This is a genomic window from Streptomyces sp. NPDC021225 (assembly GCF_044332865.1).
GTDB lineage: Bacteria > Actinomycetota > Actinomycetes > Streptomycetales > Streptomycetaceae > Streptomyces.
In genome coordinates, this window is the sequence record NZ_JBIRPV010000018.1 from 1 (window position 1) to 56,133 (window position 56,133).

At 70.8% G+C, this 56,133-nt stretch carries 53 protein-coding genes and 1 rRNA gene (1 of these 54 only partly in view); 35 read left to right on the top strand and 19 right to left on the bottom strand.

Going from position 1 to position 56,133, the window contains the following annotated elements:
• The 9 genes from rrf to ACH4S9_RS42985 all read left to right on the top strand — a co-directional run.
• Positions 1-88, top strand: a 5S ribosomal RNA gene (gene rrf, locus ACH4S9_RS42945); the annotation flags it as partial.
• 96 nt (positions 89-184) lie between these two features.
• Entirely contained in the window at positions 185-829 is a 645-nt protein-coding gene (locus ACH4S9_RS42950) for an HAD family hydrolase (RefSeq protein WP_398377054.1), read from the top strand.
• A 29-nt stretch (positions 830-858) separates the two neighbouring features.
• Positions 859-2,106 (top strand): MFS transporter, encoded by a 1,248-nt coding sequence (locus tag ACH4S9_RS42955; protein ID WP_385344991.1) that lies wholly within the window; start codon positions 859-861, stop codon positions 2,104-2,106.
• Positions 2,075-3,247 carry an acetoin utilization protein AcuC gene (locus tag ACH4S9_RS42960; protein ID WP_398377055.1) on the top strand — a complete coding sequence of 391 codons (1,173 nt, stop codon included), beginning with the start codon at positions 2,075-2,077 and terminating at the stop codon, positions 3,245-3,247. The genes ACH4S9_RS42955 and ACH4S9_RS42960 overlap by 32 nt, the downstream gene beginning before the upstream one ends.
• Positions 3,248-3,395: 148 nt before the next feature.
• Positions 3,396-4,211 (top strand): phosphatase, encoded by an 816-nt coding sequence (locus ACH4S9_RS42965; RefSeq protein ID WP_358849195.1) that lies wholly within the window; start codon positions 3,396-3,398, stop codon positions 4,209-4,211.
• 128 nt (positions 4,212-4,339) lie between these two features.
• The gene (locus ACH4S9_RS42970) at positions 4,340-4,549 is read left to right on the top strand and encodes a helix-turn-helix domain-containing protein (RefSeq protein ID WP_014053989.1); all 210 of its coding nucleotides are present in this window, start codon (positions 4,340-4,342) and stop codon (positions 4,547-4,549) included.
• 143 nt (positions 4,550-4,692) lie between these two features.
• The gene (locus tag ACH4S9_RS42975; RefSeq protein WP_003948845.1) at positions 4,693-4,791 is read left to right on the top strand and encodes a 30S ribosomal protein bS22; all 99 of its coding nucleotides are present in this window, start codon (positions 4,693-4,695) and stop codon (positions 4,789-4,791) included.
• A gap of 245 nt (positions 4,792-5,036) precedes the next feature.
• Positions 5,037-6,086: an NAD-dependent epimerase/dehydratase family protein gene (locus ACH4S9_RS42980; protein WP_311726510.1), complete on the top strand. Its 1,050-nt coding sequence runs from the start codon at positions 5,037-5,039 to the stop codon at positions 6,084-6,086.
• 14 nt (positions 6,087-6,100) lie between these two features.
• On the top strand, positions 6,101-7,156 hold the full coding sequence (locus ACH4S9_RS42985; protein WP_398377057.1) for a lysophospholipid acyltransferase family protein: 1,056 nt from the start codon (positions 6,101-6,103) through the stop codon (positions 7,154-7,156).
• Positions 7,157-7,267: 111 nt separating this feature from the next.
• Here ACH4S9_RS42985 and ACH4S9_RS42990 read toward each other — a convergent pair whose 3' ends face one another.
• From ACH4S9_RS42990 to ACH4S9_RS43005, 4 genes are all read right to left on the bottom strand, one after another.
• Positions 7,268-8,485, bottom strand: a complete 1,218-nt coding sequence (locus ACH4S9_RS42990) for a DUF5667 domain-containing protein (protein WP_398377058.1) — start codon at positions 8,483-8,485, stop codon at positions 7,268-7,270.
• A 204-nt stretch (positions 8,486-8,689) separates the two neighbouring features.
• Positions 8,690-9,493 (bottom strand): ECF subfamily RNA polymerase sigma factor, BldN family, encoded by an 804-nt coding sequence (locus tag ACH4S9_RS42995; RefSeq protein ID WP_358849193.1) that lies wholly within the window; start codon positions 9,491-9,493, stop codon positions 8,690-8,692.
• 559 nt (positions 9,494-10,052) lie between these two features.
• Complete coding sequence (locus tag ACH4S9_RS43000; RefSeq protein WP_385344978.1) at positions 10,053-10,973, bottom strand: HAD family hydrolase; 921 nt, start codon at positions 10,971-10,973, stop codon at positions 10,053-10,055.
• Between the two features lie 144 nt (positions 10,974-11,117).
• On the bottom strand, positions 11,118-11,396 hold the full coding sequence (locus ACH4S9_RS43005; RefSeq protein WP_398377060.1) for a glutaredoxin family protein: 279 nt from the start codon (positions 11,394-11,396) through the stop codon (positions 11,118-11,120).
• 309 nt (positions 11,397-11,705) lie between these two features.
• On the opposite strand from ACH4S9_RS43005, the gene ACH4S9_RS43010 reads away from it, so the two are divergent.
• The 5 genes from ACH4S9_RS43010 to hemB are packed head-to-tail and all read left to right on the top strand — an operon-like array spanning position 11,706 to position 17,662.
• Positions 11,706-12,545, top strand: coding sequence for a redox-sensing transcriptional repressor Rex (locus ACH4S9_RS43010; protein ID WP_398377061.1), 840 nt, complete (start codon positions 11,706-11,708; stop codon positions 12,543-12,545).
• The gene (locus tag ACH4S9_RS43015) at positions 12,542-13,975 is read left to right on the top strand and encodes a glutamyl-tRNA reductase (protein WP_311726517.1); all 1,434 of its coding nucleotides are present in this window, start codon (positions 12,542-12,544) and stop codon (positions 13,973-13,975) included. The genes ACH4S9_RS43010 and ACH4S9_RS43015 overlap by 4 nt, the downstream gene beginning before the upstream one ends.
• Positions 13,972-14,979: a hydroxymethylbilane synthase gene (gene hemC / locus ACH4S9_RS43020; RefSeq protein ID WP_398377062.1), complete on the top strand. Its 1,008-nt coding sequence runs from the start codon at positions 13,972-13,974 to the stop codon at positions 14,977-14,979. The genes ACH4S9_RS43015 and hemC overlap by 4 nt, the downstream gene beginning before the upstream one ends.
• Positions 14,976-16,643: a uroporphyrinogen-III synthase gene (locus tag ACH4S9_RS43025; protein ID WP_311726519.1), complete on the top strand. Its 1,668-nt coding sequence runs from the start codon at positions 14,976-14,978 to the stop codon at positions 16,641-16,643. The genes hemC and ACH4S9_RS43025 overlap by 4 nt, the downstream gene beginning before the upstream one ends.
• Positions 16,640-17,662, top strand: a complete 1,023-nt coding sequence (hemB, locus tag ACH4S9_RS43030) for a porphobilinogen synthase (RefSeq protein WP_311726520.1) — start codon at positions 16,640-16,642, stop codon at positions 17,660-17,662. The genes ACH4S9_RS43025 and hemB overlap by 4 nt, the downstream gene beginning before the upstream one ends.
• 79 nt (positions 17,663-17,741) lie before the next feature.
• On the opposite strand, the gene ACH4S9_RS43035 is transcribed toward hemB, so the two are convergent.
• The 3 genes from ACH4S9_RS43035 to ACH4S9_RS43045 all read right to left on the bottom strand — a co-directional run bounded on the left by ACH4S9_RS43035 (position 17,742) and on the right by ACH4S9_RS43045 (position 20,427).
• A complete protein-coding gene (locus tag ACH4S9_RS43035; protein WP_398377063.1) occupies positions 17,742-18,740 on the bottom strand; it encodes a ketopantoate reductase family protein in 999 nt (332 codons plus the stop codon).
• Between the two features lie 62 nt (positions 18,741-18,802).
• Positions 18,803-19,750, bottom strand: coding sequence for an SMI1/KNR4 family protein (locus ACH4S9_RS43040; protein WP_311726522.1), 948 nt, complete (start codon positions 19,748-19,750; stop codon positions 18,803-18,805).
• Between the two features lie 86 nt (positions 19,751-19,836).
• On the bottom strand, positions 19,837-20,427 hold the full coding sequence (locus ACH4S9_RS43045; protein WP_398377065.1) for a hypothetical protein: 591 nt from the start codon (positions 20,425-20,427) through the stop codon (positions 19,837-19,839).
• 257 nt (positions 20,428-20,684) lie between these two features.
• Here ACH4S9_RS43045 and ACH4S9_RS43050 point away from each other — a divergent pair, with 257 nt between their 5' ends.
• On the top strand, positions 20,685-21,251 hold the full coding sequence (locus tag ACH4S9_RS43050; protein WP_398377066.1) for a Uma2 family endonuclease: 567 nt from the start codon (positions 20,685-20,687) through the stop codon (positions 21,249-21,251).
• 49 nt (positions 21,252-21,300) lie between these two features.
• On the opposite strand, the gene argS is transcribed toward ACH4S9_RS43050, so the two are convergent.
• The gene (gene argS, locus ACH4S9_RS43055) at positions 21,301-23,079 is read right to left on the bottom strand and encodes an arginine--tRNA ligase (protein ID WP_398377068.1); all 1,779 of its coding nucleotides are present in this window, start codon (positions 23,077-23,079) and stop codon (positions 21,301-21,303) included.
• A gap of 134 nt (positions 23,080-23,213) precedes the next feature.
• On the opposite strand from argS, the gene lysS reads away from it, so the two are divergent.
• Positions 23,214-24,965 carry a lysine--tRNA ligase gene (gene lysS, locus ACH4S9_RS43060; protein ID WP_311726526.1) on the top strand — a complete coding sequence of 584 codons (1,752 nt, stop codon included), beginning with the start codon at positions 23,214-23,216 and terminating at the stop codon, positions 24,963-24,965.
• 115 nt (positions 24,966-25,080) lie between these two features.
• On the opposite strand, the gene ACH4S9_RS43065 is transcribed toward lysS, so the two are convergent.
• The 3 genes from ACH4S9_RS43065 to ACH4S9_RS43075 form a co-directional block, all read right to left on the bottom strand.
• Complete coding sequence (locus ACH4S9_RS43065) at positions 25,081-26,550, bottom strand: DUF2637 domain-containing protein (protein WP_398377069.1); 1,470 nt, start codon at positions 26,548-26,550, stop codon at positions 25,081-25,083.
• Between the two features lie 119 nt (positions 26,551-26,669).
• Positions 26,670-27,410, bottom strand: a complete 741-nt coding sequence (locus ACH4S9_RS43070) for a hypothetical protein (protein WP_311726528.1) — start codon at positions 27,408-27,410, stop codon at positions 26,670-26,672.
• A gap of 123 nt (positions 27,411-27,533) precedes the next feature.
• On the bottom strand, positions 27,534-28,484 hold the full coding sequence (locus tag ACH4S9_RS43075; RefSeq protein ID WP_398377155.1) for a DUF3558 domain-containing protein: 951 nt from the start codon (positions 28,482-28,484) through the stop codon (positions 27,534-27,536).
• A gap of 182 nt (positions 28,485-28,666) precedes the next feature.
• Between ACH4S9_RS43075 and ACH4S9_RS43080 the strand changes: the two genes are divergently transcribed.
• Together ACH4S9_RS43080 and ACH4S9_RS43085 are read left to right on the top strand one after the other, a co-directional pair.
• A complete protein-coding gene (locus tag ACH4S9_RS43080; RefSeq protein ID WP_385344952.1) occupies positions 28,667-29,860 on the top strand; it encodes an RtcB family protein in 1,194 nt (397 codons plus the stop codon).
• Between the two features lie 303 nt (positions 29,861-30,163).
• Positions 30,164-30,574 (top strand): hypothetical protein, encoded by a 411-nt coding sequence (locus ACH4S9_RS43085; RefSeq protein WP_398377070.1) that lies wholly within the window; start codon positions 30,164-30,166, stop codon positions 30,572-30,574.
• A 78-nt stretch (positions 30,575-30,652) separates the two neighbouring features.
• Here ACH4S9_RS43085 and ACH4S9_RS43090 read toward each other — a convergent pair whose 3' ends face one another.
• On the bottom strand, positions 30,653-31,408 hold the full coding sequence (locus tag ACH4S9_RS43090; protein WP_385344948.1) for an SDR family NAD(P)-dependent oxidoreductase: 756 nt from the start codon (positions 31,406-31,408) through the stop codon (positions 30,653-30,655).
• Between the two features lie 208 nt (positions 31,409-31,616).
• Here ACH4S9_RS43090 and ACH4S9_RS43095 point away from each other — a divergent pair, with 208 nt between their 5' ends.
• Positions 31,617-32,825, top strand: coding sequence for a hypothetical protein (locus ACH4S9_RS43095; RefSeq protein ID WP_398377072.1), 1,209 nt, complete (start codon positions 31,617-31,619; stop codon positions 32,823-32,825).
• Positions 32,826-33,000: 175 nt separating this feature from the next.
• Here the strand turns inward: ACH4S9_RS43095 and ACH4S9_RS43100 are convergent, their stop codons facing one another.
• The 4 genes from ACH4S9_RS43100 to ACH4S9_RS43115 are packed head-to-tail and all read right to left on the bottom strand — an operon-like array spanning position 33,001 to position 38,319.
• Positions 33,001-34,068: an NlpC/P60 family protein gene (locus ACH4S9_RS43100; protein ID WP_311726533.1), complete on the bottom strand. Its 1,068-nt coding sequence runs from the start codon at positions 34,066-34,068 to the stop codon at positions 33,001-33,003.
• Between the two features lie 20 nt (positions 34,069-34,088).
• Positions 34,089-34,571, bottom strand: coding sequence for a poly-gamma-glutamate biosynthesis protein PgsC/CapC (locus ACH4S9_RS43105; protein ID WP_311726534.1), 483 nt, complete (start codon positions 34,569-34,571; stop codon positions 34,089-34,091).
• Positions 34,568-36,145, bottom strand: a complete 1,578-nt coding sequence (pgsB, locus tag ACH4S9_RS43110; RefSeq protein WP_398377073.1) for a poly-gamma-glutamate synthase PgsB — start codon at positions 36,143-36,145, stop codon at positions 34,568-34,570. Before pgsB ends, ACH4S9_RS43105 begins: the two co-directional genes overlap by 4 nt.
• 5 nt (positions 36,146-36,150) lie before the next feature.
• Positions 36,151-38,319, bottom strand: a complete 2,169-nt coding sequence (locus ACH4S9_RS43115) for a HAMP domain-containing protein (protein ID WP_398377074.1) — start codon at positions 38,317-38,319, stop codon at positions 36,151-36,153.
• Between the two features lie 278 nt (positions 38,320-38,597).
• Between ACH4S9_RS43115 and ACH4S9_RS43120 the strand changes: the two genes are divergently transcribed.
• Both ACH4S9_RS43120 and ACH4S9_RS43125 read left to right on the top strand, forming a co-directional pair.
• Positions 38,598-39,629 carry a hypothetical protein gene (locus ACH4S9_RS43120; RefSeq protein ID WP_398377076.1) on the top strand — a complete coding sequence of 344 codons (1,032 nt, stop codon included), beginning with the start codon at positions 38,598-38,600 and terminating at the stop codon, positions 39,627-39,629.
• 79 nt (positions 39,630-39,708) lie between these two features.
• Positions 39,709-40,218 (top strand): MarR family winged helix-turn-helix transcriptional regulator, encoded by a 510-nt coding sequence (locus ACH4S9_RS43125; protein ID WP_398377077.1) that lies wholly within the window; start codon positions 39,709-39,711, stop codon positions 40,216-40,218.
• Positions 40,219-40,259: 41 nt separating this feature from the next.
• On the opposite strand, the gene ACH4S9_RS43130 is transcribed toward ACH4S9_RS43125, so the two are convergent.
• Positions 40,260-40,862, bottom strand: a complete 603-nt coding sequence (locus ACH4S9_RS43130) for a TetR/AcrR family transcriptional regulator (protein WP_398377079.1) — start codon at positions 40,860-40,862, stop codon at positions 40,260-40,262.
• 52 nt (positions 40,863-40,914) lie between these two features.
• Here ACH4S9_RS43130 and ACH4S9_RS43135 point away from each other — a divergent pair, with 52 nt between their 5' ends.
• Positions 40,915-41,466, top strand: coding sequence for a GNAT family N-acetyltransferase (locus ACH4S9_RS43135; RefSeq protein WP_398377080.1), 552 nt, complete (start codon positions 40,915-40,917; stop codon positions 41,464-41,466).
• 145 nt (positions 41,467-41,611) lie between these two features.
• On the opposite strand, the gene ACH4S9_RS43140 is transcribed toward ACH4S9_RS43135, so the two are convergent.
• The gene (locus tag ACH4S9_RS43140; protein WP_352133160.1) at positions 41,612-42,163 is read right to left on the bottom strand and encodes a hypothetical protein; all 552 of its coding nucleotides are present in this window, start codon (positions 42,161-42,163) and stop codon (positions 41,612-41,614) included.
• 117 nt (positions 42,164-42,280) lie between these two features.
• Between ACH4S9_RS43140 and hemL the strand changes: the two genes are divergently transcribed.
• From hemL to ACH4S9_RS43180, 8 genes are all read left to right on the top strand, one after another.
• Complete coding sequence (gene hemL, locus ACH4S9_RS43145; protein WP_398377081.1) at positions 42,281-43,597, top strand: glutamate-1-semialdehyde 2,1-aminomutase; 1,317 nt, start codon at positions 42,281-42,283, stop codon at positions 43,595-43,597.
• Between the two features lie 8 nt (positions 43,598-43,605).
• Positions 43,606-44,292, top strand: a complete 687-nt coding sequence (locus tag ACH4S9_RS43150) for a histidine phosphatase family protein (RefSeq protein ID WP_385344922.1) — start codon at positions 43,606-43,608, stop codon at positions 44,290-44,292.
• Between the two features lie 147 nt (positions 44,293-44,439).
• Positions 44,440-45,642, top strand: a complete 1,203-nt coding sequence (locus ACH4S9_RS43155; RefSeq protein ID WP_311726547.1) for a hypothetical protein — start codon at positions 44,440-44,442, stop codon at positions 45,640-45,642.
• Between the two features lie 103 nt (positions 45,643-45,745).
• On the top strand, positions 45,746-46,363 hold the full coding sequence (locus ACH4S9_RS43160; protein ID WP_311726548.1) for a TlpA disulfide reductase family protein: 618 nt from the start codon (positions 45,746-45,748) through the stop codon (positions 46,361-46,363).
• Between the two features lie 4 nt (positions 46,364-46,367).
• Positions 46,368-47,135 (top strand): cytochrome c biogenesis CcdA family protein, encoded by a 768-nt coding sequence (locus ACH4S9_RS43165; RefSeq protein ID WP_398377084.1) that lies wholly within the window; start codon positions 46,368-46,370, stop codon positions 47,133-47,135.
• A 3-nt stretch (positions 47,136-47,138) separates the two neighbouring features.
• Positions 47,139-48,917, top strand: coding sequence for a cytochrome c biogenesis protein ResB (locus ACH4S9_RS43170; protein ID WP_398377085.1), 1,779 nt, complete (start codon positions 47,139-47,141; stop codon positions 48,915-48,917).
• Entirely contained in the window at positions 48,914-49,999 is a 1,086-nt protein-coding gene (gene ccsB / locus ACH4S9_RS43175) for a c-type cytochrome biogenesis protein CcsB (protein ID WP_398377086.1), read from the top strand. Before ACH4S9_RS43170 ends, ccsB begins: the two co-directional genes overlap by 4 nt.
• Before the next feature lie 28 nt (positions 50,000-50,027).
• The gene (locus tag ACH4S9_RS43180) at positions 50,028-50,858 is read left to right on the top strand and encodes a CU044_5270 family protein (RefSeq protein ID WP_311726552.1); all 831 of its coding nucleotides are present in this window, start codon (positions 50,028-50,030) and stop codon (positions 50,856-50,858) included.
• A gap of 81 nt (positions 50,859-50,939) precedes the next feature.
• Here ACH4S9_RS43180 and ACH4S9_RS43185 read toward each other — a convergent pair whose 3' ends face one another.
• Positions 50,940-51,347, bottom strand: coding sequence for a PLD nuclease N-terminal domain-containing protein (locus tag ACH4S9_RS43185; RefSeq protein WP_311726553.1), 408 nt, complete (start codon positions 51,345-51,347; stop codon positions 50,940-50,942).
• Positions 51,348-51,431: 84 nt separating this feature from the next.
• On the opposite strand from ACH4S9_RS43185, the gene ACH4S9_RS43190 reads away from it, so the two are divergent.
• The 5 genes from ACH4S9_RS43190 to mqnE all read left to right on the top strand — a co-directional run.
• A complete protein-coding gene (locus ACH4S9_RS43190) occupies positions 51,432-52,883 on the top strand; it encodes a menaquinone biosynthesis decarboxylase (RefSeq protein WP_311726554.1) in 1,452 nt (483 codons plus the stop codon).
• 64 nt (positions 52,884-52,947) lie between these two features.
• Positions 52,948-53,871 carry a menaquinone biosynthesis prenyltransferase MqnP gene (mqnP, locus tag ACH4S9_RS43195; protein ID WP_311726555.1) on the top strand — a complete coding sequence of 308 codons (924 nt, stop codon included), beginning with the start codon at positions 52,948-52,950 and terminating at the stop codon, positions 53,869-53,871.
• A gap of 62 nt (positions 53,872-53,933) precedes the next feature.
• Positions 53,934-54,602, top strand: coding sequence for a UbiX family flavin prenyltransferase (locus ACH4S9_RS43200; protein WP_311726756.1), 669 nt, complete (start codon positions 53,934-53,936; stop codon positions 54,600-54,602).
• Positions 54,603-54,738: 136 nt separating this feature from the next.
• Positions 54,739-55,200, top strand: coding sequence for an Lrp/AsnC family transcriptional regulator (locus ACH4S9_RS43205; protein WP_311726556.1), 462 nt, complete (start codon positions 54,739-54,741; stop codon positions 55,198-55,200).
• 57 nt (positions 55,201-55,257) lie between these two features.
• Positions 55,258-56,133: the 5' portion of an aminofutalosine synthase MqnE gene (gene mqnE, locus ACH4S9_RS43210; RefSeq protein WP_311726557.1), read on the top strand. It continues 303 nt past the right edge of the window; only the first 876 of its 1,179 coding nucleotides appear in the window; the start codon lies at positions 55,258-55,260; its stop codon lies beyond the right edge, outside the window.

Below are 56,133 nucleotides of genomic sequence, written 5' to 3' on the forward strand. Positions count from 1 at the left end.
CGGTTACATTCCGAACCCGGAAGCTAAGCCTTTCAGCGCCGATGGTACTGCAGGGGGGACCCTGTGGGAGAGTAGGACGCCGCCGAACAATTTTTGATAAAAGCCCGGTTGGGAGCTTCGGCTCCCGACCGGGCTTTTTTCTTTGTGCCGTTCGCCGGCTGAGCGGCTGAGTAGTCTGAACAGCATGCGCTATGACCTGGTCATCTTCGACAACGACGGCGTGCTCGTCGACAGTGAGCCGATATCCAACCGGCTCCTCGCCGCCTATCTCACGGAGTTGGGCCACCCCACCACCTACGAGGACTCCATTCGTGACTACATGGGGTCGGCCATGCACCGGATCCACGAGCTGGTCCTCGAGCGCACGGGCCGTCGGCTGCCGGATGACTTCGACGCCACCTTCCACAGCCGCGTGTTCGAGGCATTCCGCCGTGAACTGGAGCCCGTGACCGGTGTCGCCGATGTCCTGGAGAAGCTGCGGGCGGACGGGGTTCCGTACTGCGTGGCCTCCTCCGGAAGCCATGAGCGCATCCGTGTCGCGCTGCGGAAGACCGGGCTGTACGGACTCTTCGGCGAGGAGCGCATCTTCAGCTCCGAGGACGTGGGGAGGGGCAAGCCCGCGCCGGATCTGTTTCTGCACGCCGCGCGCACGATGGGGGTGCCTCCGCAGCGGTGTGCGGTTGTCGAGGACAGCCCGCTCGGTGTGCAGGCCGCCATCGCTGCCGGGATGGATGTCTACGGGTATACGGCGATGACGCCGGCCGCCAAGCTCGCCCGCGCCCATGCCCGTTTCCCGGGCATGGCAGAACTGCCCCAATTGCTCGCCTAACACGGCGTGGGGCCGTACGCTCCTCGGCCATGACAGATACGCGCCCGACGCCGCGGCTGCGGCGCGGTCGGGCCTCGCTGGCCGTCAGTTTCTTCGTCCAGGGCGCGGTCTTCGCTCTGCTGGTGACCCGAATACCCGCGCTTCAGGACCGGTATGGGGTGTCCGACGGGCTGCTGCCCGCGTTCCTCGCCGCGGTTCCGGTGCTCGCGGGTGTGGGCAGCGTCGCGACCGAGCATCTCGTCAAGCGGGTGCGGCCGGGCCTTGTGCTCCGCTGGGTCCAGCCGGTGGTCTCCGTCGCGCTGCTCGCGGCCGGGTCCGGCTCGGCGCTGTGGCAGCTGGCTTTGGCGCTCGCGGTCTTCGGGCTCTCCGTCGGGGCGCTCGACGCGTCGATGAACATGCTCGGCGTCACCCTTCAGCACGCGTACGGGCGGAGCATCATGCTCGGCTTCCACGCCGCGTACAGCCTGGGCGGGATCGTCGGGGCGTCGCTCGCCTGGGCGGGCGCTCACTGGGACGTGGCGCTGCCCGTGCTCTACGCGCCGCTCGTCGCGACCCTGGTACCCGTCGCGCTGTTCGCCAGCCGCTGGTACATGGACCACGGCGCGGGCAAAGGCACGGACAAGGGCACGGACAAGGTTGTGGGGGAGAGCGACCAGACGTCCGGCTCCGGCTCCGGCGCCGTCAGCATGAAGCTGCTGTTGCCGCTCTGCCTGGTGATGTCCTTCGCCTATATCGGTGACTCGACCGTCTCCAACTGGAGCGCCAAGTACCTCCAGGACGTGCTGCACAGCTCCGAGCAGCTGGCCACCGTGCCGTACAACGTCTATATGGTCACCGCCCTTCTCGGCCGCACCTTCGGCGACCTGGGGGTGCGGCGCTTCGGTGCGGTCGCCGTGGTCCGGGCCGGCACACTACTCGCCGCGGGCGGCTTCGCGATCGTCGCGGCGGCGCCCGGCGCATGGGTGGGGATGGCCGGGTTCACGCTGCTGGGCCTGGGGCTGTGTGTGCTGGTGCCGCAGACCTTCGCGGCTGCCGGGCGGCTGTTCCCGGGGGCGTCCGACGCCGCCATCGCGCGTCTCAACATCTTCAATTACGTCGGCTTTCTGATCGGCTCCCCGCTCGTCGGCGCACTGGGCGGCGCATGGAACTACCGGGGGGCGATGCTGGTGCCGATGGTGCTGGTGCTCGCGACCCTGTGGTACGCGAGGTCGTTTGCGCCCACTCCTGCCCGATACGGTGACGGGCATGAGCGGTCGCGCACAGTTGATGTGGGATGAGGGCCTGACGGGGTACGACTTCGGCGCGGGGCATCCGATGGCTCCGGTCCGTCTGGCGCTGACCATGCGTCTGGTGGAGGCGTTCGGACTTGATCGGGCCGTCGAGGTGGTCGCGGCCAAGCCGGCCGGGGAGTCCACGCTGCGGCTGGTCCATCGCCAGGACTACATCGAGGCGGTGCGGCGGGTGTCGGCCGATCCGGCCTCGGCGGACGGCTCGTACGGCCTGGGCACGGTCGACGATCCGGCCTTCGCCGGGATGCACGAGGCCTCGGCGCTGATCGCCGGCCAGTCGGTCGCCGCGGCGGAGAGCGTATGGCGCGGGGAGGTGCTCCACGCGGTGAACTTCTCTGGCGGGCTGCACCATGCGATGCCCGGCGCGGCCTCCGGGTTCTGCGTCTACAACGACGCGGCGCTGGCCATCGCGAGGCTGCTGGAGATGGGCGCGGAGCGGGTCGCGTACGTGGATGTGGACGTACATCACGGGGACGGGGTGCAGGCGGCGTTCTGGGACGATCCGCGGGTCCTCACGATCTCCCTGCACGAGCATCCCAGGACCCTGTTCCCGCAGACCGGATGGCCCGAGGAGACCGGTGGGGACCGGGCGCCGGGCGGCGCGGTCAATGTGGCGCTGCCCGCCGGGACCGGGGACGCGGGATGGCTGCGCGCATACCACGCGGTGGTGCCGGAGCTGCTGGCGGCGTTCCGGCCGCAGGTGCTGGTGACCCAGCACGGCACGGATACGCATGTGGAGGATCCGCTGGCGCACCTGGCGGTGACCGTGGACGCGCAGCGCGCGGTCGCGGAGAGCTGCCATGACCTGGCGCACGAGCACGCGGACGGGCGGTGGCTCGCGCTCGGTGGCGGCGGGTACGCGGTGGTGGACGTGGTGCCCCGGACGTGGACGCATCTGGTGGCGATCGCGGCCGGGCGGCCGGTGGCGCCGGAGGCGGAGGTGCCCGAGGACTGGCGGCACGAGGTGTACCGGCGTACGCGACAGTCGGCGCCGTGGCGGATGACGGACGGCCGGCAGCCGCAGTGGCGGGACTTCGGGGAGTGGGGGTACGACCCGGGGGACCGGCTCGACCAGGCGATCCTGGCGACCCGCCGGGCGGTCTTCCCGCACCATGGGCTGCTGCCGTAGGCGTTTGGGGAGTCTTCGGAAGGTGAGGTCTCCCGGGTGCCGGTGCCGGTGCCGGTGCCGGTGCCGTGTGCCGGCGCCGTTAGGCCAACCGTGGCAACTCTCGCCGTTCTTCGGCGTGCGGTCGCGGTGATCCGTCAGCATCGGTGGCGTGTTGAGTACCGCCGCGCTGCGTGCGCATCTGCTGGCCGCGCGGCTCGCCGGGCCGGTGGCCACGAGCCGGGAGCAGACCCTGCGCAGCTATCGGCTCTTCGCCGCGCGCGACCCCCGCGTACTGCTCGGTATCGAGCCCGATCACGACTGGTCGTACGTGGAATTGCTTCGCCTTATGAGCGACAAATGCGGGGTTTCGGCCAACCCGGCGATCACCTCCGGTCAGGATGTGATCGATCCGGATTTGACCATCGCCGCGCTCGACGCCTTCGCGGAGCGGCTGGCCGCAGCCGCCGCCGCGGGCGCGCCGGTGCTGCTCGGGACCGGGCATCCGCATCGCCTCCTCGGGTTCTACGCCTCGTTGGCGGCGGCTCTCTCGGCGGCCGGCTGCCCTGTCCTCACCCCCGCGCAGGGTAGATGTATCGACATAACGACCCGGTTCGGCGTACGCACCTACTGCCTCGACTACGTACGAGGAGTCGCGATGGTGCGGGAACCCGGCGCTCGGGACGGGGCCCGCGACCCGGGGTGCCACAGTCACTCGCCGCTCCCGGTTCGGGTGGTTCTCGGGTGTGCGGCCGACCGCGGCGACCCCCTCCCCGGGTTGGTCATCGGGGACCACGGATGGGTCTGCGGTGCAGGTCAGCTGGGCTTCGAGGCCATCGGTCTCGCGGACGCGGACGACCCCGCGCCGTTCGTCGGCCAGGCCGAGGGGCGGGTGTCGGTGGCGGTTCCGCTTGACGACGCTGTGCGGTCCGCTTACTACCGACCGATTACTCGCTATGTACTCAATCGGGCGTGTCTGTCACAGTAGGCGTCCGATCGCTACTCCTCTTCCCCACTCGTATCACGCGCCCCTAATCTGGTGAGGAGCGCGCATGCGAGCAGGAGTCACCGGAGGGGAAGCCGGTGCCCGACATGTGCGGAAGGTTCAGGTGTGTCATGGCTGCTGGCGAAAGGCCTCTGAACGAGGTTCAGTTTCTGACCGTGGCGGAAGTCGCCTCGGTGATGCGAGTGTCCAAGATGACCGTGTACCGCTTGGTGCACAGTGGTCATCTGCCGGCGATCCGGGTGGGCAGGTCTTTCCGGGTCCCAGAGCAGGCGGTTCATGAGTACCTCCGCGAGTCCTATGTGGGGGTGGAGTCCGCCTAGGCCCGGACGGGGCCTGACGGCAGGGCCCAGGACATCCCCCTCGGATTACGCGCTTCGCTCGGTGCCGGGTAGGCTGGCCCGATGTAGGTCGTGTGGGCTCGGACGCCCCGCACCGAGTGAATACGAAGTGAGCGAGGGTTGTCGTGGGCTCTGTTATCAAGAAGCGGCGCAAGCGGATGGCGAAGAAGAAGCACCGCAAGCTGCTCAAGCGCACGCGCGTCCAGCGTCGTAACAAGAAGTAGGCAAGCGACGCTGTGTTCGTCCCGCAGCCCTTCCACCGATGGTGGGAGGGCTGCGGCGCGTGCGGCTGTGGAACGCGCACCGGAGACGGGTTCGGGCGGGCGCGCACGGGGGCGCCCCGTCGCCGGCGGACCCTCGTCCTAAAAGCTCGTACCGTGCGGCGAGTGGTCATCACAGGGCAACATCCAGCGGTTACGGTGTTCGCCTCGGCCCAGCTCGTTCGAGGGTGGGAAGGAAGGCGCTGATCTTGGGAAAGGTCGTGCTCGTCACCGGAGTCGCACGCCGCCTGGGAGGCCGTTTCGTACGGCGCATACAGCGCGAGCCGGATGTCGCCCGGGTCATCGGGGTGGACGCCGTGGCCCCCGAACACCACCTCGGCGGCGCCGAGTTCGTGCGCGCCGACATCCGCCACCCCGCGATCGGGAAGCTGCTCGCCGAGACCGGCGTCGACACCGTGGTCCACATGGACATCAACGGCACCCCGCTCGGCGGGCGCGGCAGCCGGACCTCGGTCAAGGAGACCAACGTCATCGGCACCATGCAGCTGCTCGGCGCCTGTCAGAAGGCGCCCTCGGTCAAGCGGCTCGTGGTCAAGTCCAGCACCAATGTGTACGGCTCCGCGCCCCGCGACCCCGCCGTCTTCACTGAGAACACCCCGCCCAAGTCGCTGCCCAGCGGGGGCTTCGCCAAGGACGCCGTCGAGGTCGAGGGGTATGTACGGGGCTTCGCCCGGCGCCGCCCCGACGTCGCCGTCTGTGTGCTGCGCTTCGCCAACATCCTGGGGCCTTGCGCGGACTCGCCGCTCGCCGAGTACTTCGCGCTGCCCGTGCTGCCCACCGTCATCGGCTACGACCCGCGGCTCCAGTTCGTCCACGAGGAGGACGCCATCGAGGTGCTGCGGATCGCCGCCTCCGAGCCCTCGCGGGGCGTGCTCAACAGCGGCACCTTCAACATCGCGGGGGACGGCGTGCTGCTGCTCTCGCAGGCCGCCCGGCGGCTCGGCCGGCCGACGCTCCCGCTGCTGCTGCCGACCCTGAGATGGGCCCGTACCGCGCTGCGCTCGGTCGGCATCACCGACTTCTCGCCCGAACAGATCCGGCTGCTCACACACGGCCGCGTCGTCGCCACCGACCAGATGCGCGAGACGCTGGGCTTCGAGCCCCGATACACCACGGCCGGCGCCTTCGCCGACTACGCCCGCAGCCGCGGGCCCGGGCTGCTCCCGCCCGAGACCCTCGCCCGTACCGTCGACCGGCTCGCCGGGCTGCTGCCCGCCCGCGGCGCCGTCCAGAGTTGAGGAGCGCAACCACCATGGCGGATGCCAAGGTCATTCCGTTCGGTGAGGAACCGCGGTCCCGGCGCAAGGGCCAGCGGACGGGGCGTGCGGCCCGGGCGCAGGGCCCGCTCAAGCCCGTGCCGCAGCAACGCGACGAGGAGCGCGACCAGCAGCGGCCCGAGGGGCTCGCGGCGGCCGCGGCGGTGCCTCCGCTGCCGCCCCAGGACCCGCCGGGAGCCGGCGCCCTGGCGGGCGGCTGGGAGCGTCGGCTGGCGCACGGGATGAGCTTTCTGCGGCGCCGGGTCACCGGGGAGTACGAGGTCGACGACTTCGGCTACGACGAGGACCTCACCGACCAGGTCCTGATGTCGCTGCTGCGCCCGATGTACGAGAAATACTTCCGGGTCGAGGTGAAGGGCATCGAGAACATCCCGGAGAGCGGGGGCGCGCTCGTCGTCGCCAACCACTCCGGGGTGCTGCCCCTGGACGGGCTGATGCTCCAGGTCGCGGTGCACGACAACCACCCGGCGGGCCGCCATCTGCGGCTGCTCGCCGCCGACCTGGTCTTCGTCCTGCCGGTCGTCAACGAGCTGGCGCGCAAACTCGGGCACACGCTGGCCTGCTCCGAGGACGCCCAGCTGCTGCTGGAGCGCGGCGAGGTGGTCGGGGTGATGCCGGAGGGCTTCAAGGGGATCGGGAAGCCGTTCTCCGACCGGTACAAGCTCCAGCGCTTCGGGCGCGGCGGCTTTGTGTCGACGGCGCTGCGCGCCGGGGCGCCGATCGTGCCGTGCTCGATCGTCGGCGCCGAGGAGATCTACCCGATGATCGGGAACGCGAAGACGCTCGCGCGGCTGCTGGGCTTCCCGTACTTCCCGATCACGCCGACCTTCCCCTGGCTGGGGCCGCTCGGCGGGGTGCCGCTGCCGACGAAGTGGACGATCCAGTTCGGCGAGCCGATCCCGACGGACGAGTATCCGCCGGAGGCGGCGGACGACCCGATGCTGATGTTCAACCTGACCGACCAGGTGCGCGAGACGATTCAGCACACCCTCTACAAGCTGCTGGTGCAGCGGCGCTCGGTCTTCTTCTGACCGCTGGACGTGGCGTCGGCACCCGGTGTTCTCGTGGAACACCGGGCGCCGACCCATGGGCCCGCGGGCCTGCTTTCCGGCGCCTGCTTCCCGTCGCTTACTTCCCGTCGCTTACTTCCCGTCGCCGTCGAGGCCGAGGCCCGGCAGCAGGTTGGGCAGCAGCGGCGGGATGGTGATCTCCGGCTGGGTCGGTCTGCCGCTCGGATCGCCCTTGCCGGAGGACGGGAGCGGAAGCGGCTCGCCCGTCGGCGGATTCAGCAGATCGCCGGCGCCGCCGATGAGGCCGGCGTCCTCGGGCCGGGGCGAGGACGACGGGCCCGGCCGGGCGTCGTCGCCGGGGCGGGTGGCGCTCGGTGTGGTCGCGGCGGGCGCCGGGATGTCCGCCCCGCCCGAGGCACCGCGCTCGGGGGACTCGACCGTCGTACGGCCGCTGTGCTGATCCCGGCCGTCCCGGGAGGAGGGCAGCAGCGACTGGAGCGGACCGACCTCCTGCTCTATGGCGTCGAAGACCGAGTTCACCTCCTCCCCGACGTCCATGAGCTGGATGGGCAGCTTCTCGCGCAGCTGGCTCCAGCCGTCGCGGTGGGAGCGGGAGAAGGACGACAGCGTGCGCATCGGGCCGAGCGAGCCGTCCCGCTCATAGACCTTGTGCAGCAGCCGATGGCCCTCGGAGACGTCATGGTGCATGCCGGCGAGGGTCTTGCGGATCTCTCTTAGCGACTCGTGGTCCAGGTCGCCCGAGCGGCCTCGCTCCATCAGACGGCGCGCCTCGCTCATCCGGGTCGACGCCTGGTCCAGATACAGCCGGCCGCGGTCGGCGTCGTCGTCGGCCATCTCCAGCTTCAGATCCTCTATGCCGCGCTTGAAGCCATAGAGGGTGTCGCCGGGCAGGGCGTCGGAGCTCGCCGCGGCGACGCCGCCGAACGCGCCCGCCGCCACCCCGACCGTGAGCCCCCCTGCCGCCAGCCCCTTGGACCAGCGGGAGCGGGGGCGCAGCCTGCTGAGGGGTGCCGCGCGGCGGGCGTGGGACGGCCGCTGCCCGGGCACCTGGGGCGCGCCCTCGGCGTAGGCCGCTTCCATGGCGGCGACCAGCTGCGCCCGCTGGGTGACCCGGACCTCGGGGTCCAGTGTCGGGGCCGGCAGCTCGCCGAGCCCGTCGGTCAGGGCCAGCAGCCGTCTGTGCTCGGCGCTGTCCGCCGAAGAGCCGGGCTGCTCGGCGCCCGCCGCGCCCCGGGAATCCTGGCGGTTGTCCCTCTCCAGGGCCTCCAGGGCCTCCAGGGCCTTGGCGAAGGCGTTGGCCCGCCGGTGCCCCGATACGTTCGCGATCACAGGCGGCACCTCCTCTCGTCATGACGGTCGACTCCCCAGGACACCTGGAAGGTTGCACGCCACACGCATTTCCACCCGAATGAGTGAGTGTCTTTGGGTAGGACGTGACCACAAGGAGCCTGCATCCTCCACAACGAGCGGCGCATCACAGGGGTTACGCCCTCACGATGATCGGACGGGACGTGGTGGCGGCGCCACCTACGGTCAGCGGGCGTCCTCGGGGAGAAGCCGGGCCAGGGTGCGGACGGCCCGGTACTGGAGGGTCTTGATCGCGCCCTCGTTCTTCCCCATGACCCGGGCGGTCTCGGCGACGGACAGGCCCTGGAGGAAGCGCAGCGTCACGCACTCCTGCTGCTGCGGGTTGAGCTTGCGCACCGCCTGGAGCAGCGCGGCGTTGGAGAGGGATTCGAGGACGGAGTCCTCGGGGGAGCGCTCGACCTCATTGGCGTCGAGCATCTCGCCGGTGGTGACCTCCAGCCGGAAGCGGCTGGACTTGAAGTGGTCGGCGACCAGATTGCGGGCGATCGTCACCAGCCAGGCGCCGAAGTCGCGGCCCTGCCAGGTGAAGGTGCCGATGCGGCGCAGCGCGCGCAGGAACGTCTCACTGGTGAGGTCCTCGGCCGTGGCCCGGCCGCCCACGCGGTAGTAGATGTACCGGTAGACGGTGTCGGCGTACTGGTCGTACAGCTGGCCGAAGGCCTCGGCCTCGCCCGCCTGGGCGCGCTCGACGAGGTCCATCATGCGGCGGCTGTCGCTGTCGGTGCCGGGGCGGCGGGCGGTGGACGTGCCGCTGCGAGAGCGTCTGCCGACCGCCGCCCCGCCGTCGGCCAGGGCATAGCAGGAGCTGGCGGGGCCTGCCGCACCGACGGTGCCGACAGGGTGGGCGGGCACGGGCGTGGCGAGGGCGGGCACGGCGTACGCGGTGGGGACGAAGCCGCGCAGACAGTCGAGGACCGTTGCGCGCAGCGTAGCCAGGCCCGAGGCGTCAACCCCGACGTGTGGGTACACGGGACTCCCAGAGGCAGAGCTTCCATCACGTGCAGTACGGGACCGTTCACCCGCCGTAGGGACGCGTGGGTACCGATTTGCGTCTAAGGAGAATAACGCTTCGTACAGGCAACGCTACACCCAGTTGTCCAAATCATCGTTTCAGTCTGCTCCGTTATGGGTTGATGGCCGATCAAGTATCGAATGCAGTAAGGGTCTTGACCGGTAGGTGTCGTGGTCTGCGCGATTTCGTGGCGTGTTGTGGCAAAGGGACGGTAAGGGGGCAGGTCGGGGCGGCGTGGGCCGGGAAACGGGGATTGACCGGCCGAGGGCGGCCGTGGTCAGCCGGTGACGCTGCGGGGGCGGGGTCGCGCGGCACCGGCAGCCATCACGGACGGTCATCGCCCGGCCCAAGCGGTCAGGCGTCGGCGCAAGCGGTCAAGGGTGAAGGGCGGGGCCGCAGGGTGACGGTTTCGCCGCGTACGGTGGCGACGCGTGGCGCTCCGTAATGGTCCGTGGGGCCCGCAGGGCCCCAGGGAACTCGGGGTGGTGCTCGGTGGTGCTCGGTGGGCCGAACGGCTCAGCGGCGGCGGCGGTGCAGGGCCACGGCGGCCGCCGTGCCGCCCGCCACCGCGCCCACCCCGGCAGCCGCCGGGATGCCGATCTTGGCGGCCTTGCGGCCCGTGCGGTAGTCGCGCAGCCGCCAGCCGTGCTCGCGCGCGTGCTTGCGCAGCCGCCCGTCCGGGTTCACCGCGTACGGGTGGCCGACGATCGACAGCATCGGGATGTCGTTCGAGGAGTCGCTGTACGCCGCGCAGCGCGACAGGTCGAGCCCCTCGGCCGCCGCCAGCGCCCGTACCGCCTCGGCCTTGGCCGGCCCGTGCAGCGGCTCGCCGACCAGTTTGCCCGTGTACACGCCGCCGACGGACTCCGCGACGGTGCCGAGCGCGCCGGTCAGGCCCAGCCGCCGGGCGATGATGGTCGCGGTCTCCACCGGGGCGGCGGTCACCAGCCAGACCCGCTGCCCGGCGTCCAGATGGGCCTGGGCCAGGGCGCGGGTGCCCGGCCAGATGCGGTCGGCCATGTACTCGTCGTAGATCTCCTCGCCGATCGTCATCAGCTCGGAGACCCGGTGGCCCTTGACGATGGACAGGGCGCTGCTGCGCACGTCCTCCATATGGGCCGGGTCCTCGACCCCGGCCAGCCGGAACCAGGTCTGCTGCCAGGCGAAACGGGCCAGCTCGCGCTTGCGGAAGAAGTGGCGCTTGTAGAGGCCGCGGCCGAAGTGGAACAGGGCGGCGCCCTGCATGATGGTGTTGTCCAGGTCGAAGAAGGCGGCCGCCCGCTCGTCCCCGACGACGGGGAACTCCGGTTCGGGGGCCTTCGGCGCGGGCACCTGGACCGACGACTTGCGCGCGGCCTCGGCCGAGGCCTCTCCGGCGAGGACGCTCGCTTCGGTGGCGAGGTGTCGACGGCGGGTGAACCATCCCAGTGCGGCCATGGGCTGAGCATAGCCAGCCATTCCCCGCATCCCGTTACGGCCCGGTGTCGGGATGGTGCGGCAATGCGGACTTCGCGGGCCAGGCGGGGCCCGGGTGCGGGGGCCTGGGTACGGGGCCGGGCGCGGGGTCCGGGCGCGGGGCGCTCAGCCGCCCAGCGCCTTCCGCAGCCGCTCCGGGTTCACCCGCCAGAAGTCGTGCTGTGCGCCGTCGACGAGGACCACCGGGATCTGCTCCCAGTGCTTGCGGTACAGCTCCTCGTCCTGGGTGATGTCCTTCTTCTCCCAGGGCGTGCCCAGCTCGCCGCAGACCTTCTCGACCACCGCCTCGGCGTCCTCGCACAGATGGCAGTCGGGCTTGCCGATCAGGGTGACCGTGCGCTCGGCGGGGTTCTTGCGCGGGGTGCGGCGCAGCAGCGGGCTCATTCCGCCATTGTGCCCCGTGCCGGCGACTACCATTGTGGGCGATTTGTTGCAGTCCGGGGGGTGAGCGGTGAGGAGTGAGGGTCCGTGCCCCCGTCGGTGCCCTGCCCGCGCGGATGTGGCCGCCGGGAACGGTGTGACACCGGTTGTGGTTCCACGAGCTGGTCGAATAGATGCGTGACACCGGTCACTTTGCTCGGACAAAGCGGACACCATCTTTGTGCACGCGTTCACAAAGACATAGCCTGCTGTTGATGGGGACGTCCTGGAACGTGTGGACGCCCGCAGCCCCGCTCTACCCGCAGGAGCACCGTGGCAACTGGCCGAACTCACCGACCGGCGACCCGAAGCCGAGGGATCCCCGAGGCCACCGTCGCCCGGCTTCCCTTGTATCTGCGTGCGCTGACCGCGCTCTCCGAGCGCTCGGTGCCCACGGTTTCCTCGGAGGAGCTCGCGGCCGCGGCCGGGGTCAATTCGGCCAAGCTGCGCAAGGACTTCTCCTACCTCGGGTCGTACGGCACCCGCGGGGTCGGGTACGACGTGGAGTACCTCGTCTATCAGATCTCGCGTGAGCTGGGCCTCACCCAGGACTGGCCGGTCGTGATCGTCGGTATCGGTAACCTCGGCGCGGCGCTCGCCAACTACGGAGGCTTCGCCTCCCGCGGCTTCCGGGTCGCTGCGCTGATCGACGCCGACCCGGCGATGACCGGCAAGCCCGTCGCGGGCATCGCGGTGCAGCACACCGACGAGCTCGAAAAGATCATCACGGACAACGGCGTGTCGATCGGCGTCATCGCCACCCCCGCGGGCGCGGCCCAGCAGGTCTGCGACCGGCTGGTGGCGGCCGGTGTCACCTCGATCCTCAACTTCGCCCCCACCGTGCTGTCGGTGCCGGACGGGGTGGACGTGCGCAAGGTCGACCTGTCGATCGAGCTCCAGATCCTCGCCTTCCATGAGCAGCGCAAGGCGGGCGAGGAGACGGGCGTGCCCGAGGAGGGGGAGAGCGCGCAGGCCGCCGCCCAGGACACCGTGCCGGGGGCCGCCGCGGTCGCGCAGACCCCGCTCGCCCCGCACCGCGCGGCGTCGGGCGCGGGCAAGGACAACGGCCGGCAGGGGCCGGACGGGGATGTACCCGCGGTGATGCCGGCATGAGCCTTCTCGTCGTCGGACTGAGTCACCGCAGCGCCCCGGTGAGCGTGCTGGAGCGCGCCTCCCTGGTGCGCGAGCAGCAGGCCAAGCTGGTGCAGGACTCGCTCGTGGCCGAGCCCGCCACCGAGGCGGCGGTGCTCGCCACCTGCAACCGCATCGAGCTGTACGCGGATGTGGACAAGTTCCACGCCGGGGTCGCCGAGCTGTCCACGCTGCTCGGCCGGCACACCGGCGTCGGCCTGGACGAGCTGACCCCGTATCTCTACGTCCACTACGAGGACCGGGCCGTCCACCACCTGTTCTCGGTGGCCTGCGGCCTGGACTCGATGGTCGTCGGCGAGGGCCAGATCCTCGGCCAGATCAAGGACGCGCTCGCGCTGGGGCAGGAGCTGCACACCGCGGGCCGGCTGCTGAACGACCTGTTCCAGCAGGCGCTGCGGGTCGGCAAGCGGGCCCACAGCGAGACCGGTATCGACAAGGCCGGCCAGTCGCTCGTCACCTTCGGCCTCGAACAGCTGGCCGGGGACACGCCAGTCGCGGACTGGGCGGCGGGCCGCAGCGCGCTGGTCATCGGGGCCGGTTCGATGTCCTCGCTGGCCGCGACCACGCTCGCGCGTGCCGGCGTCGCCGAACTGGTGATCGCCAACAGGACGTTGGATCGGGCGGGGCGGCTCGCGGACTCCCTGGCGGGTCTCGTCGACGGCGCCCGCGCCGTGCCGATGGACGCCGTCGCGGCCGAGCTGCCGCACGCCGACATCGTCGTCTCCTGTACGGGCGCGACCGGCCTGGTGCTGACCGCCGACCTGCTGCGGGAGGCCCTCGACCGGCGCGCGGAGCGTCTGGCGGCGGGCGCGACAGGGGCCGGTACGGCAGAGACCGTCGCGCTGCTCGACCTGGCGATGCCGCGCGACATCGACGCCGCGGCGCACCGCGTCGGCGGGCTGCGCCTGGTGGACATCGAGTCGCTCGCGGAGGCCTCGGCCGACGAACCGATGGCCGCCGACGTCGACCAGGTCCGCGCCATCGTCTCCGCCGAGGTGGCCGCCTTCGGGGCGGCTCAGCGCGCCGCGCACATCACGCCGACCGTGGTCGCGCTGCGTACCATGGCGGCAGATGTGGTCGCCGGTGAGATCGCCCGGCTCGACGGGCGCCTCCCCGACCTCGACGAAAGACAGCGCGCCGAGATCACCCAGACCGTGCGCCGCGTCGTCGACAAGCTGCTGCACGCGCCCACCGTGCGGGTCAAGCAGCTCGCCAGCACACCCGGCGGCGCCGGGTACGCGGACGCGCTGCGCGAGCTGTTCGACCTCGACCCGCAGGCGGTGGCCGCCGTCAGCCGGGCCGACGCGAACGGCATCCGCCCAAGCGGCGGCGGCGCCGGCCGGCCCGGCACCGCGGCCCTCCAGAACGATCCGAAGAGAGGCCGGGCATGAACGCGACACCTCCCGCCGCCTCCGGCCGGGCCGGCACCCCCGGCCAGGCGCCGCTGCGGCTCGGCACCCGGCGCAGCGCACTCGCCATGGCCCAGTCCGGGCAGATAGCGGACGCGGTGCGCCGGGTCACCGGCCGCCCCGTCGAGCTCGTGGAGATCACGACGCGCGGGGACGTCTCGCGCGAGGACCTCGCGCAGATCGGCGGCACCGGTGTGTTCGTCACCGCGCTGCGCGAGGCGCTGCTGCGCGGTGAGATCGACTTCGCCGTCCACTCGCTGAAGGACCTGCCGACCGCACAGCCGGACGAGCTGGTCCTGGCCGCGCTGCCGACCCGTGAGGACCCGCGCGACACGCTGATCGCCCGCGACGGCCTCACCTTCGCCGAGCTTCCGCCCGGCGCCCGGATAGGCACGGGCTCCCCGCGCCGCACCTCCCAGCTGCGCGCCTGGGCGCGCTCGCTGGCCCTGCCGATCAAGACCGTGCCGATCCGCGGCAATGTCGACACCCGTATCGGCTTCGTCCGTTCGGGGCAGCTGGACGCCGTGGTGCTGGCCGCGGCGGGGCTGACCCGGCTCGGGCGGCTCGACGAGGCGACCGAGATCCTGGACGCCGACCACATTCTGCCCGCCCCCGGCCAGGGGGCACTGGCAGTCGAGTGCGCCGCCGCAAACACGGCGCTCGCTGCTCAGCTCGCCGAGCTCGACGACCCGCTCACCCGGGTCGCCGTGACCGCCGAGCGCTCCCTGCTCGCCGCCCTGGAGGCCGGCTGCAGCGCACCTGTGGGTGCTCTGGCCGACCTGCTCGGCGACGGTCAGGATGTCACCGAAATGCGCCTGCGCGGCGTCGTCGGTACCACCGACGGCACCTCGCTGGTGCAGCTGTCCATCACCGGTCCCGTTCCCGGGGCGCCAGGCGAGGAAGCGGCCCAGCTCATGGGTCGCGAGCTCGCCGCCGAGATGCTCGCGAAGGGTGCGGCCGGTCTTATGGGGGAGCGAGCACATTGAACCCCAACGCCCCGAACCACCCACCCGGACATGGGCACGTCACCTTCCTCGGTGCGGGCCCAGGAGATCCAGGCCTGCTGACGTTGCGTGCCGTGGAGGCACTCGCCGCCGCTGATGTCCTGATCGCCGACCCGCACGTGCTCGACGTGGTACGTACGCACGTCAGGCCGGGCGTGGCCGCGGACGCTCAGGGCACACCGGAGCGCGCGCGTGCTGACGCAGCGTCAAGCACCGCCGACGTGGCCCTACTCAGGGACACGGCCAATCTTGTCATGGCGGCCGCGCGGAGCGGCAAGCGGGTCGTCCGCGCCGTCGCGGGCGACCCTGGCCTGGACGGATACGCCGCCGACGAGATGCTCTCGTGCGCAGCCGAGGGCATCGTCTTCGAGGTGGTGCCGGGCGTGGCGGCCGCCGTGGGCGTGCCCGCGTACGCGGGCGTCCCGCTGCGGGACGCGCAGGGCACCGACGTCCGCTTCGTGGACGCCCGCACGGCCGACGACCGCTGCTGGAGCGAGGTCGGCTCCTCCGACGCGACCGCCGTCGTCTCCGCCACCCTGGAGACCGTCGCGGCCGCCGCGGGCGAGCTGGTGGCCGCGGGCCGCAAGCCCGACACCCCGCTGACCGTCACCGTGGCCGGCACGACCACCCGGCAGCGCACCTGGACGGCGACGCTGGGCACCATCGCGCAGGTACTGAAGGCCGCGAAGGTGCTGCCGTCGCCGCAGGGCGCCCAGCCGGTGATAGCCGTGGTCGGCGAGCGCAGCGCGGCCGCGCAGCGCGACCAGCTGGCCTGGTTCGAGTCCAAGCCGCTGTTCGGCTGGCATGTGCTGGTGCCGCGCACCAAGGAGCAGGCCGCCTCGCTCTCGGACCAGCTGCGCTCGTACGGCGCGGTGCCCAGCGAGGTGCCGACCATCGCCGTGGAGCCCCCGCGCACCCCGCAGCAGATGGAGCGCGCGGTCAAGGGCCTGGTGACAGGCCGCTACGAGTGGATCGCCTTCACCTCGGTCAACGCGGTCAAGGCGGTGCGGGAGAAGTTCGAGGAGTACGGGCTCGACGCCCGCGCCTTCGCCGGGATCAAGGTCGCGGCGGTCGGCGAGCAGACCGCCAGGTCGCTCATCGAGTTCGGGGTCAAGCCGGACCTGGTGCCCAGCGGGGAGCAGTCCGCGGCCGGGCTGCTGGAGGACTGGCCGCCGTACGACCCGGTCTTCGACCCGATCGACCGGGTGTTCCTGCCGCGCGCCGACATCGCCACGGAGACGCTGGTCGCCGGGCTGATCGAGCTGGGCTGGGAGGTCGACGACGTCACGGCGTACCGCACCGTGCGCGCCTCGCCGCCGCCCGCCGAGACCCGCGAGGCGATCAAGGGCGGCGGCTTCGACGCGGTGCTCTTCACCTCGTCGTCGACCGTGCGGAACCTCGTCGGCATCGCGGGCAAGCCGCACAATGTCACGGTCATCGCCTGTATCGGCCCGGCCACCGCGAAGACCGCGGAGGAGCACGGCCTGCGGGTGGACGTGCTGTCGCCCGAGCCCTCGGTGCACAAGCTGGCCGAGGCGCTCGCGGAGTTCGGGGCGGCGCGGCGGCGGTCCGCGCTGGATGCCGGGGACCCGGTCACGCGCCCGAGCGAGCGACGGCCCGGTTCGCGGAGGAGGGCACGCTCATGAGCGCCGACCACGGCCCCACGCCGTACGGCAGCTTCCCCGGCGCCCGGCCGCGCCGGCTGCGGGTGAACCCGGCCATGCGGCGCATGGTCGCCGAGACCCGGCTGCACCCGGCCGAGCTGATCCTGCCCGCCTTCGTCCTGGAGGGCGCGGCCGAGCCGGTGCCGCTGGCCGCGATGCCGGGCGTCGTGCAGCACACCCGCGACTCGCTGCGGAAGGCGGCCGCGGAGGCCGTCGAGGCGGGCGTCGGCGGGATCATGCTCTTCGGCGTGCCCGAGGACGCCAAGAAGGACGCGATCGGCTCGCCGGGCACCGACCCGGACGGGATCTTGCAGGTGGCCCTGCGGGATGTGCGGTCCGAGGTCGGCGACGACCTGATCGTCATGTCCGACCTGTGCCTCGACGAGCACACCGACCACGGCCACTGCGGCGTGCTCGACGCCGAGGGCCGGGTCGACAACGACGCGACGCTGGAGCGCTACGCCGAGATGGCGCGGGTGCAGGCGGACGCGGGCGCCCATGTGGTCGGCCCGAGCGGGATGATGGACGGCCAGGTCGGGGTGGTCCGGGCGGCGCTCGACGGCATCGGCCGCCAGGACGTCTCGATCCTCGCCTACACCGTCAAGTACGCCTCGGCCTTCTACGGGCCGTTCCGCGAGGCCGTGGGGTCCTCCCTCAAGGGCGACCGCAAGACGTATCAGCAGGACGCGCCCAATGCCCGGGAGGCGCTGCGCGAGCTGGCGCTGGACCTGGCCGAGGGCGCCGACATGGTGATGGTCAAGCCGGCGCTGCCGTACCTGGACATCCTGCGCCGGATCGCGGACGAGGCGGACGTACCGGTCGCCGCGTACCAGATCTCCGGCGAGTACTCGATGGTCGAGGCCGCCGCGGCCAACGGGTGGATCGACCGGGACCGGGCGATCATGGAGACGCTGACCTCCGTGCGGCGCGCGGGCGCGGGCATGATCCTGACCTACTGGGCGACCGAGGTCGCGCGGTGGCTGAACCGGGGCGACGTCTGAGACCGCGGCATTTGTGGTGAGTATGAGACAGCGACACGCCGAAGTCGCGGCGTGTCGCTGTCTCATACTCACCACAAGCTCAGGCTGCGTCGATGATCCGGGTGAGCCGCGCCGCCGTGATCGTGCCGGGGGCGCGGCGCTCGCGGGCGCACTCGTTCGCGGTGCGCCGCAGCGCCTCGTTGACCGGGGTCGGCACCCCATGGAGCCGGCCCAGCAGCACGATCTCGCCGTTCAGATAGTCGGCCTCGATCGTCCCGGCGCCCCGGACCATGCTCTGCCACGACGAGCCGCCGCCCCGGGCCCTGCCCTCGATAGGCTGTATGTCCATCTTTCCGGTGCGCGCCGCGCTCTGTTCGGCCGCGCTGGTGTGGGCGATGCCCGCCGTGTCGAGGACGGCGACGCCCTCCGCCTTGGCGCGCTCGACCAGGGCCGCCGCGTCCGCGCCCGCGTCCGGCCCGCAGACGGCCTCCACGGCGTTGGCGATATTGCTGAGCAGCTTGGCGTACTTCCAGCGCATCACGTCCGGCACGACCGGCGCGAGGAAGTGGGACTTCTCCAGATCGGCCGAGATCTGCCGGGCCGTCTCGTCCGCGCCGGACGGATAGCGGCCCAGGTGCAGCATGCCGGTCTGCGGTGCGCAGGGCGCGATGACCACGCCCGGCTCCAGGTGGGTGGAGGGCAGCCAGACGCACATGCCGTACACCTGGCGGAAGCGCCGCAGCGCCAGCCGCTCGCTCTCCACCCCGTTCTGCGCGCAGACCAGCGGCAGCCGGTCGCCCGCCACTCCGCCGCCGGCCACCGGGCGGGGCGCCCAGGCGTCCAGCGCGGCCACGCTGTCCTGGGTCTTGACGGCGAGGACGAGCACGTCGTCGGGGCGCAGCTCGACGGCCTCGGGTCGGTCGGCCACCGGCACCGGGAGGCGGTGGGTGCCGTCGGGGGTCACCAGCCGCAGTCCGTCCCGCCGCAGCGCCTCGTGGTGCGCTCCGCGCGCGACCAGGACGACGTCGTGCCCGCTCTGGGAGAGCCGGCCGCCGATCGCGCCCCCGACGGCGCCCGCTCCGATGACGACATACCGCATCCCGGCTCCCCTTTCGCCCGTTCGGGTCGTCACGTTACCGCCGGGGATCCGGCGCACTGCTGTTAGGGCCTGCTGTAGTTCATGAACCAGCGGGCGGCGAAGTCGGCGGGCATGGAGTAGGGGTGCTCGGGGTCGGCGAGCATGCGGAAGACGAACTCCGTGGTCGTCATGGCGAACCGGTCCCCGGCCTCGGGGCCGACCTCCGTGACATAGACGGGCCACGCGTCGGGGTCCGGCCCTTCGGCGACCCAGTAGAACGACGTCTCGTGCTCGGTGCCCGCCCACGGCAGCAGCCCGCCCGGCTCGGGGAACGGCGGGTGCGGCTCCCAGGACGGGGTGCCGTGCGCCTTCGCCCAACCGGACGCGAACTCGGCAACCTTGACGATGTCGGCCGGCAGATAGATGTTCAGAAAGCCGTCGAAGGCGCCGTCGCCGAACGTCTCGACCAGTAGCTTGTAGTCACTCGGCAGCGCCGTCCCCAGCCGCTCCTCGGCCGCAGCGCAGTCGGCCGTGCGGATCCGGCCGCTGTGCATCCGGTCCAGCCGGATCGGGTCGATGCGCACCTGCTCCGCGTCCCAGCCGGTCACGGCGACGAGCCGGTCCAGCCAGGAGGCGTCGGCGGGCAGCGCGCCCGGCGACGGGGTGGTGCGCGGGGCCAGGACCACCACCAGCCGCGCCTCGCTGCCGACGCGGACCACGCCGCAGCCGATCCACCGGCCGCCGAAGGCCCAGACGCGCATCTCGGCGACGCGCTCGCCGTCCCCGAAGGGGGCGATGAGCGGCAGCCCGGTCCATTCGCTCGCCGTGGGGTCGGCGCGCCCTTCCGACACGAGGGCGCGCGGCTCCCCGTACCAGCCGCTGAGCGTCTCCACGAGCTCGCCCAGGCCCGCGGCGTCGGTGATCGTCAGACACATGTGCCCCGCGCCGTGCCCGGCCGCCGGGCAGTCCAGCTTCCCGGTGTCCGGCCACACCAGGCCGTGGAGCGACGGCAGCAGTTCTTTCTCGTTCACAAGGGACAGTGAAGCGCGTGCCACTGACATTCGGCCGCGGTCCCGGCCCCGGCTCTGGTGGGGGCCGGGACGGCGTGCCCGTCGGGTCAGCGCGCGGCGGCCCAGGAGTGGGCGACATCGACGATCAGGCGGCCGTCCGCCTGGAGGACCCGGAACGGCAGCCGGGCGCGCACGCCGAGCCCGACCTGGGTCTCACCCTCGAAACTGGCGCCGAAGCGGGTGTCCTTGAAGGTGCGGAATCCGGCGATGTCCACCCCGGGCAGCGGCTTCCCGGCCCGCCCCGGGTACGTCTCGCCGCCGTTCTCCAGGTCGTAGCTCGGCGCGGCCACATGGATCTCCAGGATCGCGCCGCCGCCGACGGCGATCGGGTCCCCGGAGCCATCCTGGTACATCGCGTCGACATAGCCGACGCGGTAGCCGGTCGGATCCGCCGTCGTGCCGCCCTTGACGTCGAACACCAGGCGGTCGAAGCACTCGTGCTGACCGGCCCGTATGTTCTTCAGCAGCCTGTGGCCGGCCGGCTGTACGGCCTTGTCGCCGCTGCCCCACGCGGTCGCGCAGGCGGCCGCCTGCGCCGAAGCCGCTTTCGACGGGGCCGCGGCACCGGCCGTCCCCGCCGTCGTCGCCAGCCCGGCGACCGCCAGCGTCAGCGCCGCGAGTGCGGTCCACCGTCGCATGTCTGCTCCCCAACGATCGATTGCCAGTACGTGACGTCCGACTGCCCCGGTTGGCGTGAGGTTGTCGGCATCGATGGTTTTCGGCCGGGCGGGAGGGGAGTTTGTCGCAAAAGCATGGGGCGGGGGAGTGGGCCCGGACCCGTCACCCGATGCGGTGATGGCCGACGGTGTGCCTGACGGGGCGCCGAGGGCGCTGCCGGGGTCACCGTATAGCGGCGGTTCCAAGGCTAGACTTTTCGCATAGGAAGGTTGACACCATGACCCTCACCATCCCGGAGCTTGGCATGAGCCGACTTCGCAAGGCCGCCGAAGCAGCTGAGGAAGTGACCGGCCTGCGCGCCGAGATCATTCGAGGAGTTCTCATGATGTCCCCGACCCCGCGCGGCAGGCACGCCGGGATCATCAACGAGCTTTACGACCAACTGCGCCCGGCCCTGCCGGACCATCTGAATACCTACCAGGTCGCCTCCGTGTCGCTGCCGGACGACAAGGACGACTACGCCACCCCCGACCTGCTCGTCTGCGACGCGGGTTTCGGCGAGTCCGACGAGTGGCTGGCCGACCCCGGCGATGTCGAGCTCGTCTGCGAGGTCGTCTCCAAGGGCAACAGCTCCAAGGACACGCGCGAGATGGTCGGCTGGTACGCGGATGCGGGCATTCCCGCCTATCTGCTGGTCGATCCACGGGACGGCACCTGGACCCTGTACACGGTCCCCCGCGAGGGCGCTTACCAGGGCGTCCTCCACGGGCTGTACGGGGAGGACGTCGAACTCCCGGCGCTGGGCGTGAAGATCTCCACTGGCGGCTTCACCCAGTACGCCTGACGGCGGCCCCGGCCGGGGCCGCCGTCTTGCCATTCCGGTGCGGGAGCGCTCAGAGGCGCTCGGGGGTGCGGATGCCGAGCAGCTCCATGCCCTGGTGGAGGGTGCGGGCGGTGAGGTCGCACAGGAAGAGGCGGTTCTCGACCTGGGCCGGGCCGCCCTCGGCCTTCAGGACCGGGCACTTGTCGTAGAAGGTCGTGTAGAGCGAGGCCAGCTGGTACAGATACGCGGCCAGCTTGTGCGGCTCATAGCCCGCCGCGACCTCCCGCAGCGTCTCCGCGAACTGGTCCAGGTGCAGGCCCAGCGCCCGCTCGGCCGGGGCCAGGGACAGCTCGGGGTGGGCGACCGGCTTCTGGCCCTCGTCGGCGCGGCGCAGGATCGACTGGATCCGGGCGTACGCGTACTGGAGATACACCGAGGTGTCGCCGTTGAGCGAGACCATCTGGTCCAGGTCGAACTTGTAGTCGCGCGCGGCCGACGTGGACAGGTCCGCGTACTTCACCGCGCCGATGCCGACCTGGGCGCCGCGCTCGGCGATCTCCTCCTCCGTCAGGCCCAGCTTCTCGCTCTTCTCGCGCACGACCGCCGCCGCCCGCTCGACGGCCTCGTCCAGCAGGTCCACCAGCCGCACCGTCTCGCCCTCACGGGTCTTGAACGGCTTGCCGTCCTTGCCCAGGACCGTGCCGAAGGCGAGCTGATAGGCGTGTGTCTCCTCGTTCAGCCAGCCGATCCGGCGGGCGGTCTCGAAGACCATCTTGAAGTGCAGCGACTGCCGGGCGTCCACCACGTACACCAGCGAGTCGGCCTCCAGATTCCGGACCCGGTCGCGGATCGCGGACAGGTCGGTGGCCGCGTAGCCGAAGCCGCCGTCGGACTTCTGCACGATCAGCGGCACCGGCTTGCCGTCCGGGCCCTTGACGTCGTCGAAGAAGACGCACAGCGCGCCCTCGGAGCGCACCGCGACGCCGGACTCCTCCAGCAGCCGGCAGGTCTCGGCCAGCATGTCGTTGTAGCCGGACTCGCCGACGACGTCGGGGTCGTGGATCTGCATGTCCAGCTTGTCGAAGACCGAGTAGAAGTAGATCTTCGACTCGTCGACGAACCTGCGCCACAGGGCGAGCGTCTCCTCGTCCCCGGCCTGGAGGTCCACCACCCGGCGCCGGGACCGCTCCTTGAACTCCTCGTCGGAGTCGAAGACCGCCCGAGCCGCCTTGTAGAGGCGGTTCAGGTTGGACATGGCCTCCTCGCCGGAGGCGGCCAGGCCGTCGCCGGCCTTGTGGTCCAGCTCGTGCGGGTGCTCGATCAGGTACTGGATGAGCATGCCGAACTGGGTGCCCCAGTCGCCGATGTGGTGGCGCCGGACCACCTTCTCGCCCGCGAACTCCAGGATCCGCACGACCGCGTCGCCGATCACCGCCGAGCGCAGATGGCCGACGTGCATCTCCTTCGCCACGTTCGGCTGGGCGTAGTCGACGACCGTCGTGCCGGGGTTCTCCGCGTACGGCACGCCGAGGCGCGCGTCGGCGGCGCGGGCGGCGAGGGTGTTGACGATCGCCCCGTCCGACACCGTGATGTTGAGGAAGCCGGGGCCGGAGACCTCGATGTCCGCGATCAGCTCGCCGGCCGGCAGGCCCTCCACCACCTTCGCGGCCAGCTCGCGCGGGTTGCCCTTGAGCTTCTTCGCGAGCGCCAGCATCCCGTTGGCCTGGAAGTCGGCCCGGTCGCTTCGTCGCAGCAGCGGGTCGGCGACGCCGGCCTCCGGCAGGGCAGCCGAGAGGGCGTCCGCGAGACGCTGGTGGACCGTAGCGGCGAGGGATGGGACCGAGGCCATGAGTGGAATGCCATTCCGGTAGATGGTTGGCTCCACCCCAGTATTTCACGGCGTGTCCAACGGTTTGTCCGGCGCTTCGGCCCCCTGTGGAAAACCTTTGGGGGCCTCGTTCCGTCTGGGACAATGGTCGAGCCATGACCGCAAGGAAGGAAGTGCCGACCGTGGCTCAGAGCACCGAGACCGACTGGGTCTCCCGATTCGCCGACGAGGTCATTGCCGAGGCGGAGCGTCGCGCCCCCGGCAAACCAATCGTCTGCGCCTCGGGCCTCAGCCCGTCCGGCCCGATCCACCTCGGCAATCTGCGCGAGGTCATGACCCCGCACCTGGTGGCCGACGAGATCAGGCGGCGCGGCTATGAGTGTGTGCACATCGTGTCCTGGGACGACTACGACCGGTATCGCAAGGTCCCGGCCGGGATCGACCCGTCCTGGAGCGAGCACATCGGCAAGCCGCTGACCTCCGTCCCCGCCCCGCCCGGATCCGCGTATGCGAACTGGGCCGAGCACTTCAAGGCGCCGATGATCGAGGCGCTCAAGGAGCTGGGGATCGAGTTCCACGGCATCAGCCAGACGGAGAAGTACACCTCGGGCGCGTACCGCGAGCAGATCCTGCACGCGATGCGCCACCGCGAGCAGATCGATGCCGTGCTCGACCGCTACCGCACCAAGGACAAGGCCGGGGCGAAGAAGGCCCCCGCCAAGCAGCAGAAGCCGGTCGACGAGGCCGAGCTGGAGGCCGCCGAGGGCTCCGGCGCGGCCAGCGAGGACGACGGCAGCGCGGGCGGCGCGGGGTACTTCCCGTACAAGCCGTACTGCTCGGTGTGCGAGCGCGACCTGACCACCGTCACCTCGTACGACGACGAGACGACCGAGATGGCGTACAGCTGCGTCTGCGGGCACGGCGAGACCGTCCTGCTGCGCGAGCACGACCGGGGCAAGCTGGTCTGGAAGGTCGACTGGCCCATGCGCTGGGCGTATGAGGGCGTGGTCTTCGAGCCGTCGGGCGTCGACCACTCCTCGCCCGGCTCCTCGTATGTCGTCGGCGGGCAGATCGTGCGCGAGGTCTTCGGCGGCGAGCAGCCCATCGGCCCGATGTACGCGTTCGTGGGCATCAGCGGCATGGCCAAGATGTCCTCCTCCAAGGGCGGTGTGCCCACCCCGGCCGACGCGCTGGAGATCATGGAGGCGCCGCTGCTGCGCTGGCTGTACGCGCGCCGCCGGCCGAACCAGTCCTTCAAGATCGCCTTCGACCAGGAGATCCAGCGGACCTACGACGAGTGGGACGCCCTGGAGCGCAAGATCACCGAGGGCACGGCCCAGCCGGCGGACGTGGCCGCGTACAGCCGCGCCACCCGCACCGCCTCCGGCGAGCTGCCGAGCACCCCGCGCCCGCTGCCGTACCGCACGCTCGCGTCGGTGGTCGACATCACCACCGGCCATGACGAGCAGACGCTGCGCATCCTCAGCGAGCTCGACCCGGACAACCCGGTGAAGTCCCTGGACGAGACCCGGCCGCGGCTCGACAAGGCCGAGCGCTGGATCACCACCCAGGTCCCGGCCGAGCAGCGCACCCGGGTGCGTGAGGAGCCGGACACCGAGCTGCTCGCGTCGCTCGGCGAGACCGAGCGCGAGTCGCTGCGGCTGCTGCTGGACGGGCTCGACACCCACTGGTCGCTGGACGGGCTGACGACGCTGGTCTACGGAGTGCCGAAGCTCCAGGCCGGGCTCGCGGCGGATGCCAAGCCGACGCCTGAGCTGAAGGTCGCCCAGCGCACGTTCTTCGCGCTGCTCTACCAGCTGCTGGTCGGCCGCGACACGGGCCCCCGGCTGCCGACGCTGCTGCTGGCGGTGGGCGCCGACCGGGTGCGCAAGCTGCTCGCGGCCTGACGCGGCCCGACGCTCTCGGGCAGCGGGCGGGCCGGACTCCTCGTGAGTCCGGCCCGCCCGCTTTTCTGTCTCCGGTTTTCTGCCCCCGGCGGCGCGTGCGGCCCGGACAGCACGCCTAGGTGGCGGGCATCTCCAGCCGGTAACGCTCCTTGCACTCCTCCAACTGCTGGCGCACATCGCCGTCACCGAGGTCGGTGATGCCGTACTTCTCGCGCAGCAGCCGTGCGAACTGGAACGGGGAGGGGAACTTGCCGTTGTTCGTGACGTGCTGGTGGAAGGCCCCGTAGTACGCCTCGTCGCGCGGCATGTCGTCCGGCAGGTTCCCGAGCGGGGCGGCCGTCTCGTACGGCTCGGGCTCGCCGAAGGGCTCGTGGTCCCGCTGCGACGGCACGTAGGGGACCTGGCTGCTGGTGCCCTGTCCGCCGAGCGGCCGGACCCGGCCCCCCGCGCCGACCGGGGCGGTCAGCTGCGACCCGGTGTCCTGCGCCTCGTCGGCCTCCGCCACGGGCTGCTGAACCTGCTGCTGCGGGGCCTGGAGCTGCTGAACCTGCGGCTGCTGGATCTGCGGCTGTGGGATCTGGGATTGCTGGGCCTCGGCGCCCTGCGGCTGCGGCTGCGGCTGCGGCTGTCCGGCGGCCGGGTGCCCCGCGGCCTGCTCGAAGCCGGTCGCCGCCCGCCCGTCGTGCTCATGCGTGGCGGGCTGCTGGTACCCCTGCTGCTGGTACACCGGCAGCGGGAACGAGAGCGGAAGCTCACGCTCCTGGACCCCGGCCCGGTTCACCCCCGGCGCCCCGACGGCTCCCGGCACCTCCGCGCCCCCGGGAATCCCCAGGGCCCCGCCGGCCCCGGCGGCCCGGCCCCCGTAGGGCAGCGCGGCGGGCTGCGGCGTCGGCGTCAGCTCGGCCGGGTCCAGGCCCGCCGCGGCGAGCCCCGCCGGGGCGGTCTCGGCCAGCGGCACCCCGTAGCGCGCCAGGCGCAGCGGCATCAGCGACTCGACCGGGGCCTTGCGGCGCCAGGCGCGGCCGTAGCGGGCCCGTAGCCGGGCGCGGTAGACGAGCCGGTCCTGTTCGAGCCTGATGACCTGGTCGTAGGAGCGCAGCTCCCACAGCTTCATCCGGCGCCACAGTCGGAACGTCGGCACCGGCGCCAGCAGCCAGCGGGCCACGCGGACCGACTCCATGTGGCGGTCGGCGGTGATGTCGGCGATGCGGCCGATCGCGTGCCGGGCGGCCTCGACGGAGACGACGAACAGGATCGGGATGACGGCGTGCATGCCGACGCCGAGCGGGTCGGGCCAGGCGGCCGCGCCGTTGAAGGCGATGGTGGCGGCGGTCAGCAGCCAGGCCGTCTGGCGCAGCAGGGGGAAGGGGATCCGCAGCCAGGTCAGCAGCAGATCGAGCGCGAGCAGGACGACGATTCCCGCGTCGATCCCGATGGGCAGGACGTTGGCGAAGGCGCCGAAGCCCTTGTCGCGGGCGAGGTCGCGCACGGCGGAGTAGGAGCCCGCGAAGCCGATCGCGGCGATCACCACCGCCCCGGTGACGACCACCCCGATCAGTATTCGGTGCGTACGTGTCAGCTGCATCGCGGCCACCCGCGACCCCTCCCCCGTCCTACAACATTCGGCGCGCCCAGCGTCGCATACACGTCAAGGGCGGTGGACGGGGGGACGGGGAAGTGGCGGCGGGGGAAGGGTGTTGCCGGCTATGCGGCGCCGCCGCTGGAAGCGCCCGTTCCGGAGCTCTTCCCGGCGTCCTTCCCGATCGAGGCGACGACCTCCTTGGCGGCGGTCTGGGCGTCCTTGAGCAGCGCCTTGGGGTCGGGCGTCTTCTCGTCCTCGTAGCCCGCGCCGTCGTACTCGAGGGTCACGACCACATTCGCCGTGCGGACCACGACGGTCTGGTTCCGGAACTCGTCGCCGTCCTTCTTCGTCTCCGTGCTGACGGTGATGGCCGCGTCACCGAGGCCTGACACCTGCCCGGACTTGGCGTTCTTGGCGCCGTCCGCCGTGGCGGCCTTCTGGGCCTGGTCGGTGGCGTAGGTCTCGGCGCGCTTGTCGCCGGAGCCCAGCGACACCTCGGATCTGAAGAGCTTGAGGGACACGGTCAGCTGCCGGTACTTGAAGCCGTTGAGCCCGGCCCAAAGGCAGCTGGCCGACTGGTTGGCATCGGCGGAGGGGAGCTCCTTGCCCTTCTTGCTCTCGGCCTTGGGCACCAGCTGGTCGATGGTCTTCGCCGACAGGGTCGGGCAGACCTCGGGGAGCGTCTCGTACTTTGCGGCCGCGACGGTCGGCGTCGGGCTGGGCGTGGCCGACTTCGACGCGCCGTCCGAGTTCTTTCCGTCGTTTCCGTCCTTGTCGGAGCCGGAGGAGCAGCCTGCGACGAGCACCACCGGTACGGCTGCGCTGGCGAATATACGGGCGAGTCGAGGGGCTGTTCGGTGCATGGGTCCTTCGCTCGTTCTCGGTCGATGGGCGGCCGTCCCGCCCGCGTCATTAGTCGGCACGGTACGCGGCCGATGCGCGGGCGGCCCAATTCGGACGTCTTGCGCGGCGCCCCGTCGACCGGTCTATTCGTTGAGCCGCCCGGTCAGCTCCTGGGCCAGATCTTCCGCGTTGACCTGCAATTCTTCGCTGCTGGGAATGTGCGTCTTGTCGGTCGACCACTGGTCGTACTCAATGGTGGCAATCACATTCGAGGACCTGAAGACGACGGTGACATCGCGGTGGATGCCGGAGTCGGTGGTGATGAGCTGGTCGTCGAGGAACGCGTCGTCGCCGAGGTCGTCCAGGCGGCGCGGCGCGGCGGTCTCCTCGCTGTCGGCGTCGCCGGAGGGGCCGGTCCCGGACGTGTCGGTGCCGGAGGTGCCGCTCTTCGGCTCCTCGGTCGAGGAGCCGTCGTCCTTCGAGCCGCCGTCCCGGGGGACGTCGTTCCCGGAGATCCCGGAGGTTCCGGAGGTTCCGGAGGCCGAGGAGGACTCCTTCGACGCGCTCTTGCTCGGCGAGCCGGAACCGGAACCGGAGCCCGAGCCGGAGGGGGTGCCGGGGGAGGCCGAGGCGCCGGGGAGGTGCACGGCGGCGGCCTTCTTCTCGTACCGGTCCTTCGCCTGGTCGTCGTCGCTGACCGTCGGGTCGTACGAGACGACGCGCTCGAAGTCGATGGTGAGATAGCGGGTGCCGCTCCCCGTCTCCAGCTTCCAGCGGCAGCCGACCCGCCGGTCGGTGTCGTAGGTGACGGTGGCCTGGCCGTCGTACACCTCGGCGTCCTCGTCGGCGCCGGGCAGCAGGGTGCGCAGCGTCTTGGAGTCGACCGAGCCGCACGCCTCGGGGAGGGTGCGGTACTTGCCGGGCGCGGCGGCCACCGGCGCCCCGGAGTCGCCGGACTTGCCGTCGTCGAGGCCCGCGTTCGAGGCGGAGCTGGTGCAACCGCTGAGGCCGATGGTGGCGAGGAGGGCGGTGAGCACGGCGGCGGTCCGTGCGGCACCCGGCACATACGCCCTTCGCTGCTGCGCTGGCTGCACCAACCTTGTCCCTCCGCGTCTCTTCTCGCGTCTCTTCGAGCGAAAACTGCTTGCCGCCCGTGGGTGGGGGCTGAAGACAATGTCTATCGCACGCGCCGCCGCGTCTGCCGGTCGCCCGCCGATCTTGGGGGCCTTGGCCCGGCTTTTGCGTTTTCAGTCTTCTGTGGGGGAATGAGTAAAACATGTCGTATGTCGAGCTGCCCGGGGCGCAGGTTCCGATCCGTATGTGGACCGATCCTGCGACGGTCGAGGGCGTGGCCATGCAGCAGCTGCGGAATGTGGCGACGCTGCCGTGGATCAAGGGCCTGGCCGTGATGCCGGATGTGCACTACGGGAAGGGCGCCACCGTCGGGTCGGTGATCGCGATGCAGGGCGCCGTGTGCCCGGCGGCGGTCGGCGTCGACATCGGCTGCGGGATGTCGGCCGTGCGGACCTCGCTGACGGCCGAGGACCTCCCTGGGGACCTCTCGCGGCTGCGGTCGCGGATCGAGCAGGCGATTCCGGTCGGGCGCGGGATGCACGAGGACCCGGTCGACCCGGGGCAGCTGTACGGCTTCTCGGCGCCGGGGTGGGACGACTTCTGGGGGCGGTTCGGCGAGGTCGCCGAGGCGGTCAGGTTCCGTCAGGAGCGGGCCGTGAAGCAGATGGGTTCGCTCGGTTCCGGTAACCACTTCATCGAGTTCTGCCTCGACGAGGCGGGCTCGGTCTGGCTGATGCTGCACTCCGGCTCCCGGAACATCGGCAAGGAACTGGCCGAGTACCACATCGGCGAGGCCCGGAAGCTGTCGCACAACCAGGGCCTGGTCGACCGCGACTTGGCGGTCTTCATCGCGGACACCCCGCAGATGGCGGCGTATCGGCACGATCTGTTCTGGGCGCAGGAGTACGCGAAGTACAACCGCGCGGTCATGATGGCGATCTTCCAGGACGTCGTCCGCAAGGAGTTCAAGAAGGCCAGGCCGGTCTTCGAGCCCGTCATCTCGTGCCACCACAACTATGTGGCGGAGGAGCGCTACGAGGGCATGGACCTGCTGGTGACCCGCAAGGGCGCGATCCGGGCGGGCAGCGGCGAGTACGGGATCATCCCCGGCTCGATGGGCACCGGTTCGTACATCGTGAAGGGGCTGGGTAACGCGGCGTCGTTCAACTCCGCCTCGCATGGCGCGGGCCGGAAGATGAGCCGCAACGCCGCGAAGAAGCGTTTCTCTACGCGGGACCTGGAGGAGCAGACGCGGGGTGTGGAGTGCCGCAAGGACTCCGGCGTCGTGGACGAGATCCCCAGCGCGTACAAGCCCATCGAGAAGGTCATCGACCAGCAGCGGGACCTCGTCGAGGTGGTGGCGAAGCTCAAGCAGCTGGTGTGCGTGAAGGGCTGAGGCGCAGGACTGCCCGTGATCGATGGCCCCGACCGGTCAAGGTCGGGGCCATCGCGTTGCCCGCGCCCTGGCAATTCGAAAGAAATCGTGTCCAATTCACCATCAGTGGCACGTGATTGATCGCCGGCACGCAGCGGAGAATAGCCGTCTGCTTTCTGTTCGTGAATTTCTTGAGGTTCTTCTGAGGTTACCGGAGCGGAGCTACTTCACGGCACAAAGAGCTTGATCGCAGGCGGTTTTCACGGCCGCCTGAGGCCGCTAGCATCTCCGCAATCCAATTCCCTGATTCGCAGAAGAGAACAGGTGAGATTCATTTCCCGTGCCGCTTCCGCGGTCGGTGCCGCTGCTCTGATTGTGGGCGGCTTTTCCGCCGCCCCCGCCTCCGCCGCAGACGGCAAGACCTGCGTCAGCAACCAGCACCCGACCCTCGACGTGTGGACCGGCAGGGGGTGCTTCATCGGCAACGGCGACGACATCGAGGCCACCGACCTCTACGCGGACGGCCAGCGCACCGTGGTCGACTGGTACACCGACTACGGCCGCGAGGGCGAGTGCGACAACGCGCTCGGCACGGGCTGGACGGTCACCTGCGACTACGACATGACGGAGACCGGCCGGATCAAGTTCCGCGTCTGTGCCCGCAGCGGCGGAATCAACCGTGACTGCACCGGCTGGACCGGCTGGATCAGCATCCGCACCGGCGAAGCCGCCTGACCCGCGCACCGTCATCGACGACGGCCCGCCCCGGTGTTGTACCGGGGCGGGCCGTCGTCGTGCGCGTGAGAGGGCGGGTCAGCGCTCCCGGTGCACCTTGTGCTGGGCCGCCTGGGCGCGCGGGCGGATGACCATCAGGTCGATGTTGACGTGCGAGGGGCGGGTGACCGCCCACTCGACGGTGTCGGCGACGTCGTCGGCGGTGAGCGGCTCGGCCACGCCCTCGTAGACCGCGGCGGCCTTGTCCTCGTCGCCGCGGTAGCGGTTCACCGCGAACTCGTCGGTCCGGACCATGCCCGGGGCGATCTCGATCACCCGCACCGGGTCGCCGGACAGCTCGAGACGGAGGGTGGCGGCGATGGCGTGGGTGCCGTGCTTGGCCGCCACGTAACCGCCGCCGCCCTCGTAGGCGATGTGGCCCGCGGTGGAGGACAGAACGACGACGGTGCCGTCGCCGGAGGCGATCAGCGCGGGCAGCAGGGCCTGTGTGACGTTGAGCACGCCCACCACGTTGACCTCGTACATCGCCCGCCAGTCGGCCGGGTCGGCGGTCGCGACGGTCTCGGTGCCGACGGCCCCGCCCGCGTTGTTGACCAGTACGTCACAGCGGTCCAGGCCGGCGGCGAAGGCGTCCACGGCGGTGCGGTCGGTCACATCCAGCACCTGCGCCACGGCCTCGTGCCCGGCCTCCGTCAACTCGGCGGCGAGCGTCTCGACGCGCTCCTTGCGGCGGGCGGCGAGGACGACGCGGAATCCGGCGGCGGCGAGGCGGCGGGCGGTCGCGGCCCCGATCCCGCTGCTCGCGCCGGTGACGACTGCGGTACGGGTGGTCATCGACCCTCCTGAGGCGACGTAATGGGCATGATCAGCGCACATCCTGCGTGCTTGTGATCCATACGCAGGATATGACGTACAGATTTGACGCCAATCGGGGGACTGAAGATCGAAACCCGCTACGGCGGGAGGGGCCCGGGGAAGGGTGCACTGCGTCCGGCGCGCTGCCGGTCCGGAGCCTCCCTGTGCCAAGGAGTGAAAACAGCCCATGACCCAGCACATCAGATTCACCCAGCGGCCCCGCCGCGCCCTTCGCCGCTGGGGTGTCGCATCAGCCGGAGCTATCGCGGCCGCGGCACTCGTCACCGGTGCGCCGACGGCCGCTTGGGCGGCCGGCAGTGCCACCCCCGGTCCCCATTCCGGGGCGAACAGCAGCTGCCAGCAGGGCAACGAGGAGCAGGACGAGAACAAGCGCGAGCACGAGAACAAGCGCGAGCACGAGAACAAGCGCGAGCACGAGAAGAAGCGCGACCACGAGAATAAGCGCGACCACGAGAACAAGAACGAGGACGAGGACGAGAACAACAACAACGAGAACGAGAACAACGAGCAGAACAACAAGCGCGAGCACGAGAAGAAGCGCGAGCACGGCAACGGCGGTCAGTACGGCGGCGCTCAGCAGCGCAGCCTCGCGCAGCCCTCCGCCGACCGCGCGATGGACGAGGAGCAGGCCGCCGAGTCCGAGAGCGACGACCAGGGCAGCCAGGACAACGCCCTCCGCGCGGTCCCCGGCGTCGGCAAGGCATACGCCGCCCTCGCCCAGTACTCGAACCTCGGGCAGCAGTACGACTCCTCGGAGTCCGAGGCCGCCGAGCAGCCCCGCAAGGAAGCTCAGCCCCAGAACGAGGCCCGCCACGGGGGCGAGGAGCGGCAGGAGGACCAGCGCCGCCACGAGGACGAGGGCAAGCAAGAGGACGAGAACAAGCAGGACGACGAGGGCAAGCAAGAGGACGAGGGCAAGCGCAGCGAAGGCCGCGTGACGCTCAACGAGGCCGTCGAGATCGCCGAGTGCGAGGTCGGTGGCCGGGCCATCAGCGCCGAGCTGGAAGACGAGTGCGAGGAGGAGGACGAGGCCGGCAAGGAGCAGAAGCACGGGGAGGACCACAAGCGCGAGGAGTCCAAGCACAAGGGCCCGCAGCAGCGGACCGACGACCACAAGGACCGCGAGAACAAGGACCGGGACCACAAGGACCAGGACCACAAGGACCACGGGAACAAGGACCGGGACCACAAGGACCGCGAGAACAAGGACCACGGGAAGAAGGACCAGGACGACAAGGACCAGGACCACAAGGAGTCCAAGAAGGTCTGGGACGTCGACGTCAAGCGCGGCCACGAGGTCTTCGAGGTCCTGATCGACCCGGACACCGGCTGCGTCCTCAGCGTGACCCGCGAGAACGACGAGGTCACCGCCTAAGCGGCGAATACCTGATCGCAGCCACGCCGGCCAGGCAGACCAGCCCGGGCGAATGACCCGGCGACGCCCCTCCCCTGTGCTCGCGCACCCCTGCCGGTAAAGGAGCGTGCGCTGAGCACGGGGGAGCGGTACGGGGCTCGGCACAGCCGTCCGTACCCCTCCCCGGAGCCGCGCTCTAGAGCCGCTTCGCGCTGCGGAACAGCTTGGCGTAGAAGCCGTTGCCGTCGATGCGCGAGGCACCGCCCTTGTCGCCCATGGTCGGGCCGTTGACCTCCTTGCGGCTGGAGATGAACACCCGGTGGCCGTCGGTGTCCACGCCGAGGTACAGGGCGACGTGGTCCATGTGGTTGCCGGTGCGGTGGTCCATCTTGAAGAAGAGCAGGTCGCCGGGTTGCAGCACGTCGATGTTGGTCGGGCGCGTGTACCACGGCGAGGGGCCCTGGAGCTTGATGATGTCGGTGCCCACGTTCGAGCGGGCCATGCCGTCGGCGGTGCGCGGCAGTCCGTCCCCGAGGGTGTTGGTGGCCCTCAGCGGGTAGCGGGCGCGGTAGCCCCACACCATGCGCATGAAGCCGGAGCAGTCCAGCGCCCGGTAGCGCTCCTTGCGCGGCTGCATGATGGAGCCGTTCCGGAAGGTGTACGGGATGCCCAGGTAGTCGAAGAAGTCGTTCTGCTCCAGGCGGTCGACGCCGTCCGCCTTGAACGGCCCGAAGACGGCGTCACCCGCGTACGGGATGCCCTCGTCGTCCTTCTTGACCGGCGCGCCCTGGATGTACTGGAAGGCGATCGCGAAGACGTCGTCCTCTTCGCTGTTGAAGAACTCCTGGAACCAGTCCTTGAACCACTTCTCCTTCTCCGCCCCCTTGCGCCAGGGCTCGGGCATCAGCCGCACCCAGTCCTCGGTCACCACGCGGGAGGTGGTGTTGGCGGGCTCGGCGAAGGTGCGGCTGGGGCCCTTGAGGGTGGCGGTGCGGGCGCCGTCGGTGAAGGTGGCGAGCACCTGGCCCTTCGAGCCGCGCAGCACGGTGCGCTCCGGGTTCTTCAGCCGCTCCCAGGTCCGCTCCCCGGTGTCCTGGGCGCTGTTCTCCAGTTGCGGGTCGTCGGTGACCTTCTGCACCGCCGGGGCCTTGGCGCTCTCCTCCTTGCGCAGCTCCACGGTCAGGAACGCGCTGGTGCCGAGCAGCGCGATCACGGTCGCGGCGTGTATGACGAGGCGTTTCTTCGAGTTCTTCTTGGCAGACATGGTCGGCTCCGGTGGTGGGGTCAGGAGGACGGCATGACGCCGAGGAGGATCCCGGCGGTGAGGACGACGTACGCCATGAGCGTCACCGAGCCGGTGGCCAGCAGCGTGGGGCCCTTGGGCTGGCGCACCAGCTGGTAGGCGATCAGGCCGGGCACGATGAATCCGAGCGTCTGGTTGCTGTACATCAGCGGGAACTCGATGGTCAGCGCGATCATCACCGTGGCCTGGAGCAGCACGCCGGTGAGCACGACGGCCGCGAACAGCCGCTTGCCGTAGAGGATCACAAAGCGCTGGAGCAGCAGGACGCACACGTAGGTGAGCACCGTGACGCCGACGACCATGGCGGCGCGCTGGAGGTCCTCGACGAGGGTGAGCGCGAGCCAGCCCGGGGTGATCATGCCGCCGGGCGAGAGGTTGGTCGTCAGATAGCAGACGAGCGAGAACAAGAGCCCGAGCGCGATACCGAGCGCGGCGATCTCGGGGGTGAGGACGGAGGGGATCAACGCGGCTCTCCTGGGCTCTGCCACTGCTGGTCTGCTGCGGGGGGCTGGTCTGCGACGAGGGGCGGATCTGCGACGAGGGGTGTGGGCGGTACCCGGGGCTCGAAGAAGCCGCGGGAGCCGGCCGAGCCGTCCTGCACGGGCTCCGGGGCGTACTGCCGCTGCCCGTACCGCGTCTCGTACGCCTCGGGGTAGCGCTGGTAGGGGTCGATACGGGGCGCGTACAGCTGCACCGTGTCGCCGTGTTCGGGCATGGCGGGGAGCAGTGTGCCGTCGGCGTCGGCCGGGGTGTGGCCGGCCGGGACCCCGCCGACGTGGGCCGGGGTGTCCACGGCCGCCGGTCCTGCGGGCGCCGGGTCGGCGGCGGCGTCGGAGGCGTCGGAGGCGTCCGGGTCGTCGTCCGGGGGGAGCTCGGCAAGGTGCTCCAGGAGCAGCTCGCCCTGGCCGTGGATGTTGCCGATGGCGACCAGCGAGGAGTCGGGGCCGAGCATCCCGAGCATCTGCTGCATGAACTCCTCCGGGTCGCGCCGGTCGCCGCCGAGATCGACGGCGCGCGAGCGGTACGCGGCCGGGATGGCGTCGATGGCGGACTTGGCCGGGTGGCCGATCACGAAGACGTGCTCGGGGTCGAGGCCGGGGATGATCTCGCCCATCTGGCCGTTGCGTTCGACGCGGTCGGGGCGGCAGTTGATCACCACGTTGAGCGGGCGGTGGATCGCGCCGAGGTCGAGCAGCTGGTTGATGTTCATCAGCGTCGACTCGGGGTCGTTGGCCGCGAAGACGTTGGCGAAGCGCAGCCGCTTGCCCTCGGGGGTGCGGTAGCGCTCGACCGACAGCACGCCGGGGTCCGGCGGCGCGTCGTACATGCCCTTCAGGGCCGTCTCGCGCTCCACGCCGAGGAGTTCGGCGACGGCGAGCGCGATCGCCACGTTCTCCTTGAACGTGAACCAGCTGAAGCCGCGCAGCTCCTCGTCGCTGACCGTCTCCGGGTCGGCGTAGATCAGGCGGCAGTCGCGGGCGTCGGCCTCCTCCTGGAGGATGTGCAGGCGCTCCTTCTCGGCGGTGACGCAGATGCCGCCCTCCGGCATGGAGCGGCACAGCGAGCGCGCCACGTCGTCCAGGGTCGGGCCCATCTCGGCGAGGTGGTCCTCGCGGACGTTGCACAGCACGCCGATCGTGGAGCGGATCAGCTTGGACTGGTTGATCTCCTGGAGGGCCGGCATGACGGCCATGCACTCGATGACCAGCGCGTCCGGGCGGTACGCGGCGGCGCGCCGCACGATGCCGATCTGCTCGACGACGTTGGCGATGCCGAACTTGCGGTAGACCGGCTCCTCGGTGGCGTCGGGGTGGATGAACCGGGCCGCCGTACCGGTGGTCTTGGCGACGGTGACCAGGTCGCCGCCGCGCAGCGCACCCGCGCACAACCGGGTGATGGACGACTTGCCGCGGATGCCGTTGACCAGCACCCGGGTGGGGATGTTGTCCAGGTTGGCGAAGTGCCGCCGCTGCTCCACGACCCCGGCGACCAGCAGGATCGCGCAGCACACCATGAGCACGGTGTAGAGGAAGAGCACGGTGTTCAGTTCCTTCCGGCGAGGGGGCGAGCGCCGTCGCGTCCGCGCTGCTGCTCTTGCAGCTGCTGCCGGATGAGCTCCAGGCTGCGGACGACGGCGCCGACCTCGTCGTGGTGGCGCGGGAAGAGGACGGTACGCCGGTCGCCGTCCGCGAGCGTCTCGGCCTGGTCGGCGAGGGCGCGCAGCGGGCGGACGACCACGATGTGCAGCCAGCCCAGGCAGGCCGCGGCCGCGGTGAGGCCGAGCAGTCCGACCAGCACGGTGCGGTTCTGGAGGGTGTACGCGGGGATTTCGAGCCGGGACGCGGGCTGCCAGCTGACGACGGTCCAGTCGAGGACCTTCGCCGCGCCGCCGCCCGTCATCGGGGCCGCGGCCGCGATCCGCACGTCGTCGCCGCGCTGGACCTCGGCGTGCGCCCGCTTGGCGTCGAACAGCCCGGTCAGGTGTCCGGGCATCTTCTGGAAGGCCAGATAGCCGGTGTTCCCGGCGATGACCCGGCCCTTGGCGTCGACCACCCGGACCTGGCCGAGGCCGTCGCGGCGCAGCAGCGCGTTGACGAAGTTGATGTCGAACTCGCCCACGACGGCGGCGCCCGCCTGCCCCTGGAGCGGGGCCGTGGCGCGGATGACGGGCTTCTTGCCGCCGTGCCCGGACACCTTGAGGGCCTGGGCGGCGGGGCGTTCGCCGGACGAGTGGTGCGGGGTGGACCCGGCCCGGGCGAGCACCTCGCCGTCGGCGCTCAGGACGTAGACGGACTCGTAGCGGGGGTGCTCCTCGATGGTGCGCTCCAGCACGGTGGTCATGTCGGCGGGCGTGGTGCGGCCGCCGATCAGGGTGGCGACGGCGGACAGGTCCGCGTCGCCCTCGTTGAGCCCCCGGCGCACCCGGTCGCTGATGGTCTCGGTGCGCGCCTTCTGGTCGCGGACCACCTGGGCCGGGATGCGTACGGTCGAGTCGGGGCGGTTGAGCAGCAGGGTCAGCGGGATCGACCAGGTCAGCAGCAGGACGGCGGAGACGGCGACCAGGGCGCGGGTGCCCAGGCGCCGGCCGCCGCGGGCACCGGACGGCGTGCCCTCGGGGGACTCCCCGTGCAGCTGCTGCCGCAGCCGCTCCAGGGCGCGGCCGATCCGGGCGGCCTCGCCGAACCGGGGCACGGTCACCGGGCGGGCCAGGTCGCCGCGGGTGAGCCGGCGGCTCTCCAGGAACAGCCGGATCAGGGGGCGCTGTACGGTGCCGAGCAGCAGCGCGATGGCGAGTCCGCCGATGAGCAGCAGCGCGCCCGCGGCGGCCAGCCCGAACGCCGGCCGGGCCAGCTGGGAGGCGCGCTCGGTGATGCCGACCTGGGTGACGATGCTCAGCCCCAGGCCGCTGGCCACCGTGGACTCGCCCGGCTCGGCGGCGGCGAGCGAGGCGTAGCCGCCGACGGTCCGCCGGTCGCCCGCGGAGTCGCCGGTGAAGCTGCCGCTGACGCCCGCGTAGCCGCCGGAGCCCGGCTCCTTGGAGCTGAGGGGGTTCTGCCGGGCCTTCTTGGCGGCGGTGGTGGCGAACTTCTTCAGCTGGGCCTGGGCCCGCTCGCTGTCGAGGGCGCCGTCGCTGCTGAGGATCGTGCCGGTCGAGTCGACGACGCCGATGCCGCGGCCCGTGCCCAGGCTCACCCCGGGCACCTTCAGATTGCTGGAGGCGATCAGCAACTGCTGGGGCTGGCCCTTCCAGGAGAGCAGGGCGAGGGCGATCAGCCGGGTCTGGCCGTTCTTCAGCCGGACCAGGCGGGGCGCCAGGCCGTCCTCGTCGGAGAGCTTGGTGCGGTCGATCACCGTGAGCGGCACGGTCTCGCCCCGGGCGGCGAGCAGCTTGCCCGACTTGATCTCGATGATCGCGGTGCCGCTCCACTTCTGGTAGACGCTGCCCGTCTTGTCGAGCACGGCGTCCGCGGAGACCGGGTTGCCCTCGTTGAAGAGGATCGCGGTGCGTTCGAGGTCGGTGACCGACTCGTCGAGGGAGGCGCGCAGTGAGACGGCCCCGTCTTCGGCGAAGCGCTGCTGGGAGGTCAGCACCGCCTTGGGGACGAGGACGTTCTCGGTCTTGCCGAAGGTGAGGGCGGTGATTCCCGCCAGGGAGAGGAGCAGAGCCGAAAGTACGGCTATAGGAGGACGAATGCCGCCTATCAGTGACATGTCTGCCCGTCGGCGGATCTTTCGCCGCCGCTTCGGCGCCGAAGCGGCCACGGGGGCTCCTCTCTGGAAATACCTGGATGTTCGCGCCATATGGGGGGGCGCGCCGATGCGCGGCCCCGCGGGCGCGCGGCCGCGCGCAATTACGCGACCCGTGGGGTTTGGATCAACCAGAGAGGTTAAAGGTTGCGTGAGGCGTTGAAAATGTGAGTCAGATCGCTCAATCCCGAGCGGCGCCGGTCGGGAGCGGAACTGGTTGCCCCGCTATCGTCCGTTTCATCATGAGAGCCGACTCCAGCATGAGAGCCGACCGCCCGCCCCGGAAGCCCCCGTTCGCCGCTTCCCGGAGGACCACCCTCGCCCTCGCCGCCCTGGCGCTCACCGCCACGGCCGCCCTGCTGACATGGGCCCTCGCCCTGCGCGGGGGCGGCGGCGACCATGGAACCACCCCCGACGGCGCGCCGGCCGGCACCGACCTGGAGCGCCGGGTCGACGACTACACCGCCCGGTTCGGCGCGGACACCGGCTATCTGCCGCCCACGCGCTCCGACCGCCGGGGCGTCGCCCGCGCCGTCGGGCTCCTCCTGGACGGCCACCGCGCCGAGGCCGCGGAGCGGCTGGACGCCCTGGACTTCGACCTCCGTACGATCACCGACAGCGCCACCGGCCGGCGCTACGCCGAGATCTCCGACCGCACCGACGCCGGCCCCTCGCCCCGCGGCTGGGGCCGCGTGTACCTCGACCTCTCGGCCCCCGTGCGCTGGTCCGTCCAGGTGCCCCACCCGATCGCGGACGCCCGCACCGAACAGCTGGGCGTCGGCGTGCTGCGCGGCACCCCGGGCGGCGTCCTCGTGCTCGCGGGCGCCCACCGCGCCGCCGGCACCGGCGACGCCGCCGACGTCGCCCACCGGCGCGACACCGTCTTCGCCGCAGTCTGCGCCGAACTCGCCGGACGCGGACTGCCCGGCATCCAGATCCACGGCTTCGCGGACGACACGGCCCCCGACTACGACGTGATCGCGTCGACCGGCCGCGCCACCCACCACAGCCGCACCGACGCCCGCGCCCTCGCGAGCGCCCTCCGCGCCCGCGACTTCACGGTCTGCCGCGCCTGGGTCCGCTCCTGCCCCCTGGAGGGCCGCACCAACGAACAGGGCCGCAACGCCGCGGAGGAGGACAGCCCCTTCCTCCACGTCGAGTTCGCCAACGCGGTCCGCACCGACCGCCGGGAGGCCGCCCGCGCCGTCGCGGCGGTGAACGTGGTGACCGCCCGCTGGTCGAAGCGGGCCCCCGAGCCGGGCGCGACCGACTGACCGGCCGCGCCCCGCACGGCTTCGAAGCCCTGGGCCGAAAACATTGCTTGACTCAGGCAAGCATCTGTATGGTGGTGCCATGTCCACACCGCCATCCTCAGCGGCACCCGTCTCGGCGGACCTGGTCGAGATCGAGCGCGCCCTGACGCGTATCGCCTACCTGGCCGGCCGAGCCCGGCAGCACGAGCGCCTGATGGCCCTGGCCGGACTGTCCCTGGACCGGGCCGCCGTGGCGATCCTGCGGCACATCGCCGAGAGCGAGCCGTTGCGCCCGGGGGTGCTGGCGGTCCGGCTGTCCGTGGAGGCATCCCATGTCACCCGGCAACTCGGGCAGTTGGAGAAGGCCGGCTATGTGATCCGCGTCCCGGACCCGGACGACCGCCGCGCCCAGCGCGTCCAGCTCACCGACGCCGGCCTGGCCGCGGTCGAGCGCATCCGGGAAGCCGGCCGCCGCGGCATGGCGATGGCCCTGGCGGACTGGTCGGCCGAGGACCTGGGACAGCTCGCCGGGCTCTTCCACCGCCTGGCCGACGACTTCGTCGCGCACGCCGAGGCGGATGTCGACGTCTCGCCACCGGCCTCATCCTGACGGGGCCGGTACCGGCTGGGGCGACCGCTCCGGCGAGCGACTCAGGATTCCGGAGAGGCGCGGGCGCCCAGGCCGGCCAGGTAGTCGTCCAGGAGCTCGACCTGCCGCTGTGGCGGGAGCGCCGCCGGGTCGAACAGGGCCTGCACCACCAGGCCGAGAACGAAGGACTGGGCGCCGGCCGCGATGTGCGCGGGGTTGCCCGGGGGTAGTTCGCCGAGCGCCTGGGCCGCGGCGACCCGCTCGCTCAGCCTGTCGCGGCTCTGGGCGTACTTGCGGGCGTAGTCGGTGCTCAGGGCGGGGTCGGAGAGTGCGGCGTCCCAGGAGGAGACCCAGATCCGGTTGCTGTCGGCGGCCTCGGGAGTCAGCGGCAGGATGTCGAGCAGTGCGTCCCTGAGGGCGGCCAGGCCTTGGCCCGCCTGGCGGCGGGGTCGGGAGATGGTGCGCTGTTCGAGGAGGTCGAGGGCGTACTCCACCAAGGCGTGCTTGGTGGGGAAGTAGTGCGTCAGCAGGCCGGTGGTCGCGCCGAGTTCGGCGGCGACGGCGCGCAGGGTCAGACCGGCGAAGCCGCGTGTCGCCATCACCTTCCAGACGGCTTCGGAGACATCGCGTCGGCGGGCCTCGTGATCTCCCTTGGTGCGTGGCATGCCGCCACGCTACATTGCCGTAACGAGTGTTATGTGAATGAGGAGGCCGCTCATGTTCTCGCTGTCGCTGCGCGACGGTGCACGCCTCGGTCCGCTGGAGGTCTGGCATGCCGAGGAGTTCGCCGACCATCTGGATCGGGCCCGCGAGCACATTCGCCCCTGGGTCGGACCCACGTTCGTCACCGACGATGTGGACGGCGCGCGGGCCACGCTCAAGCGGTACGCCGAACGCCAGGCCGGCGACGGCGCCCGCCTGTACGGCATCTGGCGGGGTGGAGTGCTGGTCGGCGGCGTGATGTTCACCGATTTCGACGCCGCATTCGGTTCGTGTGAGATCGGCTGCTGGCTGGAGCCCTCCGCCGAGGGCCACGGTCTGGTCACACAGGCGTGTGGCGCGTTGGTGGACTGGGCGTTCACGTCCCGGGGACTGCACCGGGCCGAGTGGCATTGCCGGGCCGACAACGACCGAAGCGCGGCGGTGGCCAAGCGGCTCGGCATGACGCTGGAGGGCGTGCGACGCGAGGCATGGCCGTACGAGGGCGTGCGCTACGACAAGCAGATCTGGGCGGTCCTCGCTCCCGAATGGCGAGCCCTGAGCCGGTGAGGCCGGTCGGCGGCGGGGCCGCCGTGGTCGCCACCGGCTCAACCCGGCGGGCGGCCCATGCGGGCCGGCCTGCCGGACATCGTGACCGGCCCACTGGAGAGGTCATCCGCCGCTACGAGCGTGATCGGCCCCACGAAACCCCAGGTCAGGGCCAGACCAGGCAGTACGGCTGGTGCCCCGCCTCGTGCAGTCGGTGGGAGAAGTCCTGCCACTCGTGCAGCAGCCGGTAGACCGTGAAGGCGTCGCGGGGGCCGCCGCGGTCGGGGACCGTGGACCAGATGAAGGCGGCGGCGCCGACCGCCTCCTCGCCGACGCCGCGGAGCGGGTCGACGGCGGTCATGGGGAGCTTGACGACGGCGTAGTCGGGGTGGAGGACGACGAGTTCGAGCGGCGGCACCTTGTGGAGGGGGACGCCCTCGATGCCGGTGAGGACCATCGCGGCCACGGTCTCCGGCTTGATCTTGGTGAACATGCCATGACCGAGCTCGTCGCCGCCGAGCTCCTCGGGGCGCATGGAAATGGGGACCCGCGCGGCGGTCGCGCCGTCGGGCGCGCCGAAGTACTTGTAGGTCACCCCCATACGACCGCTCCCGCCCCTGTGCGCCCCGCTCGTGTCCCCGCGCCTATGGCGTCCGGGGCGGGCGCGCTCGGGACCTCGGTCGTCGGTCCCTTCACCGAGTTCGCCACCGCGATGCATATCTCCACCCGACCACTCGCGGCTACCTGCCGCGCAACCCGATCATCGTGTCAGAGACCTCCCCCGCGCCAGTCGTGTGAAACGCCCGGCGGCAGTTCTTAGTCAGCCTCTGACAACATGGCATGCGTGAGCTATCCGTACGCAGCACCAGTTTCGCAGACGCTTTTCGACCGCGCGGCCGTCGTGACGCCCGGCGGCGTGAATTCTCCGGTGCGGGCGTTCCGCGCCGTGGGAGGTACGCCCCGGTTCATGGTGTCCGGTACCGGTCCGTACCTCACCGATGCCGACGGTCGGGAGTATGTCGACCTCGTGTGCTCGTGGGGACCGATGATCCTCGGCCATGCGCACCCCGAGGTGACGGCGGCGGTGCAGGCCGCCGTGGCGCGGGGGACCTCGTTCGGGACGCCGGGGGAGGGGGAGGTCGCGCTCGCGGAGGAGATCGTGGCGCGGGTCGTCCCCGTCGACCAGGTGCGCCTGGTCTCCTCGGGGACCGAGGCGACGATGTCGGCGATCCGGCTGGCGCGGGGGTTCACCGGGCGGGCGAAGGTGATCAAGTTCGCGGGCTGCTACCACGGGCATGTGGACGCGCTGCTGGCCGCGGCCGGGTCCGGGGTGGCCACCTTCGGGCTGCCGGACACGCCGGGGGTGACGGGCGCGCAGGCCGGGGACACGGTGGTCCTGCCGTACAACGATTTGGACGCGGTGCGGGCGGCCTTCGCGGCGTACCCGGACGGGATCGCGTGTGTGATCACGGAGGCGTCGCCGGGCAACATGGGCGTGGTGCCGCCGCTGCCGGGGTTCAACGCGGGGCTGAAGGAGCTGTGCGCGGAGTACGGCGCGCTGTACATCTCCGACGAGGTCATGACCGGCTTCCGGGTCTCGAAGGCCGGGTGGTTCGGGCTCGACGGCGTCGAGCCCGACCTGCTGACCTTCGGCAAGGTGATGGGCGGCGGCTTCCCGGCCGCCGCGTTCGGCGGGCGCGCCGATGTCATGGCGCGGCTGGCCCCGGCCGGCCCGGTGTACCAGGCGGGCACCCTGTCCGGGAACCCGGTCGCCACGGCGGCGGGCCTGGCCCAGCTGCGGCTGCTGGACGACGCGGCGTACGCGGCGGTGGACGCGGCGTCCGCGCGGCTGCGGGCGCTGGTGACCGAGGCGCTGGCCAAGGAGGGGGTCGAGCACCGGGTGCAGGCCGCCGGAAACATGTTCTCGGTGTTCTTCACCGGTGACGAGGTCACCGACTACGAGAAGGCGAAGGCGCAGCAGGCCTTCCGGTTCACCGCCTTCTTCCACTCGATGCTGTCCCAGGGCGTCTACCTGCCGCCGTCCGCCTTCGAGTCGTGGTTCCTGTCCACGGCGCACGACGAGCGGGCGCTGGAGCGGGTGGCGGAGGCTTTGCCGGGGGCGGCGCGGGCCGCCGCCGAGGCGACTGAATGATGGGCCCCATGACGAAGAGCGACAACGACATCACCGTCGTGCATGTGATGCGGCACGGCGAGGTCGACAACCCCACGGGGGTGCTGTACGGGCGGCTGCCCGGGTACCACCTCTCGGAGCTCGGTCGGCGGATGGCCGACCGGGTGGCCGAGCACCTGGCCGACCGCGACATCACGCATGTGGTGGCCTCGCCGCTGGAGCGGGCGCAGGAGACGGCGGCGCCGATCGCCAAGGCGCACGGCCTGGACGTGGCCACCGACGAGCGGCTGATCGAGGCGGCGAACGTCTTCCAGGGGAAGGCCTTCGGCGTGGGCGACGGCGCGCTGCGCAGGCCGGCCAACTGGAAGCATCTGACCAACCCCTTCCGCCCCTCCTGGGGCGAGCCCTATATCGACCAGGTCGTGCGGATGATGGCGGCCATCGGCGTGGCGCGGGACGCGGCGCGCGGGCACGAGGCGGTTTGCGTCAGCCATCAGCTGCCGATCTGGATCGTGCGCAGCTTCGTCGAGCGGCGGCGGCTGTGGCACGACCCGCGCAAGCGGCAGTGCACGCTGGCCAGCCTCACCAGCTTCACCTACCGCGGCGACCGGATCGTCTCGGTCGGCTACAGCGAGCCGGCCCGCGATCTGGTCCCGGCGCATCTGCTCGCGGGGGCCAAGCCGGTCAAGGGCGCCGCCAAAGGCTACGGCGCATAACCGGCGTGTAATGGATCGGAGACAGCGCGTCGACAATTCAATTCGGTGGTGCTGACCGGGAACCTCGGTATTCGCATCGCCATCTCACCGGGCGTCCGCGACACCTTGCGGACGTCGGATACGGCGAGAGTGAATTGAGGACGCGTGATGCGGGAGATCAGCCGGAGGGGGATTCTCGGTCTGGGAGCGGGAGCGGTGGCGTCGCTGGCCGTCGCCGGCTGCTCCTCGTCGGATTCCGGTTCCAGGCCGCGGGCGGGCAGGACGACCCAGGCCAGGCCGACGCTCCGGCCGATCGGCGACGGCTCGACCGCGTACTCCGGGAAGCAGCCGAACCAGCCGTCCGCGCCGGAGCGGCTGGAGCCGGGTCAGAAGCCGCCGCAGTTCGTGGTCTTCTCCTGGGACGGGGCGGGGGAGGTCGGCAACGGCCTCTTCCCACGGTTCCGCAAGCTCGCCAAGGACCATGGCGCGGGCATGACCTTCTTCCTGTCCGGTCTTTACTGCCTGCCGGAGTCGAAGAAGAACCTGTACCGGCCGCCGAACAACCCGGCCGGCGCCTCCGACATCGGCTATCTCACCGATGACCACGTCCGGATGACCTTGCAGAACGTGCGCGAGGCATGGCTGGAGGGCCATGAGATAGGCACCCACTTCAACGGCCACTTCTGCGCGGGGAGCGGCACGGTCGCCAACTGGACGCCCGCCCAGTGGCGGTCCGAGATCGACCAGGCTGTGTCGTTCGTCACGAAGTGGCGGACGAACACGGGGTTCACGGACCTCGACCCGCTGCCCTTCGACTACCGCAAGGAACTCGTCGGCGCCCGCACCCCGTGTCTGCTCGGCCAGGACAACCTGCTGCCGACCGCCCGGGAGCTCGGCTGGCGCTATGACGCGAGCTCGCCCGGCGGGCGCCAGGTGTGGCCCTCGAAGAAGCAGGGCATCTGGGACTTCCCGCTCCAGCAGATACCGTTTCCCGGGCATTCCTTCGAGGTCCTGTCGATGGACTACAACATCCTGGCCAATCAGTCGCGGAATTCGACGAATGCCCCGCCGGCCAACTACCCGGGCTGGCGCAAGCAGGCCACCGAGGCGTACATAGCCGGTTTCCAGCGGGCCTATGAGACAAACCGCGCCCCCTTCTTCGTCGGTAACCATTTCGAGAAGTGGAACGGCGGCATCTATATGGATGCCATCGAGGAAGCGATCAAGCACATCGCGGACGAAAAGCACAAGGACGTCCGGCTGGTGTCCTTCCGCCAGCTCACGGACTGGATGGACGCCCAGGACCCCGCGGTGCTGGCGCAGCTGCGCACGCTCGGCGTGGGCCAGCAGTGGAGCGCCGCGACCGCCTGAACGGGCGGGCCGGCGGCGTCGGGTGTGAGCCCGAAAGCAAGGCCGAAAGCAGGGCTGAGGGGGGTGCCGAAGATCCCCGAAAGGCGCATGCGAAACTTTTCACATGAGTGCCTGCCGCGCCCCTCGGCGCCTCGCGACCCGCCGTCGCGCAACCGTGCTGGCCACCGGAGCCGCCGTGGCCGCCCTGACCCTCTCCGCCTGTGGAGCAGGCGGTGCCTCGGGCGGCTCCAGCAACACCAAGTTCATCCAGGGCACCGGCGGGGTGGACACCGTGGCCAAGGGCGACCGCAAGCACGCCCCCGAGCTGGCGGGCAAGACCCTCGACGGCGGCAAGCTCGATGTCGCCGACTACCAGGGCAAGATCGTCGTCCTGAACATCTGGGGCTCGTGGTGCGCGCCGTGCCGGGCCGAGGCGCCCAACCTGGTCAAGGTCGCCAAGGACACCGAGGCGGACGGGGTGCGGTTCGTGGGGATCAACACCCGTGACCCCGACCCGGCCAACGCGATCCAGTTCGAGAAGGAATTCAAGGTCGACTACCCGAGCCTGTACGACCCGATCGGGAAACTGATGCTGCGCTTCCCCAAGGGCAGCCTCAACCCACAGGCCATCCCCACGACCATCGTCCTGGACCGGCAGGGCCGGATCGCGGCCCGCGCGCTCACCCCGCTCAGCGAGGAGAGCCTGCGCAAGATGCTCAAGCCGCTGATCGAGGAGAAGTGACGGCGTGAGCCTCCTCGCCGCCGCCGTCCCCGGCGCCAACGAGACCGTCCTGACCGGGGCGCTGCTGGTGGCGCTGCCGATCGCCGTCCTCGGCGGACTGGTCTCCTTCTTCTCCCCCTGCGTCCTGCCGCTGGTGCCCGGCTATATGTCGTATGTCACAGGCGTCACCGGTACGGATCTGGGCGAGGCCAAGCGCGGCCGGATGCTGGCCGGCGCCTCGCTCTTCGTGCTCGGCTTCACCGCCGTCTTCGTCTCCGCCGGCGCGCTCTTCGGCAACTTCGGCTGGACGCTCCAGGAGCACAAGGAGACGCTCTCCAAGGTGCTCGGGGTCGTCACGATCGTCATGGGCCTCGCCTTCATGGGGCTGCTCAAGGGCTTCGGGCAGCGGGAGTTCCGCTTCCACATCAAGCCCGGGATGGGGCTGGTGGGCGCGCCGGTGCTCGGCGCCCTGTTCGGCGTGGGCTGGACCCCGTGTCTGGGCCCCACGCTCACCGCGGTCAACGCCCTGGCCCTGAACGAGGCGAGCGCGGGTCGCGGGGCCCTGCTGATGGTCGCCTACTGCCTCGGGCTCGGACTGCCGTTCATCGCCGTGGCCATTGCCTATCGGCGCATGCTCGGCGCGTTCGGCTGGGTCAAGCGGCACTACGTCTGGGTGATGCGGATCGGCGGCGGCATGCTCGTCGCCCTGGGGATACTGCTCCTCACAGGTATCTGGGACAGCATCATGGGCGATATGCAGGCCTGGGCCCTGCGCTTCAACGTTGGGATCTGATCGATGTCCACCACCGATACCGACACCGCCACGGAGAACGGCCCCACGGGCAAGGCCGCCGACCCCGCCGACGAGCGTGAGCTCGGCGCGGCGGGGGCACAGCTGTCCACGGCCCCCGCCGAGGAGATCAACGTCCCCTCGATGGGGCCGATCGGCTGGGCCCGCTGGTTCTGGCGCCAGCTGACCTCGATGCGGGTGGCGCTGCTGCTGCTCTTCCTGCTGTCGCTCGGCGCGATCCCCGGCTCGCTGGTCCCGCAGACGGGCATCGACCCCGTCAAGGTGGACGACTTCAAGCAGCGGCACGAGACGCTCTCGCCGATCTACGAGAAGCTCGGGCTGTTCCACGTCTACAGCTCGGTGTGGTTCTCGGCGATCTACATCCTCCTGTTCGTCTCGCTGATCGGCTGCATCGTCCCGCGCACCTGGCAGTTCGTCGGCCAGCTGCGCGGCCGCCCGCCGGGCGCCCCGCGCCGGCTGACCCGGCTGCCCGCGTACACCACCTGGCGCACCGAGGCCGAGCCGGAGCGGGTGCTGGAGGCCGCCCAGCGGGTCATGAAGCGGCGCCGCTTCCGGACCCATACGGTCGGTGGCGCGGTGGCCTCCGAGAAGGGCTATCTGCGCGAGGCGGGCAACCTCCTGTTCCACATCGCGCTGATCGTGATGCTGGTGGCCTTCGCCGTCGGGCAGCTGTACAAGGCCGAGGGCGGCAAGCTGGTCGTCGAGGGTGACGGCTTCTCCAACAGCCTGGTGCAGTACGACGACTTCAAGTCCGGATCGCTCTTCGACAAGAACAACCTCGCTCCCTTCGGCTTCAAGCTGGACCGCTTCACGGCGACCTACGAGCGCAGCGGCCCGCAGAAGCGCACCCCCCGCACCTTCCGCGCCGATGTCACCTACTGGGAGGGCGCGGACGGCAAGGAGCACAAGACCTCGATCAAGGTCAACGAGCCCCTGGAGGTCGCGGGCTCCAAGGTCTATCTGCTGGGCCACGGCTACGCCCCGGTCGTCACGGTCCGCGACGGGCAGGGCAAGATCGCCTACCGCGGCGCCGTGGCCTCGCTGCCGTTCGACGGGGTCAACCTCACCGAGAACGTAGTGATCAAGGTGCCTGACTACCGCGACAAGAGCGGTAAGAAGGACCAGATCGGCTTCCAGGGACAGTTCGTGCCGACCCTCGACCTGAGCACGGGCACGATGTTCTCCCAGTTCCCGGCGCTGGACAATCCGGCGCTCATCCTGACCGCCTACCGCGGCAGCCTGGGGATCGACGGCGGGCTCCCGCAGAACGTCTACCAACTCGACACCTCCCGGATGAAGCAGTTCAAGAAGTCGGACGGGACGCCATTCGCGGACGCGCTCAAGGTCGGCGACACCATGAAGCTCCCGAACGGCGCCGGCACCTTGAAGTTCGAGGGCATCAAGACCTGGGCCACCTTCCAGATCTCCCACCGGCCGGGCAATGACTACGCGCTCGTGGGCGCCGTCGCCGCCCTGATCGGTCTCGCCGCCTCGCTGTTCATCCAGCGCCGCCGGGTGTGGGTCCGCGCGGAGACCGGAGCCGACGGCGTCACCGTCGTCGAGATGGCGGGGCTCGGCCGCAGCGAGTCCGCCAAGCTTCCCGAAGAACTCGCCGACCTCGCCGTGGCCCTCCAGTCCGAGGCTCCGCCCGCGCCGGACTCGGACCCCGAACCTGAAGCGGGCCCGGAACCGGAAACCGGCACCGCCGAAGCCGAGACCGACACCGCACAACCCGCTGATCCTGCCGAAGGAGCGCGCGCGTGAACCTCGCTGCCGAAACCAATGAGTCGCTGGCCCATTTCAGCAATGTGCTGATCTATTCGGCCATGGCGGTCTACACCCTCGCCTTCCTCGCCCATATCGCCGAGTGGGTGTTCGGCAGCCGCAGCGCCGTCGGCCGCACCGCAGCCGCCATCACCGCCGACTCCGCCACCTCCACGGCCTCCACCAAGGTGACCGTGCGGGCCGCCCAGGGCGGCGGCACCGCCGTGCTCGAACGCCCCAAGGTTGTCACCCGCTCCGCCGCGGGCACCCGCGACGTCCCCGACGGGCCAGGCGCCGCGGGCGGCACCGAGCAGGGCGATCTGTACGGCCGGATCGCCGTCGGCCTCACCGTGCTCGCCTTCCTGATGCACGTCGGCGCCGTGCTCACCCGCGCCCTGTCCGTACAGCGCGCCCCCTGGGGCAACATGTACGAGTTCTCCACGACCTTCGCCATGGTCGCGGTCGGGGCGTATCTCACGCTCCTCGTGCTCAAGAAGAACGTGCGCTGGATCGGGCTCCCCCTCGTCACCACGGTCCTCCTCGACCTCGGTCTCGCTGTCTCTGTCTTGTACACCGACAGCGCCCAGTTGGTTCCCGCCCTCCACTCGTACTGGCTGTGGATCCACGTCAGCTGCGCGATCATCTCCGGCGCGTGCCTCTACATCGGCGCCGTCTCCACGCTGCTCTACCTCTTCCGCGACCGGCACGAGGAGAAGCTCGCCAAGGGCGAGGAGCCCGGCCGCTTCGGGTCCGTCCTGGAGCGGCTGCCCGCGGCCGCCACCCTCGACAAGTTCGCGTACCGCATCAACGCCACGGTCTTCCCGCTGTGGACCTTCACGATCATCGCGGGCGCGATCTGGGCCGAGGCCGCCTGGGGCCGCTACTGGGGCTGGGACCCCAAGGAGGTCTGGTCCTTCATCACCTGGGTCGCCTACGCCTGCTACCTGCACGCCCGCGCCACCGCCGGCTGGAAGGGCCGCAAGGCCGCGTACCTCGCGCTGATCGCGTTCGGCTGCTACCTCTTCAACTACTACGGCGTCAACATCTTCATCACCGGCAAGCACTCCTACGCCGGAGTCTGACCCACCGCCGTCCCGAGGGCCGGTTCCCGTGACCAGCGTCACGGGAACCCGGGTCAACGGGGACACCCGGGACAACGCGCCCGAGGTGCTGGGCCGCATCGCGACCGTTGCCGAGCGCTCCGCGGCGCACTCGACGGCGAACTCCGCGGCGAGGCCGACGGGCAGGCCGGGCGAGAAGCCGCCGGCCGACGGGGGCATCCGCGACGACCAGTACGTCTACATCGACAGCAAGGTGGCCTTCGCGACCCAGGAGAACGGCGGGCCCGCCAAGCTGGACCCGCTGCACCGCCGGGAGATCTGGCTGTCGGTGGACGGCCTCCACACGGGGCTGCTGCGCGAGCCCGGCCGGGACGGGAACGCGCACCAGCCCCTGGACCCCGCCCCCGCCTCGGGCAAGTTCGCATACGACAGGTCGACCAGCTACCGCTACCTCCAGACCCTCCCCACCGACCCCGACCGGATGCTGAAGTGGATCTACGGCACGGTGGAGAAGCGCAAGGACCGCGAGCGGTCGCCGGACCAGGACGCGTTCGTCCTCGTCGGCGACCTCATCAGCGAGTCGCTGATGCCGCCGAAGGTGAGCGCCGCGCTCTACCGCGCGGCGGCGAAGATCCCCGGCGTGGTGGTGGTTCCCGACGCCGTGGACGCCGCCGGGCGGCACGGGGTCGCCGTCGCGCGGGTCGATTCCGGCCACTCCACGATCCGCGAGGAGCTGATCTTCAACGAGAAGACGGGCGAGTACCTCGGTGAGCGCAACGTCGCGCTCGAGGACGGCAACGGCTTTCGGACCGGGCAGGTCATCGGCACCGCCGCGGTCCTGAAGCGGGCGGTCGTGGACAGGCCGGACCAGCGCCCGTAGCGACGGCGGGACTGCCGGGCACATGTGAAGAGGCGTACGGGCCGACCGGCCCGTACGCCTCTTCACGTCGCCCTTAAGGGCTCACTCCTTGGCGTCCCCCGAGCCCTCTTCCTTCTCGCGGCGCAGCTCCTCCTCGCGGCGGCGGAGGTCCGCCTCCCAGTCCTTGAGCAGCGACTCGTCCTTCTTGTTCTCATCCTTGAGGGACTTGAGGAACTCGGGGTTGTCGTCCGGGGCCACCCACTGCTGCTGTCGCCGTCCGGCCGGGGAACCGCCGCCGGCGCCCCCGCCGGCCCCCGCGTGCGCGGGCCGGTTCTTGCCCGCCACCAGCCAGGCGATCGGACCGATCAGCACCTCGCCGAAGAGCAGCACGATGAGCACCCAGACCACCTTGGGCAGGTGGCGCACTTCGTCTTCGGGGGTGTTCAGGCAGTCGATGAAGGCGTAGATCCACAGCGCCAGGATGAGCAGGAAGGGCAGATACCTGAGCATGATGGCCGGTCCCCGGGGAATGATGGTGGGCCGTGCGTGGCCCCATGACGGATCCAGAGTAGTGCGTACCGGATACTGGGACGCATGGCTTATGACGATCTTCGCTCCTTTCTGCGGGCGCTCGACCGCGAGGGAGACCTCAGGCGCATCAAGGCCGAAGTCGACCCGTATCTGGAGATCGGGGAGATCGTCGACCGGGTGAACAAGTCGGGTGGCCCGGCGCTGCTCTTCGAGAACGTCAAGGGCTCGTCGATGCCGTTGGCGATGAACGTCTACGGCACCGACCGCCGCTTCCTCAAGGCCCTCGGGCTCGGCTCGTACGAGGAGATCGGCGAGAAGATCGGCGGGCTGGTCAAGCCGGAGCTGCCGCACGGCTTCGGCGGGCTGCGCGAGGCGTTCGGGAAGCTCGGCGCCATGGCGCATGTGCCGCCGAAGAAGGTGAAGGACGCGCCCGTCCAGGAGGTGGTGCTCACCGGCGACGACGTCGACCTGGAGGCGCTGCCCGCGCTGTTCACCTGGCCCGAGGACGGCGGGTCCTTCTTCAACCTCGGCCTGACCCACACCAAGCACCCCGAGACCGGGGCCCGGAACCTGGGCCTGTACCGGCTCCAGCGCCATGACCGCCGCACCATCGGCATGCACTGGCAGATCCACAAGGACAGCCGCAACCACTACCAAGTGGCCGCCAGGCGTGGCGAGAAGCTGCCGGTGGCGATCGCCTTCGGGGCGCCGCCCGCTGTGACGTACGCCTCGACCGCGCCGCTGCCCGGGGACATCGACGAGTACCTCTTCGCGGGCTTCGTCCAGGGCCGGCGGGTCGAGATGGTCGACTGCAAGACGGTGCCGCTCCAGGTCCCGGCGCAGGCGGAGGTGGTCATCGAGGGGTGGCTGGAGCCCGGAAAGACCCTGCCCGAGGGGCCGTTCGGCGACCACACGGGCTTCTACACCCCGCAGGAGCCCTTCCCGGCGCTCACCATCGACTGTGTGACGATGCGGCAGCGTCCGCTGCTCCAGTCGATCGTGGTGGGCCGCCCGCCGACCGAGGACGGGCCGCTGGGGCGGGCGACGGAGCGGTTCTTCCTCCCCCTGCTCAAGATCATTATCCCGGACATCGTGGACTACCACCTCCCGGAGTCGGGCGGCTTCCACAACTGTGCGATCGTCTCCATCGAGAAGAAGTACCCCAAGCACGCACAGAAGGTGATGCACGCCATCTGGGGCGCGCACATGATGTCGCTGACCAAGCTGATCGTCGTGGTCGACGCCGACTGCGACGTCCACGATCTGCACGAGGTGTCCTGGCGGGCGCTCGGCAACACCGACTACGCCCGCGACCTGACCGTCGTCGAGGGCCCCGTCGACCATCTCGACCACGCCTCGTACCAGCAGTTCTGGGGCGGCAAGGCGGGCATCGACGCCACGGCGAAGTGGCCCGAGGAGGGCTATACGCGCGACGGCGGCTGGCCGCACATGGTCGAGTCGGACCCCGACACGGCCGAACGGGTGACAAGGCGATGGAAGGAGTACGGGCTGTGACAGGCGCGTCGAGAACGGAGGCGGGCGGCGCGGGCCTGCTCCCCGCCCCCGCCGGGGTGGCCCGATGAGTGCGAATTCGGCCACCCCCGACCTCCTCGGCCCCGAGCCCGCGCCGCCCGGCCGCGTCCGCGCCTTTCTGCGGCTGGTGATGATCGAGCACTCGGTCTTCGCGCTGCCCTTCGCCTACATCGCCTCGCTGACCGCGATGGAGCTGTGGGACGGCACAGTCCACTGGCTGCGGCTGCTGCTGGTCACGGTCGCGATGGTGGGGCTGCGCACCTTCGCGATGGCCTGCAACCGGATCATCGACCGGGAGATCGACGCCCGTAATCCGCGCACCGCGGGGCGCGAGCTGGTGACCGGCGTGGTGCCGGTGCGCTCGGCCTGGATCGGCGCGCTGGTCGCGCTCGCCGTCTTCCTCGGCGCGGCCGCGCTGCTGAACCCGCTGTGCCTGGCCCTGGCGCCGGTCGCGATCGCCCCGATGGTGGTCTATCCGTACGGGAAGCGCTTCACGAACTTCCCGCACGCGATCCTCGGCCTCGCCCAGGCCATGGGCCCGGTCGGGGCGTGGATCGGGATCACGGGGGAGTGGTCCTGGGACGCGGTGATCCTCGGCCTCGCGGTCGGCATCTGGATCGGCGGCTTCGATCTGATCTACGCCTGCCAGGACGTGGCGGCCGACCGGGCCCACGGGGTGAAGTCGGTGCCGGCCCGCTTCGGCATCGCCGGGGCCCTGTACGGGGCGCGCGTCTGCCATGTCGTCACCACGCTGCTGCTGGGCTGGTACGGGCTGGCCACGGACGCCGGGTTCTTCTTCTGGCTCGGTCTGGTGATCGTGGCGGCGGCGTTCTGGTACGAGCACTCGGTGGTGCGGCCCGGCGATCTGTCCCGGCTGAACCGCGCGTTCTTCACGGTCAACGGCTTCGTGGGGATCGCGCTGTTCTGCTGCGCGCTGCTCGACCTGCTGGTGCGGGGACTGAGCCTGTGAGACGCGCCGGTTAGGCTCGTCATGTGGAGCCGCCGCATGAGCCGTACAGGCCGCACGAAGAAGTGAGCCGGCGCCGGCCCTGGGTGGTCGGTGTCTCCGGCGCGTCCGGGACGCCGTACGCCGCCTCCGTGCTACGCGCGCTGATGGCCGCGGGGGAGGCGGTCGACCTGGTGGTCAGCCGGGCCTCGCGGCTGACGCTGCTGGACGAGACGGGGATCTCCTTCCGGGACGCGCACTGGCGCCAGGACCTCGGCCGCTGGCTGGCGCGGGGCGCGGACGGCACGCCGGACGCCTTCGAGGCGCGGGTGGACGTGGCGGACGTACGCCACTGGGCGGCCGGGGACCTGGCCGCGGGCCCGTCCTCCGGCAGCTATGACGTCAAGGGGATGCTGATCGTCCCGGCGAGCACCGCGTGTGTGGCGGGGGTGGCGCTCGGCCTGTCGAAGGACCTGCTCCAGCGGTCGGCGAGCGTGACGCTCAAGGAGCGGCGCCCGCTCGTGGTGGCGGTGCGCGAGGCGCCGCTGAGCGGCCAGACCCTCCGTCACCTGGTCGCGCTGGACGAGGCGGGCGCGGTCGTGGTGCCCGCGTCGCCCGCGTTCTACGCGGGGGCGACCCATATCCAGGACCTGGTGGACTTCGTGGCGGGGCGGGTGCTGGACGCGGCAGGGGTGCCGCACAAGCTGTACCGCCGGTGGGAGGGGGAACTCCGGGGTGGGACCGGAGACGGCTAGCGGGCCGCACCGCCACGTCGCCTTGACGCGTGGCTCGCCCGCAGGTTCTGCGGGATTTAGAGGGTGCCATGCCCTGATGCCTTAGATTATATGTGTAAACTTGCTATATCTCTGAATAATGGAAGGCGCTCGGCATATGGACGCGGTGGATAGGCAGCTCATCCAGGCCCTGCGGGAGAACGGGAGGGCCTCCTACGCGGAGCTCGGCCGCCTCGTCGGCCTGTCCGGACCCAGCGTCACCGACCGGATCAACCGCCTGGAGGCGGCCGGTGTGATCACCGGCTACCGCGCGACCGTCGACGCCGCGTCCCTCGGCCTCGGGGTCACCGCCCTCATCGGCATCCAGCTCTCCGACGCCGCCGACCACGAGGACGTGGCGGGGCGGCTGCGCGAGCTGGCCGAGATCGAGGACTGCTGGTTCATCGCGGGCGACGACTCGTACATGCTCAAGGTGCGCGCCGGCGATGTGGACGGGCTGGAGCGGACCATCCGCCGGCTGTCCGGCACCAAGGGCGTCGCCCGGACGCGTACCACGATCGTGCTGTCCACCAAGTGGGAGAACCGGGTCGGCGAACTGCCCGACGACGTCGAGGCGTAGGCTCAGAAGGTCACTCAAGCAAAGGCCTACAAAAGCAGACGTATGGGAGGCGGCCGCATGACTGCGTCTATCGAAGATGCGGGTCTCAAGCGCGAACTGGAAGAGAAGGTCCGCGCCGGAGAGCGGCTGTCGCGCGAGGACGGCATCGCGCTGTACGCGTGCGACGACCTGGCATGGCTCGGCGGGCTGGCCCACGAGGTGCGCACCCGCAAGAACGGTGACGTGGTGCACTTCAACGTCAACCGCCACCTCAACATGACCAATGTGTGCACCGCCTCGTGCGCGTACTGCTCCTTCCAGCGCAAGCCCGGCGAGAAGGACGCGTACACCATGCGCATCGAGGAGGCCGTCCGCCTCGCCAAGGCGATGGAGAACGAGAACCTCACCGAGCTGCACATCGTCAACGGCCTGCACCCCACCCTCCCTTGGCGCTACTACCCGCGGTCGCTGAAGGCGCTCAAGGAAGCCCTTCCGCAGGTGTCCCTGAAGGCCTTCACCGCCACCGAGATCCACCACTTCGAAAAGATCTCCGGGCTGCCGGCCTCCGAGATCCTCGACGAGCTGATCGACGCCGGCCTGGAGTCGCTCACCGGCGGCGGCGCGGAGATCTTCGACTGGGAGGTCCGGCAGCACATCGTCGACCACGACACCCACTGGGAGGACTGGTCGCGCATCCACCGGCTGGCGCACGAGAAGGGCCTCAAGACCCCGTGCACCATGCTGTACGGGCATGTCGAGGAGCCCCGGCACCGGGTGGACCACGTGCTGCGGCTGCGCGAACTCCAGGACGAGACCGGCGGTTTCCAGGTCTTCATCCCGCTGCGCTACCAGCACGACTTCGTGGACATGAAGGACGGCAAGATCCGCAACCGGCTCCAGGCCAGGACCACCATGGCCACCGGCGCGGAGGCGCTGAAGACCTTCGCGGTCTCG

Excerpts from the sequence above, each read along its gene's own strand:
- ACH4S9_RS42950 (WP_398377054.1), top strand. The coding sequence starts at position 185 with ATGCGCTATGACCTGGTCATCTTCGACAACGACGGCGTGCTCGTCGAC.
- ACH4S9_RS42955 (WP_385344991.1), top strand. The coding sequence starts at position 859 with ATGACAGATACGCGCCCGACGCCGCGGCTGCGGCGCGGTCGGGCCTCG.
- ACH4S9_RS42960 (WP_398377055.1), top strand. The coding sequence starts at position 2,075 with ATGAGCGGTCGCGCACAGTTGATGTGGGATGAGGGCCTGACGGGGTAC.
- ACH4S9_RS42970 (WP_014053989.1), top strand. The coding sequence starts at position 4,340 with ATGGCTGCTGGCGAAAGGCCTCTGAACGAGGTTCAGTTTCTGACCGTG.
- ACH4S9_RS42985 (WP_398377057.1), top strand. The coding sequence starts at position 6,101 with ATGGCGGATGCCAAGGTCATTCCGTTCGGTGAGGAACCGCGGTCCCGG.
- ACH4S9_RS43000 (WP_385344978.1), bottom strand. The coding sequence starts at position 10,973 with ATGGCCGCACTGGGATGGTTCACCCGCCGTCGACACCTCGCCACCGAA.
- ACH4S9_RS43005 (WP_398377060.1), bottom strand. The coding sequence starts at position 11,396 with ATGAGCCCGCTGCTGCGCCGCACCCCGCGCAAGAACCCCGCCGAGCGC.
- ACH4S9_RS43015 (WP_311726517.1), top strand. The coding sequence starts at position 12,542 with ATGAGCCTTCTCGTCGTCGGACTGAGTCACCGCAGCGCCCCGGTGAGC.
- hemC (WP_398377062.1), top strand. The coding sequence starts at position 13,972 with ATGAACGCGACACCTCCCGCCGCCTCCGGCCGGGCCGGCACCCCCGGC.
- hemB (WP_311726520.1), top strand. The coding sequence starts at position 16,640 with ATGAGCGCCGACCACGGCCCCACGCCGTACGGCAGCTTCCCCGGCGCC.
- ACH4S9_RS43035 (WP_398377063.1), bottom strand. The coding sequence starts at position 18,740 with ATGCGGTATGTCGTCATCGGAGCGGGCGCCGTCGGGGGCGCGATCGGC.
- ACH4S9_RS43045 (WP_398377065.1), bottom strand. The coding sequence starts at position 20,427 with ATGCGACGGTGGACCGCACTCGCGGCGCTGACGCTGGCGGTCGCCGGG.
- ACH4S9_RS43050 (WP_398377066.1), top strand. The coding sequence starts at position 20,685 with ATGACCCTCACCATCCCGGAGCTTGGCATGAGCCGACTTCGCAAGGCC.
- argS (WP_398377068.1), bottom strand. The coding sequence starts at position 23,079 with ATGGCCTCGGTCCCATCCCTCGCCGCTACGGTCCACCAGCGTCTCGCG.
- lysS (WP_311726526.1), top strand. The coding sequence starts at position 23,214 with ATGACCGCAAGGAAGGAAGTGCCGACCGTGGCTCAGAGCACCGAGACC.
- ACH4S9_RS43065 (WP_398377069.1), bottom strand. The coding sequence starts at position 26,550 with ATGCAGCTGACACGTACGCACCGAATACTGATCGGGGTGGTCGTCACC.
- ACH4S9_RS43070 (WP_311726528.1), bottom strand. The coding sequence starts at position 27,410 with ATGCACCGAACAGCCCCTCGACTCGCCCGTATATTCGCCAGCGCAGCC.
- ACH4S9_RS43080 (WP_385344952.1), top strand. The coding sequence starts at position 28,667 with ATGTCGTATGTCGAGCTGCCCGGGGCGCAGGTTCCGATCCGTATGTGG.
- ACH4S9_RS43090 (WP_385344948.1), bottom strand. The coding sequence starts at position 31,408 with ATGACCACCCGTACCGCAGTCGTCACCGGCGCGAGCAGCGGGATCGGG.
- ACH4S9_RS43095 (WP_398377072.1), top strand. The coding sequence starts at position 31,617 with ATGACCCAGCACATCAGATTCACCCAGCGGCCCCGCCGCGCCCTTCGC.
- ACH4S9_RS43100 (WP_311726533.1), bottom strand. The coding sequence starts at position 34,068 with ATGTCTGCCAAGAAGAACTCGAAGAAACGCCTCGTCATACACGCCGCG.
- ACH4S9_RS43115 (WP_398377074.1), bottom strand. The coding sequence starts at position 38,319 with ATGTCACTGATAGGCGGCATTCGTCCTCCTATAGCCGTACTTTCGGCT.
- ACH4S9_RS43120 (WP_398377076.1), top strand. The coding sequence starts at position 38,598 with ATGAGAGCCGACTCCAGCATGAGAGCCGACCGCCCGCCCCGGAAGCCC.
- ACH4S9_RS43125 (WP_398377077.1), top strand. The coding sequence starts at position 39,709 with ATGTCCACACCGCCATCCTCAGCGGCACCCGTCTCGGCGGACCTGGTC.
- ACH4S9_RS43130 (WP_398377079.1), bottom strand. The coding sequence starts at position 40,862 with ATGCCACGCACCAAGGGAGATCACGAGGCCCGCCGACGCGATGTCTCC.
- ACH4S9_RS43135 (WP_398377080.1), top strand. The coding sequence starts at position 40,915 with ATGTTCTCGCTGTCGCTGCGCGACGGTGCACGCCTCGGTCCGCTGGAG.
- ACH4S9_RS43140 (WP_352133160.1), bottom strand. The coding sequence starts at position 42,163 with ATGCATCGCGGTGGCGAACTCGGTGAAGGGACCGACGACCGAGGTCCC.
- hemL (WP_398377081.1), top strand. The coding sequence starts at position 42,281 with ATGGCATGCGTGAGCTATCCGTACGCAGCACCAGTTTCGCAGACGCTT.
- ACH4S9_RS43150 (WP_385344922.1), top strand. The coding sequence starts at position 43,606 with ATGACGAAGAGCGACAACGACATCACCGTCGTGCATGTGATGCGGCAC.
- ACH4S9_RS43155 (WP_311726547.1), top strand. The coding sequence starts at position 44,440 with ATGCGGGAGATCAGCCGGAGGGGGATTCTCGGTCTGGGAGCGGGAGCG.
- ACH4S9_RS43160 (WP_311726548.1), top strand. The coding sequence starts at position 45,746 with ATGAGTGCCTGCCGCGCCCCTCGGCGCCTCGCGACCCGCCGTCGCGCA.
- ACH4S9_RS43170 (WP_398377085.1), top strand. The coding sequence starts at position 47,139 with ATGTCCACCACCGATACCGACACCGCCACGGAGAACGGCCCCACGGGC.
- ACH4S9_RS43185 (WP_311726553.1), bottom strand. The coding sequence starts at position 51,347 with ATGCTCAGGTATCTGCCCTTCCTGCTCATCCTGGCGCTGTGGATCTAC.
- ACH4S9_RS43190 (WP_311726554.1), top strand. The coding sequence starts at position 51,432 with ATGGCTTATGACGATCTTCGCTCCTTTCTGCGGGCGCTCGACCGCGAG.
- mqnP (WP_311726555.1), top strand. The coding sequence starts at position 52,948 with ATGAGTGCGAATTCGGCCACCCCCGACCTCCTCGGCCCCGAGCCCGCG.
- ACH4S9_RS43205 (WP_311726556.1), top strand. The coding sequence starts at position 54,739 with ATGGACGCGGTGGATAGGCAGCTCATCCAGGCCCTGCGGGAGAACGGG.